This window comes from Croceitalea vernalis (assembly GCF_031846405.1).
Classification (GTDB): domain Bacteria; phylum Bacteroidota; class Bacteroidia; order Flavobacteriales; family Flavobacteriaceae; genus Croceitalea; species Croceitalea vernalis.
This window is the reverse complement of record NZ_JAVRHU010000002.1, coordinates 807,401-865,071: the sequence shown is the minus strand read 5'-3', so window position 1 is coordinate 865,071 and position 57,671 is coordinate 807,401. Positions and strand designations below refer to the sequence as shown.

Annotated in this window: 52 protein-coding genes (2 of these 52 running past the window's edge); 26 read left to right on the top strand and 26 right to left on the bottom strand. The window is 34.6% G+C overall.

What is annotated here, in order from left to right; genetic code table 11:
• From RM520_RS10295 to RM520_RS10285, 3 genes are all read right to left on the bottom strand, one after another.
• A protein-coding gene (locus tag RM520_RS10295) for a hypothetical protein (protein ID WP_311387970.1) crosses the window boundary here: on the bottom strand, positions 1-395 show its 5' portion. It extends 157 nt beyond the left edge of the window; the window shows 395 of its 552 coding nt (coding positions 1-395); it begins with the start codon at positions 393-395; its stop codon lies off the left edge, out of view.
• A gap of 778 nt (positions 396-1,173) precedes the next feature.
• The gene (locus RM520_RS10290; protein ID WP_311387969.1) at positions 1,174-1,935 is read right to left on the bottom strand and encodes a DUF6090 family protein; all 762 of its coding nucleotides are present in this window, start codon (positions 1,933-1,935) and stop codon (positions 1,174-1,176) included.
• Positions 1,936-1,993: 58 nt separating this feature from the next.
• Positions 1,994-3,196, bottom strand: coding sequence for a tyrosine-type recombinase/integrase (locus tag RM520_RS10285; protein WP_311387968.1), 1,203 nt, complete (start codon positions 3,194-3,196; stop codon positions 1,994-1,996).
• A gap of 102 nt (positions 3,197-3,298) precedes the next feature.
• Between RM520_RS10285 and RM520_RS10280 the strand changes: the two genes are divergently transcribed.
• The 4 genes from RM520_RS10280 to RM520_RS10265 all read left to right on the top strand — a co-directional run bounded on the left by RM520_RS10280 (position 3,299) and on the right by RM520_RS10265 (position 8,570).
• Positions 3,299-3,679, top strand: a complete 381-nt coding sequence (locus RM520_RS10280; protein ID WP_311387967.1) for a hypothetical protein — start codon at positions 3,299-3,301, stop codon at positions 3,677-3,679.
• Between the two features lie 247 nt (positions 3,680-3,926).
• On the top strand, positions 3,927-5,825 hold the full coding sequence (locus RM520_RS10275; protein WP_311387966.1) for an ATP-binding protein: 1,899 nt from the start codon (positions 3,927-3,929) through the stop codon (positions 5,823-5,825).
• The gene (locus RM520_RS10270) at positions 5,826-6,470 is read left to right on the top strand and encodes a response regulator (protein ID WP_311387965.1); all 645 of its coding nucleotides are present in this window, start codon (positions 5,826-5,828) and stop codon (positions 6,468-6,470) included. It begins immediately after the preceding gene.
• 177 nt (positions 6,471-6,647) lie between these two features.
• Complete coding sequence (locus RM520_RS10265) at positions 6,648-8,570, top strand: thiol-activated cytolysin family protein (RefSeq protein ID WP_311387964.1); 1,923 nt, start codon at positions 6,648-6,650, stop codon at positions 8,568-8,570.
• Positions 8,571-8,741: 171 nt separating this feature from the next.
• Here the strand turns inward: RM520_RS10265 and RM520_RS10260 are convergent, their stop codons facing one another.
• On the bottom strand, positions 8,742-9,455 hold the full coding sequence (locus RM520_RS10260; protein ID WP_311387963.1) for a ribonuclease activity regulator RraA: 714 nt from the start codon (positions 9,453-9,455) through the stop codon (positions 8,742-8,744).
• Between the two features lie 19 nt (positions 9,456-9,474).
• Positions 9,475-10,443 carry a sugar phosphate isomerase/epimerase family protein gene (locus RM520_RS10255; RefSeq protein ID WP_311387962.1) on the bottom strand — a complete coding sequence of 323 codons (969 nt, stop codon included), beginning with the start codon at positions 10,441-10,443 and terminating at the stop codon, positions 9,475-9,477.
• Between the two features lie 205 nt (positions 10,444-10,648).
• Here RM520_RS10255 and RM520_RS10250 point away from each other — a divergent pair, with 205 nt between their 5' ends.
• The 10 genes from RM520_RS10250 (at position 10,649) to RM520_RS10205 (ending at position 27,502) form a co-directional block, all read left to right on the top strand.
• Positions 10,649-12,979, top strand: a complete 2,331-nt coding sequence (locus tag RM520_RS10250; RefSeq protein WP_311387961.1) for a chondroitinase-B domain-containing protein — start codon at positions 10,649-10,651, stop codon at positions 12,977-12,979.
• Between the two features lie 44 nt (positions 12,980-13,023).
• Positions 13,024-14,043, top strand: a complete 1,020-nt coding sequence (locus RM520_RS10245) for a polysaccharide lyase family 7 protein (RefSeq protein WP_311387960.1) — start codon at positions 13,024-13,026, stop codon at positions 14,041-14,043.
• A gap of 8 nt (positions 14,044-14,051) precedes the next feature.
• Positions 14,052-16,322, top strand: coding sequence for an alginate lyase family protein (locus RM520_RS10240; RefSeq protein WP_311387959.1), 2,271 nt, complete (start codon positions 14,052-14,054; stop codon positions 16,320-16,322).
• A 414-nt stretch (positions 16,323-16,736) separates the two neighbouring features.
• A complete protein-coding gene (locus RM520_RS10235; protein ID WP_311387958.1) occupies positions 16,737-19,841 on the top strand; it encodes a SusC/RagA family TonB-linked outer membrane protein in 3,105 nt (1,034 codons plus the stop codon).
• A gap of 13 nt (positions 19,842-19,854) precedes the next feature.
• Positions 19,855-21,303 (top strand): RagB/SusD family nutrient uptake outer membrane protein, encoded by a 1,449-nt coding sequence (locus tag RM520_RS10230; RefSeq protein WP_311387957.1) that lies wholly within the window; start codon positions 19,855-19,857, stop codon positions 21,301-21,303.
• A gap of 62 nt (positions 21,304-21,365) precedes the next feature.
• Complete coding sequence (locus RM520_RS10225; RefSeq protein WP_311387956.1) at positions 21,366-23,279, top strand: PKD domain-containing protein; 1,914 nt, start codon at positions 21,366-21,368, stop codon at positions 23,277-23,279.
• A 123-nt stretch (positions 23,280-23,402) separates the two neighbouring features.
• Complete coding sequence (locus tag RM520_RS10220) at positions 23,403-24,317, top strand: polysaccharide lyase family 7 protein (RefSeq protein ID WP_311387955.1); 915 nt, start codon at positions 23,403-23,405, stop codon at positions 24,315-24,317.
• Between the two features lie 182 nt (positions 24,318-24,499).
• Complete coding sequence (locus tag RM520_RS10215) at positions 24,500-25,207, top strand: FadR/GntR family transcriptional regulator (RefSeq protein WP_311387954.1); 708 nt, start codon at positions 24,500-24,502, stop codon at positions 25,205-25,207.
• Positions 25,208-25,428: 221 nt separating this feature from the next.
• Entirely contained in the window at positions 25,429-26,706 is a 1,278-nt protein-coding gene (locus RM520_RS10210; RefSeq protein WP_311387953.1) for an MFS transporter, read from the top strand.
• A 31-nt stretch (positions 26,707-26,737) separates the two neighbouring features.
• Positions 26,738-27,502: an SDR family NAD(P)-dependent oxidoreductase gene (locus tag RM520_RS10205; protein ID WP_311385616.1), complete on the top strand. Its 765-nt coding sequence runs from the start codon at positions 26,738-26,740 to the stop codon at positions 27,500-27,502.
• Positions 27,503-27,575: 73 nt separating this feature from the next.
• On the opposite strand, the gene RM520_RS10200 is transcribed toward RM520_RS10205, so the two are convergent.
• On the bottom strand, positions 27,576-28,601 hold the full coding sequence (locus RM520_RS10200; RefSeq protein ID WP_311385615.1) for a LacI family DNA-binding transcriptional regulator: 1,026 nt from the start codon (positions 28,599-28,601) through the stop codon (positions 27,576-27,578).
• A 145-nt stretch (positions 28,602-28,746) separates the two neighbouring features.
• Between RM520_RS10200 and RM520_RS10195 the strand changes: the two genes are divergently transcribed.
• The 4 genes from RM520_RS10195 (at position 28,747) to trxB (ending at position 32,922) form a co-directional block, all read left to right on the top strand.
• Positions 28,747-29,793, top strand: coding sequence for a PfkB family carbohydrate kinase (locus tag RM520_RS10195; RefSeq protein ID WP_311387952.1), 1,047 nt, complete (start codon positions 28,747-28,749; stop codon positions 29,791-29,793).
• A 9-nt stretch (positions 29,794-29,802) separates the two neighbouring features.
• The gene (locus RM520_RS10190) at positions 29,803-30,471 is read left to right on the top strand and encodes a bifunctional 4-hydroxy-2-oxoglutarate aldolase/2-dehydro-3-deoxy-phosphogluconate aldolase (RefSeq protein ID WP_311387951.1); all 669 of its coding nucleotides are present in this window, start codon (positions 29,803-29,805) and stop codon (positions 30,469-30,471) included.
• 4 nt (positions 30,472-30,475) lie between these two features.
• Positions 30,476-31,747 carry an NRAMP family divalent metal transporter gene (locus RM520_RS10185; RefSeq protein ID WP_311385612.1) on the top strand — a complete coding sequence of 424 codons (1,272 nt, stop codon included), beginning with the start codon at positions 30,476-30,478 and terminating at the stop codon, positions 31,745-31,747.
• A gap of 206 nt (positions 31,748-31,953) precedes the next feature.
• Entirely contained in the window at positions 31,954-32,922 is a 969-nt protein-coding gene (gene trxB / locus RM520_RS10180; protein WP_311385611.1) for a thioredoxin-disulfide reductase, read from the top strand.
• A gap of 75 nt (positions 32,923-32,997) precedes the next feature.
• Here trxB and RM520_RS10175 read toward each other — a convergent pair whose 3' ends face one another.
• The 5 genes from RM520_RS10175 to RM520_RS10155 form a co-directional block, all read right to left on the bottom strand.
• Positions 32,998-33,447 carry a hypothetical protein gene (locus tag RM520_RS10175; protein WP_311385610.1) on the bottom strand — a complete coding sequence of 150 codons (450 nt, stop codon included), beginning with the start codon at positions 33,445-33,447 and terminating at the stop codon, positions 32,998-33,000.
• Between the two features lie 169 nt (positions 33,448-33,616).
• Positions 33,617-34,339 carry a head GIN domain-containing protein gene (locus RM520_RS10170; protein WP_311385609.1) on the bottom strand — a complete coding sequence of 241 codons (723 nt, stop codon included), beginning with the start codon at positions 34,337-34,339 and terminating at the stop codon, positions 33,617-33,619.
• Positions 34,340-34,468: 129 nt separating this feature from the next.
• On the bottom strand, positions 34,469-36,259 hold the full coding sequence (locus tag RM520_RS10165; protein WP_311387950.1) for a PspC domain-containing protein: 1,791 nt from the start codon (positions 36,257-36,259) through the stop codon (positions 34,469-34,471).
• Positions 36,260-36,292: 33 nt separating this feature from the next.
• Positions 36,293-36,622 (bottom strand): PadR family transcriptional regulator, encoded by a 330-nt coding sequence (locus tag RM520_RS10160; RefSeq protein WP_311385607.1) that lies wholly within the window; start codon positions 36,620-36,622, stop codon positions 36,293-36,295.
• Between the two features lie 190 nt (positions 36,623-36,812).
• Positions 36,813-37,295, bottom strand: coding sequence for a DUF4870 domain-containing protein (locus RM520_RS10155; RefSeq protein ID WP_311385606.1), 483 nt, complete (start codon positions 37,293-37,295; stop codon positions 36,813-36,815).
• 170 nt (positions 37,296-37,465) lie between these two features.
• Here RM520_RS10155 and RM520_RS10150 point away from each other — a divergent pair, with 170 nt between their 5' ends.
• The 4 genes from RM520_RS10150 (at position 37,466) to RM520_RS10135 (ending at position 40,118) form a co-directional block, all read left to right on the top strand.
• The gene (locus RM520_RS10150) at positions 37,466-37,921 is read left to right on the top strand and encodes a DUF4442 domain-containing protein (protein ID WP_311387949.1); all 456 of its coding nucleotides are present in this window, start codon (positions 37,466-37,468) and stop codon (positions 37,919-37,921) included.
• Between the two features lie 57 nt (positions 37,922-37,978).
• Complete coding sequence (locus RM520_RS10145; RefSeq protein ID WP_311385604.1) at positions 37,979-38,776, top strand: TIGR00266 family protein; 798 nt, start codon at positions 37,979-37,981, stop codon at positions 38,774-38,776.
• A gap of 79 nt (positions 38,777-38,855) precedes the next feature.
• Positions 38,856-39,509, top strand: coding sequence for a DUF2461 domain-containing protein (locus RM520_RS10140; protein WP_311387948.1), 654 nt, complete (start codon positions 38,856-38,858; stop codon positions 39,507-39,509).
• A 24-nt stretch (positions 39,510-39,533) separates the two neighbouring features.
• Entirely contained in the window at positions 39,534-40,118 is a 585-nt protein-coding gene (locus tag RM520_RS10135; protein WP_311387947.1) for an NUDIX domain-containing protein, read from the top strand.
• A 1-nt stretch (position 40,119) separates the two neighbouring features.
• On the opposite strand, the gene RM520_RS10130 is transcribed toward RM520_RS10135, so the two are convergent.
• The gene (locus RM520_RS10130; protein WP_311387946.1) at positions 40,120-41,442 is read right to left on the bottom strand and encodes a D-alanyl-D-alanine carboxypeptidase; all 1,323 of its coding nucleotides are present in this window, start codon (positions 41,440-41,442) and stop codon (positions 40,120-40,122) included.
• Between the two features lie 98 nt (positions 41,443-41,540).
• Here RM520_RS10130 and RM520_RS10125 point away from each other — a divergent pair, with 98 nt between their 5' ends.
• Entirely contained in the window at positions 41,541-41,738 is a 198-nt protein-coding gene (locus RM520_RS10125; RefSeq protein ID WP_311385600.1) for a hypothetical protein, read from the top strand.
• Positions 41,739-41,758: 20 nt separating this feature from the next.
• Here the strand turns inward: RM520_RS10125 and RM520_RS10120 are convergent, their stop codons facing one another.
• The 14 genes from RM520_RS10120 to RM520_RS10055 form a co-directional block, all read right to left on the bottom strand.
• Positions 41,759-42,700 (bottom strand): LysR substrate-binding domain-containing protein, encoded by a 942-nt coding sequence (locus RM520_RS10120; RefSeq protein ID WP_311387945.1) that lies wholly within the window; start codon positions 42,698-42,700, stop codon positions 41,759-41,761.
• A gap of 143 nt (positions 42,701-42,843) precedes the next feature.
• Entirely contained in the window at positions 42,844-43,269 is a 426-nt protein-coding gene (locus tag RM520_RS10115; RefSeq protein WP_311387944.1) for a DUF2141 domain-containing protein, read from the bottom strand.
• Positions 43,270-43,377: 108 nt separating this feature from the next.
• On the bottom strand, positions 43,378-43,875 hold the full coding sequence (locus RM520_RS10110; RefSeq protein WP_311387943.1) for a DoxX family protein: 498 nt from the start codon (positions 43,873-43,875) through the stop codon (positions 43,378-43,380).
• A gap of 178 nt (positions 43,876-44,053) precedes the next feature.
• On the bottom strand, positions 44,054-44,530 hold the full coding sequence (locus RM520_RS10105; RefSeq protein ID WP_311387942.1) for a GNAT family N-acetyltransferase: 477 nt from the start codon (positions 44,528-44,530) through the stop codon (positions 44,054-44,056).
• A 9-nt stretch (positions 44,531-44,539) separates the two neighbouring features.
• Complete coding sequence (locus RM520_RS10100) at positions 44,540-44,917, bottom strand: hypothetical protein (RefSeq protein WP_311385595.1); 378 nt, start codon at positions 44,915-44,917, stop codon at positions 44,540-44,542.
• Positions 44,918-44,920: 3 nt separating this feature from the next.
• Positions 44,921-45,538, bottom strand: coding sequence for an FMN-binding negative transcriptional regulator (locus tag RM520_RS10095; RefSeq protein ID WP_311387941.1), 618 nt, complete (start codon positions 45,536-45,538; stop codon positions 44,921-44,923).
• Positions 45,539-45,554: 16 nt separating this feature from the next.
• The gene (locus tag RM520_RS10090; protein ID WP_311387940.1) at positions 45,555-47,066 is read right to left on the bottom strand and encodes a serine hydrolase; all 1,512 of its coding nucleotides are present in this window, start codon (positions 47,064-47,066) and stop codon (positions 45,555-45,557) included.
• Between the two features lie 9 nt (positions 47,067-47,075).
• A complete protein-coding gene (locus tag RM520_RS10085) occupies positions 47,076-48,434 on the bottom strand; it encodes a serine hydrolase domain-containing protein (protein WP_311387939.1) in 1,359 nt (452 codons plus the stop codon).
• Positions 48,435-48,450: 16 nt separating this feature from the next.
• Positions 48,451-50,133, bottom strand: a complete 1,683-nt coding sequence (locus RM520_RS10080; protein WP_311387938.1) for an N-acyl-D-amino-acid deacylase family protein — start codon at positions 50,131-50,133, stop codon at positions 48,451-48,453.
• A gap of 80 nt (positions 50,134-50,213) precedes the next feature.
• A complete protein-coding gene (locus tag RM520_RS10075) occupies positions 50,214-50,339 on the bottom strand; it encodes a hypothetical protein (protein WP_311385590.1) in 126 nt (41 codons plus the stop codon).
• A 5-nt stretch (positions 50,340-50,344) separates the two neighbouring features.
• Positions 50,345-51,730, bottom strand: a complete 1,386-nt coding sequence (locus RM520_RS10070; RefSeq protein WP_311387937.1) for a glycoside hydrolase family 113 — start codon at positions 51,728-51,730, stop codon at positions 50,345-50,347.
• 29 nt (positions 51,731-51,759) lie between these two features.
• A complete protein-coding gene (locus tag RM520_RS10065) occupies positions 51,760-51,951 on the bottom strand; it encodes a hypothetical protein (RefSeq protein ID WP_311385588.1) in 192 nt (63 codons plus the stop codon).
• Between the two features lie 20 nt (positions 51,952-51,971).
• On the bottom strand, positions 51,972-52,664 hold the full coding sequence (locus tag RM520_RS10060) for a Type 1 glutamine amidotransferase-like domain-containing protein (RefSeq protein ID WP_311385587.1): 693 nt from the start codon (positions 52,662-52,664) through the stop codon (positions 51,972-51,974).
• 145 nt (positions 52,665-52,809) lie between these two features.
• The gene (locus tag RM520_RS10055) at positions 52,810-54,102 is read right to left on the bottom strand and encodes a DEAD/DEAH box helicase (RefSeq protein ID WP_311387936.1); all 1,293 of its coding nucleotides are present in this window, start codon (positions 54,100-54,102) and stop codon (positions 52,810-52,812) included.
• Between the two features lie 155 nt (positions 54,103-54,257).
• Between RM520_RS10055 and RM520_RS10050 the strand changes: the two genes are divergently transcribed.
• From RM520_RS10050 to RM520_RS10040, 3 genes are all read left to right on the top strand, one after another.
• Complete coding sequence (locus tag RM520_RS10050; RefSeq protein ID WP_311387935.1) at positions 54,258-56,417, top strand: TonB-dependent receptor; 2,160 nt, start codon at positions 54,258-54,260, stop codon at positions 56,415-56,417.
• Positions 56,418-56,557: 140 nt separating this feature from the next.
• Positions 56,558-57,505, top strand: coding sequence for a C-type lectin domain-containing protein (locus RM520_RS10045; protein WP_311387934.1), 948 nt, complete (start codon positions 56,558-56,560; stop codon positions 57,503-57,505).
• 117 nt (positions 57,506-57,622) lie between these two features.
• Positions 57,623-57,671, top strand: the beginning of a protein-coding gene (locus RM520_RS10040) for a tetratricopeptide repeat protein (RefSeq protein WP_311387933.1). It continues 575 nt past the right edge of the window; the window shows 49 of its 624 coding nt (coding positions 1-49); it begins with the start codon at positions 57,623-57,625; its stop codon lies off the right edge, out of view.

The following is a 57,671-nucleotide window of genomic DNA, read 5'->3' as shown; positions in this document are numbered from 1 at the left end:
TCTCCATCTGAAATTAGGTTAATCGGTCGGTCTTTGTAATCGTAAACTTTAAATTTTAAGCCTTTCAATTCAACCAGTTTATATTTTTCAGCGTGGTTAATGGTTATTTCGTTTTCGTCGAAGGTGATAAATCCCTTTACAATTCGATTATTACCGTTATAGTCAAAAAACCCATAGAAAGTCCCGATTAATATGCAGATTAGAAATCCGTACCCGATGTACTTTACAATTTTTATCTCCTCCAGGTCAATGCCAAGATTGTTTTTAAAAATCCAGAAAACGGCCAATAAGAAGAGAACTCCACCAAGTCCAACATAAAAGAACTTTTCTGAAATGGCTATGTCAAACTTGGATTTCTTTTTATCTAGAACTAAATCAAATGCAAGTTTATTCATATTAATGCCAACGGTCTCGGCTATGATTTTGTAGCCGAAGAACTAAAGTTAGTAAAAAGGGACTGAGTTTTGGAAATCCGTTAGGATTTCCTGAATAGCCTTTAAATGGTTAGCTATGAATTATAGCCATTGTTACAGCACGTTTTTATTTTTTAATATTCGCTTTGCGGCTTCTTTTGCTTCGTCGGTAAATTTTGAATCCGTCGCTATAATCCCAATTAGTTCCTCAGTGTTTTTGTTCGCAAATTTCGATTCATGCGATCTAATCAGGTTCTCGTCCAAGGTTCTTTTTTTTAGTCCGTTTTTTTCAGGAAATAACTTGTCCAGTTGATTTTTACTGAAAGCAAAAAACAAAATCAAAAGGGCCACATAGAGAGGATTTATCCCGAATTCACCGAATCCAACTTTATAGGTCCTGTAATAAAAGTCGAGTAAACCGAATAATCCAAGAATCAAGACTATTGCGAAGAATAAAAAATAAATCTTCTTGTTTTTAAAGTATAATACCGTAGCTATTATCAAGCATAGAATCGAAATATATTGTCGATAACCAAATACAAAGTTGGATGTCAAACAGATTCCAAGTCCGATTAAAAAAATCAAAATAGATAATGCAAGGGGTGCTATGTCGGATTTTATATTTTTCAAATGTGCTGTAACGGTCTTGTATATGGCACGTTGCCATATTATTTGTTCATATTTTTCAGCTGAGACTAAGTTTTGTTTGGTGGGGAGAGTTTAAAGTTAGCCAAATTTTGGCAATGTGATATATACGTTGTTAGTCTTCGTTATTACTTCCTTCAATATAAAATATAAGATTTTCAACCAATTTCTTATTTGCATCTAAAAGAAGTTCTGCTTGATGGGTTGTCGCTATATAAGTCATTCTCATTTCAAAGATTACTGACTCGAATTTCTGTGAACCGTAAATTGTTCTCAATTGATCGTACTTAATGAATTGACTTTTATCATTTCTAATTTCCGTGTAAGAATCAGTTGACATGATGTAATTTGAATTCATTATTCCATGTTCACCTAGGAGTGGACGAATGGTTGTTCGGACATACTCGTTGGTTTGCTCAATTTGTAATTCCACGATTTTCTGCTGATTGAAATAGTCCAGAATACTTTTAGATATTTGATGATTAGATATTTGATCTATGGATAATTGGTGCCTTTGCTCAAAGAACAAAGGAGCAAAAGCTTGCCAAGTCAGATCTCCATAGTTAGTTGACTCATTAAAAGAAGTTTTGTTTTGAGTTTCAAAATAGATTTGTTTTATCACATCAGCCTTATCAATCACCTGTGGGATTAACGTTTCGAGAGATTCAGCGTCCTTTTCTAAGTCATTAATGAGTTGTTCAATGAGAGCTATTTCGGCTTTATCTTCCTTTTTATTTTCATTCCAATTATTAATTTGCAAAGCAATAAGAATTCCAATAACAACAAGAATGATTTCGCCAATAGCGTACTTTAAATACTTTCCTGTTTTACCCTCTGAAAGCAAATTTTGTCTGATTTTTCGGAAGAATTTTATCATTGGTTAATAGTTGGTCATAATGAAGGCTAACTTGTTATATCATCCCTAAAATACGCTTTTATCCGTAAGTGTTTCCGGCTATCGAGATATTTGATGCTCCTTTTACAGTTTCTGTTAATTGCTCAACAGCCATATCTAAAGTACTTTTAACTTGCAATAAATCTTTCTTTGCAATATGGGTGTATATCATAGTGGTTTCAGGTTTAGAATGCCCTAGTAACTCTTGTACATGTCGCAAACCAACGCCATTTTCTATTAAATGAGTAGCATAAGAATGTCGTAAGGTATGTGGAGTAATTTTTTTGTGAATGCCTGCTGCTTTACAAGCCCTATAAAGAAATTTTCTAATACTTGAAGCCGAGTATTGAGCGCCGTTTTTTCCTTCAACAAAAAAGACTTTTGGTTGGTAAGTGGCCAAATAGTTCTTTAACAATGGTAAAAAACTTTGGGCAATACCTACGTACCTATCCTTTCTTCCTTTCCCCAAATTAATGCGCAGTTGCATTCTATGTAAATCAATATCAGATAATTTTAAATTAATGCTTTCTCCAATACGTAACCCAGCAGAATATAGTAAAGCAATAATAGCTCTATGTTTCAAATTCGCCGTACTTCTTATTAATAAGATCACTTCTTGCTGACTTAATACCGCTGGTAAGCTTTTATTTTTCCTTGGGCGGTTTAGCCCACTTCCCTTAAAATCTTCATTACAGCATAAAACAGAAAAATGATTTAATGCGCCAATTAATTGCCGATGTGTACTTATGCTATATTGTTTTTTCTGCACTATCAATTCAGTGTATTGTCTAAAATGGGTTTGTTTAATTTCCGAACTCTTAAGTTCACCAATAAATTCTAAGAATAACTTTACAAAATTACTGTAGACTGCGACCGTACTTGAACTTAATCTAAGGCCATTTAAATAGGATCTATATTCTTGAAGTCGCTTTCGGTTGTACTCAGATAAAGGCCTATATTTTTTTTGCTCTAATTTGTGTTTAATTTCAGGTTTTGCTTTGTTCGCATTGTTAGTTAAAGACCCAAAGTCAATTGAATAGCCTTTTCCTTTTAAATATTTATAAATCGTATTGGTGGTCTTTTTTGAAAAAGGCAAATAAAAACCTTTTAAACTGCTGCTCCACCTAACACCCCCGAAAGATTTTACGTTTTCCTTAATTTCAAAATCATAATTAAACGTAATTAGTAACACTTCTTGCTGTTGTAAGATGGCCTTACTAAAAATAATTGCTTTATTGGACATAGAGTGAGTGTTTTATATTGGCAAAAATTAGGTATTAAAATCAACTTAGTCGTATCTTAAGCGAATATTGTTCGGATAACATTCGGCTAATTTTAAAATTGAATGAGAATACAAAAGAATTGTCTGTATTGTAATAAGGAGCTGGACGGACGCACCGATAAAAAGTATTGTAATCTTCATTGTAAAAGCGCCTATCAATACAAAAAGCAAAAAGAAGGACCCCAACGTTTTTTTAATAAGGTGGACAATCAACTCAAACTGAACAGGAAACTTTTGAAAGAATATAATAAAGCTGGTAAAGCAGTCATTAGAGCTAAAATTCTTATTGATTTAGGTTTTAACCCTAATTTTTTTACCCACTACTGGAAAAACCAAAAGGGCGAAGTGTATCTATTTGCATACGAATTTGGTTTTTTGAGGAAATCAGAAAATGGAAAGGAAAAATTTGTTTTGGTTACATGGCAAGCTTATATGAAACACTAAAAGATGATAATTATATTGGTCATGTTAATATTCTGCCAATCGTCTTAAGCTAAGGTCTTTTGGCTTGCTTTTGAGATCATCAGAAATCGATTACAACCATTTTTCAAGTATACGATTAGCAACAAAATTAATTTAACCTTATTCTAATTCTGGTTTTCTAAGTGAAGTTATTTGGTAATCATTAATAATATGAAGATTTAGTTTTTTGTAATTTAAAAGGTATACCTTTAGAAAAACCCTCACTAACTTGAAAGAATGTATCGTATTAGTTTTATGCCTAATTTCTTCATTTTTACATTCTCAAGAACTTTCCAAAAGCGATGATGCATCGCAACAGATACCACTTATAAATAAAGATTTATTGACCGCAGAAGGGCTTTATAGTTCAGGAACGGTTGCTCTTAAAAGTAAGAATTACGAAGATGCTCTGTATAATTTTAAGCTAGGACGAGAGCTAGCTAAAAAAAATGATGATGAATATCTAACAACTTTAGGCGACTTTTATTTAGCGACCTATTTTTATGAAACTAAAGATATTCCAGAAGCGTTAACCTATACTGACAAGGCTTTAACTAGTTTTCAAAATCAAAATCGACAAGCTGATGTTGCAAAATGTCAGTATTATTTAGGGAGAATTTACCGACAGATTTCAGACTTTGAAAAAGCATTGTTTCATTCTTTTGAAGCTTTAAGAATTAATGAGACAAGTAATGAAATAAAGGAAATTGCCAACTGCTTTTCATTAATTGGTTCTATTTATATACTTACGGGTGATTTAAATGAATCGGAATTAAATTTTCTGAAAGCACTAAAATTACAAGAACAAAATAAAAATGATAAGGAACTGGTAACAAGTTATCGAAATCTAGGAGTTCTGAATCAGAAAAGAGGAAATTATCAAAGTGCACTTAACTATTTTAATAAGGGCCTTTTAAAGATAGAAAAGTTGTCTATTAATGATATTGATATTTTAGATACGAAGGCTATTTTATTAGGTAATATTGGATCTACTTTAAGACAACAAGGAAAACCCAATGAATCTTTAGACTTTCTTTTTCAAGCTTTAGCCATTAAAAAAGAACTTAAAAGAGATAGAAGCACAGCACATACTTGTAATGATATTGCTGAAACGTATATCGAGATTAAAAGATATGATGAAGCGAAAAAATTTGCTTTGGAAGCTGCAGATTTATCTAAAGTTGTTAGTGCAAATAATAGAAGGTGGGCCTACTATTTAATATCAAAATGTGATTATGCACTCAAAAATTATAAGAGTTCTGTAAATAATTTTAAGATTTACAGCAGGTTAAAAGACAGCATTTTTACAATTCAAAAAGCAACCCGGTTTAATGAATTACAAATACAGTATGATACCGAAAAGCGTGACTTTCAAATTGAAGCACAGAAAAAAGATATTACTTTATTAGATACTCAAAATAAACTAAAAAGTCAATTTCTGTGGTTTGGCGGAATAGGGCTTTTATCATTATTTGGTTTTGTTTTGGCGCTTAAATCAAGACAAAAGGCAAAAAAAGATATCCAACAACAAGAGTATTTTACACAGAGATTAATTGAGTCACAAGAAATCGAACGTACTCGCGTATCAAAGGATCTTCATGATAGTGTAGGGCAACAACTAACCTTTATGAAGAAGAAAGCACAAAATTTAGACCAGCTAGAATTATCGTCACTTGCCAATGCCGTTTTAGAAGAGGTTCGAAGTATTTCGAGAGACTTATATCCTGCAACTCTAAAACAACTGGGATTGAGGGAAAGTATTGAGCAGTTATTATTCGATTTAGACGGTGAGACAGAAATGTTTTTCTCCGTAGAAATAGATGATATCAATACTAGTTTTGATGCTGCAGAAACGCTTAATTTTTATCGGTTTATTCAAGAATCAGTAAACAACGTTCTTAAACACTCGCTTGCGAAAACTTTGATTGTTAATATCGTTAAGGGCAAAAACGCCATTGAGGTTTTAATCAAAGATAACGGACAAGGTTTTCAAACCAGTAAAAGTATGTTGCACAATAGTCTTGGTTTAAAAACCATGGCAGAACGTATTCGCATTTTAAAAGGCAGCTTGTCTATAAAAAGTAAAAAAGAAGTAGGCACAACCATATTAGTTAAAATTCCAGTTTAGATGAGTAATGGCGTAACTATTTTCGTTGCAGACGACCACCCATTGTTATTAAAGGGCTTGGTCGATGAGCTAAAAGACTATAATTATAATGTAATAGGTACTGCCGAAAATGGGACTAGTGCCTTAGAAAAAATTGTAGCCTTAAACCCAACAGTAGCCTTATTAGATGTAGAAATGCCAATGCTTACTGGTTTTGAAGTTGTAAAAAAGTGCAAGGAGAAAAATATAGATACATATTTTATCATTCTTACCTCTCATAAGGAAAGAGGTTTTATACATAAAGCCCAAATGTTAAACATTTCTGGCTATATGATAAAAGATGAGCCATTTGTGGAGTTACACAAATGTATACAAAGTGTTAGCAAGGGTATACCGTATTTTAGTTCGGTTTTTAACGAGGTAATTGATAAGGAGATTGCCCCACAATTACAAAAAATTAAACTGCTATCACCATCAGAGCGAACCATCGTACGCTTAGTTGCTCAAGGTAATTCATCTAAAGAAATTGGAGAACAGTTAAGTGTTTCTAGCAGAACGGTAGAAAAACACCGTTCTAATATTATTGCCAAGCTAGATCTTACTCCAGAAATGGATGCACTTGTTGTTTGGACTAAAGAAAACAAGGAATTTCTTTCTACTATTTAGTCTTCAAAATACATCATTTTTTGCCTTTACGTAGCCCTACGTATTTATAGTCATCATTACGTATTTCATCTAACGCACATCTTGAATAGCTTGCAATCATTATTCTGGCAGTATTTTAAATTCAGCCGCCATTTTTTAAATAGCTAACTAAACAATCATAATTAAAACCATTTTAAAATGAAGAATTTAATATTTTTTGCACTTTTCTTGTTCTTGTTTGCAGGTTGTAGTAAAGATGAAGCAACGGAAGAACCAATTGCCATAGAAGAACCCAAAGATGCAGAAGCTGAACTTACATTTGCAGAAGTAATTGCTGAAGGTGGTGACTTTGAGCCGTACCCTGCATCTAGAACAGAAGAGGTACTCGCTGAATCTACTCCGATGAACGAAGATTATGAAATAGAAGAAGAGGGCGGAGGCACAGTCACAGAACGCTCGGTTTGTGTTACTAAGACGGTGAGTGTATTAGATGGGAACGGAACATTTCCTTTATTTAATACTAACGCAGATGTTATTTACCCAGGCAGTCTATTACAAGGCAAAACTTTATCAGATGCTACTCCAAAACCCATTGTTGTAGGCCGTGCCGGAGGTACCATTTCGTATGACCTTAATAACGGTAATACAAATTCTACTTTTACCGTTAATGAAGTTAGTAAGAGTTCTATTCAGGATGGAATGAATAATATTATCGCAAATGCTGGTCAAGTAGTTCCTGCTAATTTTCAGGTTGATATTATTCAAGTTGAATCTGAAAGCCAAATGGCTTTAGAAATGGGAATTAAGGTAGAAACTTTTACCACAGAGGTAGAAGGAAGCTTATCATTTAGTACAGAAAAAGAATATAACAGAACTTTGGTAAAAGTGAATCAGTCTTATTATACGATGAGTTTTGATTTACCAACTAGCTTAGATGAAATATTTGGTGAAAACGTAACACCAGAACAACTTCAAACTTATGTACAGTCAGACAATCCAGCTACTTTTATATCATCGGTTACCTATGGGCGTATCTTTTATATGCTAATTGAATCTACTTCTAGCCGTCAAGAAATGCAGGCGAGTTTAAAAGCAACCTATGACGCTGTTGCTATAAATGCCAGTGGCTCTTTAGATGTAGAAACTTTTGATTCATTAAAAGAGGTGAAAATTAAGGCTATTGCATATGGTGGTGATGCAGAAGGTTCTTTTCAACTGTTGGGTGAAACTTCTATTGCCGCAATTGCAAATAAAATAGGAGCAAGCACCGACATAAAGGCAGGTTTGCCTTTATCGTATTTGGTTCGCAGTGTAGAACGCCCTGATGAGATTGTAGGGGTAAAATTGGCTACAGAATATGATATCGTTAACTGCGAAGTAAAAGGTGTTTTGCCTCCAGAGGCATATCGTCCCTTGGTGGATATTTTTGAAGATGGAATAGGCGCTGCTTTTCATGTTACCGGTAAGATTATTGTATTGTATAATAAAGCAGGTGATAAATACGCCTATTATAATGTAGGTAGCGGAGAAGCGCCACGTATTTGGGATGTTAGTGACTGGGAAGGGGCAATAACCTCAAATAATATAAGTACAGGTCCTATTGGGGCAGCAGTCCGCTGGGGAGAAGATAGAATACATTTATTCAATAGGGATGGTACTAAATTTTTAAAATTTGATTATAATTCTGCAAGTTCCAATCTTTCTTCACCAACTAATCCAATTGGTACCATAGAGAGAAATACTGATGGGTCACCCAAATTTTTTGAAACAAGTACCTTTTATGCAAATACCCTTGACCCATGGACCTCTTTTCCTTTTGCTAATGATGGTATTGATGCTGCTATTCAATATAGTAACAATGCTACTCAACGCTATTTTTCAAATGATGGTAAGAGTACAACTTTACTAGAATTTGAATTACCTCTTAATCGCTGGGTCTGGTCTGAAAGTGTTGCTCCAAATACCGTATTCGGGGTTGACTTTTTTGAAAGTGTTGGTGCTGCTACAAAGGTTCAGTTTGGACCAACCACACAAGAAATTTTATACTTTAATGGAGACGGGGATCAAATGATGATTCAAACTCAGCCAAATACTATTAATGGTCCTTATTTTGTAAATTAATGTGCTGTCAAAGATTAATAATATTTGAGTATTCTAACTAATAAACATACTCAAAGCTAATGATTTAAGTCGTTTGGAGAATTAAAATGAAATATAGAAACCTCGTTAAAAACGAGGTTTCTATATTTCAAAACACTTTTATTTTTGAATTATGTATAAAAATAAAAACAATCATCTATTTTTTTTCCAGTCCTCAAATTCGCTTAAGTAATCATCATTTGTCATTGGATAAAGTCCTACAATTGATGTTCCATTTCCTACTTTCTCCAGGACAAAATCTTCATAAGAGGTCATTTTTAAACATTCATCAGCTACTTCATGAGCAAGATGCTGCGGTATAACCATAATACCATCGTTATCTCCCACGATATAATCACCTGGGAATACTGCTACATCACCACAACCAATGGGCTCATTAATTGCTATGGCTTGGTTTAGTGTTAAGTTTGTTGGTGCAGAAGGTTTTTGATGATAAGATGGCATAGCTAACGCGGCAATTTCTGCTGAATCTCTAAATCCACCATCGGTCACGAGACCAGCTACACCGCGTTTCATTAATCGAGTGGCTAAAATTGAACCCGCTGAGGCCGCTCTTGCACTTTTTCGACTATCAATCACTAACACATGATTTTGAGGACACTCTTCAACCGCAACTCTTTGTAAATGTTTGGGATTTCTAAAAACAGAAATCGGATTCAAATCTTCGCGTGCCGGAATATATCTTAGCGTATACGCTTGTCCAACCATAGGTTCGGTCATTTTCCTTAAAGGTTGTACGTCTTGAATAAACTGATATTTCAAGCCTTTTTTAAATAAGCAAGTCGCTATAGTAGCAGTGCTTACTTGTTTTAATTTATTGATGATGTCCATTGAATTATTTTCCATACTTATTTGTCAAAAAATTTTATTTAGCCTGTTTCCAAGTTTCTCTTAGGTATTTTAAATCTGCCTTCATAAAATCAAAAACTTCATTTTTGCTCATACTTATTTCGCTATCGCCATGTTCAGCACCTCCTAAATCATATTCAAGGTGTAATGAGATAGGAATATTAATTTGATACTGTTTTAAAATTGAAAAGTATTTTTTGAAATCGACCATGCCTTGTCCTAAAGGCACATTAAAAGGTTTCCAAACCCCATTTTGCTTTTTCCATATAAAATCTTTTATTACTATTGTTTTGATAAAAGGGCGTATTACTTCTAGCCCTAATTCCCAACTTTGCCCACCTTCAACTACTGCATGGCGTATATCATATTGGCAGCCTATATTTTTGTTATCGGTATGTGCTAATATTTTCGGTAAATCCCAAATTGGAGCTCCAACATGATTACCAGCATGATTTTGATAACAACCAATTAGGTTAAGTTTTTTATTCAGCGTTTCTAAGTCTTTTGCTTCTTCTCCAAAAATGGACTGACTATCTGATATTTTTTTATGCTTCGGGTATTTTAACCATCCAGTACGATAATATTGAAATCCTAAATTTGATGCTGTTTCTAATAAAGATATATTGATAGTATTGGTACTATCCCAAACATTGGTAGTCAACATAGCTGGCCGTAACCCATGAGCGGTCATAGCGTTAACAGCTGCGGGTAAATCTTCTGTAACCCGCTCTGGTAGTACATGACCTTTTGGTCTTACGGTAAGGTCTAATCCGTCAAAACCCATTTGTGCAGTCACAGCCGACATTTCTTCATAATCAAGAAATTGCAAATGCTTTGAAAAAAGATGAACTTCTATTTCTTTTGAGTTTTTTGCAGAATTGTGTTGAAAATTATCCTTAAAACTCCATAAAGGCAGACTTGTTAACGCGGCAGCAGATAGTTTGGTAAATTTTCTTCTGCTCATTACTTTTTTCGATTCCTGCATTTTTAGGTGCTAATTAATGTTATTGAGCTCGTTTTATTGTTAAAAATTTGCGTGTCTAACAAATATATGTATTTTTGGTAAACCAAACTGGTTAACCAATTTAATCAAAACAAAGAACAAAATACTCCCTTAACTTTAGCGGTGGTATTCAAATAAAAAAACTTCAATTTAACAACCCTTACCTAAAAGGTTTTAAAAAATCAAAATGATAAAACAGCGTTTTTTCTTACTAAGCATGGTATTTGCAATATTTTCTTGCAGCACAAATAGCAGTAAAAATGACATTTACGTAAAAGATATTGTAGAATTAAATGAAGCAATAACTGCTGCAAATCCTGGTGATGAAATCATAATGGCTAATGGTAAATGGGAAGATGTTGAAATTAAGTTCAGAGCAAAAGGCACAAAAGAAAAGCCAATAGTATTAAGGGCAGAAACTAATGGTGAGGTTACTATTGAAGGCCTTTCTTATTTAAAATTTGGTGGCGAATATTTAACGGTTGAAGGATTGTACTTTAAAAATGGTTTTTCCCCTTCAAACGCCGTTATCGATTTTAAAATTGGACATAAAGATAAGCCCGATGAAATATCAAATAACTGTAAAGTATCCAATTGTGTTATTGAAGACTTCAACAAACCAAAACGCGATGATAGTGATTTATGGGTACAGTTTTGGGGAAGACACAACGAGTTAAGCAACTGCTATATCGCAGGAAAAACGAATAGGGGTCCAACGGTAAGGGTTAGTATTGCAGGTATTGAGAGTATTAATAATTATCATCAAATAGTAAATAACCATTTTGGTCCAAGACCAGTGAAAGGTGGTCCGAGCGGAGAAACTATTCAGTTAGGTGATAGTTACACATCAATGTCTCCAAGTCACACTTATGTTGCTAATAATTTATTTGAAGAATGTAATGGTGAAGTTGAGGTGATTTCAAGCAAGACGAACTTTAATGTATTTAAGAACAATGTTTTCTTTAAAAGTGAAGGCTCTTTGGTTACTAGACATGGCAACTATGTAACCGTTGATGGAAATTATTTTATCGGTGATGGTGTCAACGAAAATTACGGTGGAATTAGAATAATAAATACAGGACATTGGGTGGTGAACAATTATTTCTATGGACTTAAAGGAAAAAGTTTTAGAAGTCCGTTAGCAGTTATGAATGGTATTCCTAAATCTCCATTAAACCGTTATAATCAGGTGACCGATGTTGTTGTAGCTTATAATACCTACGTCAATTGTAGTTCACCTTGGCAATTTGGAGTTGGCACTAATATAGCTCAAGCAGATGTATTACCACCTTCTGAAATAAGATCAGCACGTGCAATTAGAACTACCGTTGCCAATAATATCATTTACAATGAGAACGGATTAGAAAGTATTGTTGTCGAGAATGATAAAGCTGATGGTGTAATGTTCAAAAATAATATAGTTGATAATCAAGGTGTTGCTTTTAAAAACTTTGATGAGGGTATCGTTGAGGCTCCTTTAGAAATTCGAGCTTTATCGGAAAATGTTTTTATTCCCGTAGGCATACCAAATGACTTCGAAGCTTATAATGGTTTTGACTTTGATACGATTGAAAGTGATTTGTTAGGGGTCTCTAGAAAAGATAGCAATAGTATAGGTGCGGTTTTAGGTGTTGATGTCACCAACCCTAACATACTAGACAAGTCAAAATACGGTACTTCTTGGTTTTCTAATGAAGTTGAAGCAAAAGACCCAATCATTCATGTAGTGGAAAAAGCTGGGCAGTTACAAGCTATGCTGAATCAAGCTGCTAGCGGCGATATAATTGCTTTAGCCGATGGTGTTTTTACGATAGACGAATCTTTAGTTATAAATAAAAGCATTACAATACAATCTCAAGAAAACGCAAAAGCGATGCTAGTTTTTTCAGGGGCCTCAAAAACTCCATTGTTTTCGCTTCAACCTTATGGTAAATTAACAGTGAACAATCTTAGCCTTAAAGGGAATAAGGCTAATTATGCTTTTGCCAGTTTAAAAAAGGACATGTCTAATCATTTTGGATTAACAGTTTTGAATTCTGAAATCAGCGATTTTGATTATGTCCTGAAGGCATATAAAGAATCATTTGCCGAACGTGTTACTTTTGAAAACACCGCTATTTCTGATTGTGAAAACGGAATTGAATTATCTGAAGAAACTAATGATAAAGGTGATTATAATACAGAATATCTCACTATCAATAATTGTAATTTTAATGCTGTAAATCAAAACGTTGTTGATTATTATAGAGGAGGTTATGATGAATCTACAATTGGAGGTAATCTTTTAGTTTCTAATAGCACTTTTACAAATTGTGGTGGCAAAGAGAAAAATAAAAGGCTCTTAAATCATAACGGAATAGTAAATGTAGAATTAGTTGGGAATACCTTTGAAAATAATGACGTTCAGTTTGTATCTATATTATGGGGAGCAAAAAATAACACGGAATCAGATAATAAGGTTCTTAATTCAGGTGAAATAAGAACAGAAGAAAATCTGGTGATGAAGCTGATGTATTAATACATTTTTATTCGATTAACAATCTTTTGAAACTCCTATAAAAAATGAAGAAAGCCTTTTTTACTTTTCTGTTGATTTTAGCAATTATTGGATGTAAACAGAATTCAAAAACGACTATTGAGGATACGGCTCAACTTGAACAAAAATACCCTAGTGATGTTTTATCTTTTTTGGATGAATGGAAAATACTACTGGGCGATGGAACCTCTAATGATTCTTTAGTCGCCTATAAAAAGGAAGGGTTTTTTTATGTGCAAAATGATGGAGAATCAGATTGGGTGGTTTACAAGACACCAAACTCGGGTGTTACTTCGAGAACGTCTAGCAATACAAGAACAGAGTTAGGACAGAAAGCCCATTGGATACCTGAAACCGGTGGTAAATTAACGGGTACTTTAAAAGTGATGCATGTTTCTACAACTGGCGATGCCACCAAATCGTCATCTTATTCAGTAGTGATAGGACAAATTCACAGTGATGAAGGTCATGAGAATGAGCCCCTAAAAATCTATTATAAAAAGTTTCCGGGGCATACAAAAGGTTCGGTATTTTGGAATTATGAAATTAATACAGCAGGAGATAATATTGGCAGATTTGATTATTCTACTGCAGTTTGGGGATATGATTTTTCCGATGTAGGTGAAAGCGCAACGGAATATCCAGAAGAACCTGAAAATGGTATTGCTTTAGGTGAAGTGTTTAATTATGAAGTGAACGTACATGAGGGTATAATGTATTTAACTTTCACAAGTGAAAATCATGAAACTGTCCGTTTTACCAAGAGTTTAATAAAATCTGATTTTACAACAAGAGAAGCTATTCCTGAGCAAGTGCTAAAAGTTTATGCCAACAGAGAAAAGGGTGGAGGAGTAGAGCGCGATACTGCTTATGCCGGTGAAATAAATTACTTCAAACAAGGTGCTTACAACCAAGCAAACGCCAAAAGTACCAATGCTGAAATTTACGGAGGTGACATTCAAAAACAGTATGATAATGGTAGTTATGCTGAGGTGTGGTTTAAGCATGCTACTGTTGGAGCTTCAACTCGTCCTAATGGTCATTAATTAATAATATGAAAAATCATTTAAAAATAGTGCTGGTTCTGTATTTGATAATGACTTCATGTACAAGTGCTCAATCTTTAAAAACGGATGTCTCTAATTCCAATTTAATACACCCTAATTTAATTTTAACAAAAGAAGGGGTAAAAACCATTAGAGAGAATTTAGGAACAATACCAATTTTTGATAACACTTTAGCAAAAGTTAAAGAAGAAATTGACGCAGAAATAGAAAAGGGTTTTGATGTACCAATCCCTAAAGACTACTCTGGCGGTTATACGCACTCAACCCACAAAAAGAATTACAGTCTAATGCAAAAAGCAGGAATGCTTTATCAAATTTTAGATGATGAAAGCTATGCTAAATATGTAAAAGACATGTTGTTTGAATATGCGAGGCTTTATCCAACTTTGCCTATTCACCCGAAACCACGTTCCTACGCCAGAGGTAAATTGTTTTGGCAGTGTTTAAATGATTCCAATTGGTTAGTTTATACCAGTCAAGCCTACGATTGTATTTATGATTATTTAACTAAAGAAGAACGTACAGTTTTAGAAACAGATTTATTTAGACCATTTGCTAATCATATATCAAAAGATAATCCTCAGTTTTTTAATCGCGTACATAACCATAGTACTTGGGGCAATGTAGCCGTAGGTATGATTGCATTAGTTATGGAAGATGATTCGTTATTACAACGGGCCTTATACGGTTTAAAAGATGTAGAAATTGATAAGACTTTAAAAGATAACGATGGTGGTTATATAAATAAGGATGGAAAAACTGGTTTTTTTGCGAATCTAGATGAACCATTCTCTCCAGATGGCTATTATACTGAAGGTCCCTATTATCAGCGTTATGCCATGTATCCTTTTTTAATATTCGCTCAAGCACTACAAAATAAAAAACCAGACTTAAAGGTTTTGGAGTATAAAGATGGTGTATTGTTAAAGGGAGTAAATGCCTTGTTGAATTTGTCCAATGCCAATGGTGATTTTTTTCTTTTAAATGATTCACAAAAGGGAATGTCATATTACAATACTTCCTTGGTTTCAGCTGTTGATATTGCCTACCATTTTGGAGGAAATAATCCAGAGTTGTTAAGTATAGCCAAAAAACAAGAAGAGGTTACTCTAGATGATTCAGGGCTCTCAGTAGCGCTAGGCATTAAGGAAAATAGGGCTATACCATTTGTGAAAAGTTCAATTGAATTGTCTGATGGGGCAAATGGCGATGAAGGCGCAGTAGGAATTTTACGAAGTGATGATTTAGAGCTTGTGTTTAAATACACAGCACATGGTTTAAGCCATGGTCATTATGATAAACTTTCTTTTGCTTTATTCGAAAATGGAGATGAAATAGTACAAGACTATGGAATGTCTCGATATGTAAATATTGAACAAAAAGGTGGAGGTAATTATTTGAAGGAAAATAAAACTTGGGCAAAACAAAGTATTTCTCATAATACCTTAGTGCAAAACGAAATGTCGCACTTTAATGGGAAGTATGATAAAGGCAGTCAACATCATTCGGAGTCCTATCTATTTTCTGTGGAGAATAAGAACCTTCAAGTTGCAAGTGCCAAAGAATCAAACGCGTATCCTGGTACCACTATGCATAGGACTATGGTACTTATCAAGGATGATAAAGATTCAAAGCCTTACATTCTAGATATTTTAAAAGTAGATTCAGATAAAATTAATCAGTACGATTTACCATTTTATTATTTAGGTCAAATAATGCAAACAAGTTTTGATTACGAAAAACATGATTTTCCTGTTGTATTCGGAAGTAAAAACGGCTATCAACATTTATATAAAGAGGCATTTGGCGTTTCGAATGACGCTAATATGAAATTAACTTGGTTGTTAAATAACAAGTTTTATTCATATTCTGCTGTTAGCTCTAATGAAGATGAAATGATTTTAGGTCGTATAGGTGCTAATGATCCCGAATTTAATTTACGTCATGAACCAACTTTAATACTAAGAAGAAAGAATACCAAGAATACTGTTTTTGCTTCTATAATTGAATCTCATGGTACTTATAGTCCAGTGTCGGAATTAGCATTAAATGCGTATAGTAACATTAAAAATATCTCCGTGGTACATAATGATACGGATTATACAGCAGTACAATATGAAAATAACAATGGTGAGCTAAAACTTTTTATTCTTTCCAATAGAGAAGCGAGCACAGACAAAGAACATTCGTTACAAATTGATGAAAATATTATTTCCTGGACTGGCGCCTTTATTTTAAAGGAAATTTTAACGGAATAATAGTACCTGATTTTACACTTCCGAAAAATTCAATAGAATATTTTTACGATAACTTAAAATTTTAACAACTTAATGGTTATTTCGTTTTTTTTTAACAGACATATAACATATATTTGGTAATCCAAACTGGTCAACCAATTTGGTTGACCAAAAAATAATAAAACTTAAAATTTAAAAATGATAAAGAATTAGCACAAAAAAAGGACAGGTGCACGCCTGTCCTTCAAAACTATTACTTCTTTAGGAGGGAAGTAAAATTCGACAAAACACATTTTCTGTGAATTTGAAGAATTCAAAAGTAACGAATTCTTCTTTAGAATTTATTGAGAAGGCGTGATTAACTAAACTGAATTAGTAGAGTTTCAAAGCACTTGAAACGAGATTAAATAACTTTTGAAATTAACTGAATAACAAATGAACTTAAAAACGAGACTATTATTAATTGTGGTGTTGCTGGTCAACATACAATTATTTGCCCAGGATACCTATAGTGTTTCTGGAACCGTAAAAGACGCAAATAGCGTTCCAATCCCTGGAGCGAATATTGTGGTTTTGAATACTACGAGAGGTACACAAACCGATTTTGATGGAAATTATACGATTTCTGTTTCTAACAGTGATGTATTACAATTTTCTTATATCGGTTATGCAACACAAACCGTTATTATTAGTGGACAAGAATCCGTTAATATTATTTTAGAAGAAGATGCCAGTCAACTTGATGAAGTTGTGGTCATTGGTTATGGTACTCAAAGAAAATCAACAGTAACAGGTTCTATATCTAAGGTTGTAAACGAAACTTTAGATCAAATAGCTGTTTCTAGGGTTGATGATGCCCTTATAGGTCAAGTATCTGGTGTTAATATACAAGCTACTAATGCCGAGGCTGGGGGTGCACCGACAATTAATATTAGAGGTGTTGGTTCTGTAAGTGCTGATACTGGACCAGCATTAGTAATTGATGGTATCGTAGTTAGTTCAGAATTTTTGGCTAACATTGATATGAACGATGTGGAGTCCTTTGAAGTATTAAAAGATGCCGCTTCGGCTTCTATTTATGGTAGTGAAGGTGCGAATGGTGTGATCTTAATTACAACCAAAAGTGGTCGTGCAGGTAAAACAAAATTTAGCTATCAGACATATACAGGTTATAAGCAAGCTCATGGTAGTGACGATTATCGCAAAGATTTGAATGATTGGGCGGCCAAAGAGCAAGCTGCTACAGGAACGCTATCTGGTGAAACCTTATACGCTTTAGATTTAGTTAGTATCACAGGTATTAATAGAGATTGGCAAGATGTGTTCTTTGATGGAGGTACTGTAACTAGTCACTCTCTCTCTGCTAGAGGCGGAACAGAAAATTCAACATTCAGTGCTTCATTACGGTCATTACATGATGAAGGTGTTGTAATTACAGATGATTACAAGCTATATACTGGAAACTTGAAATTTGATACTAAAGTTGGTAAAAAATTAAAGTTTGGTCTTAGGGCTTCTCCTTCTTATACGAAGCAAAGAAGATTACCAACATCGATTCATAATCCAACAAGACAATCTCCTTGGTTGCCGATATATCATACGGAAGAAACATTGCAGTTTATCAATCGTGATGTTTATCCTGATGTGGGCGTTGGAGATTATTTTTTCGAAAATCATTTAGAGAATAGAGATTATGACAATGATGGGAATACTGAGAGACCTAGAACTTCAGGAGATTCTAATCCTTATCAGCAATATGTTGAACGTCAACATTATGAGTTCAACACTAAATTATTTGGGTCTACCTATTTAAGTTATAAACTAGCTAAAGGTTTAACTGCAAAAACTTCTTTGGGGGTAACTTTGGAACAACGCAAGAGAGATAGATACGATGGTGTAAACTATCATGCTTCAGGCGCATCAAGATCTAACTATTTCTTAGAAAATAGATTTCGTACAAGGTTAATTTCTGATAATACTTTAAATTATAGTAGAACATTTGGTGATCATGATTTGAATCTATTAGGTGGTCTTACTGTACAACAACGAAAAAGTGAAGTCAGTCAAGTAGAGACTAATGGTTTTACAGATGACCGTTTAAGAAATGTTCAAGGTGGTAACCCTGACAACACAACAGTTTTTCAATCCAATATTGAAAGAAAGAAAATTGGTTACTTCGCGAGGTTAAATTATTCTTACAAGGACAAATATTTGTTTAATGCCTCTTTTAGACGTGACGGAAGTTCTGTTTTTGGTATTGACTCCAAGTGGGGTAATTTCCCTGCGGTCTCAGTAGGTTGGAATGTTGCAAAAGAAAATTTCTTATTATCTAGTGATTTAGTAAGTAATTTAAAGTTTAGAGCAAGTTACGGTTTCACAGGGTCAGAGAACTTTAATGTTGGTTCTGATGTAGAAAACACATGGCCTTACTTAGCGCTAATTCAAAATGCAAACGCAGTTGTCGATGGTAGTTTGGTAACTGGTGGTGCTCCTTTAAATATAGCGAACGCCTTATTACAATGGGAAGCTTCGGAAGAATTGACAGTCGGATTAGATTATGGTTTTTGGAACAATAGAATCACAGGTTCAATTGACTATTATCAAAGAAATAGTGATGAATTATTACTAGAAAATCCGGTTTCTTATGTAACTGGGTTCAACAGTGGTATCGTAAACTTAGGTGAAGTTCAAAACAGAGGATTAGAATTTGAGTTAAGAACCCGTAATATAATGGGTGAAAAATTTAGTTGGAATTCAACTTTAATCGCATCTACTAATCAGAATGAGTTGTTAAGTTTTGGAGAGTCAAATAACGCTTTAATAGAAGATACATATGGTAGAAATTCACAATGGATTAACCGAATTGGTGAGCCTATTTCATCTTATTGGGGATATGTAGTGGATACTGATGCTTACGATGAAACTTCATTTAGAACTACTTATGTTGATAATCCATGGAACAGAATCAATGGTCAAGCCGATGATACTATCGTAAAAGATTTAAATGGTGATGGAATTATTACAGAAGAGGATAAAACAATTCTTGGAGATCCTTACCCAGATTTGATTTACAGTTTTACGAACGAATTTAAAATTGGTAAGATTGATGTTTCTTTTATGGTACAAGGTAGTCTAGGTGCCCAAGTAAATAATATTGGTGACCAGTATTTCTATAATTGGTTTGGTAATAGAACCAGAAGTGGTGGAGAAGCACAAGCCGTTGCAGATGGCTTAGTTCCTCATGAATCTTTTATTCAAGAAAAGGTATTAACTAGTGAAGTAATTGCAAGCGCAGATTATTTCTCACTAAGAAATGTCAATATTGGCTATAATTTTGATGAAAAAACTTTATCAAATATAGGTCTTGAAGGTTTACGAGTTTATGTTACTGGTCAAAACCTCCTTTACATAACTGCAGATGATTATCATGGTTTTAATCCAGAACATGATGACAATGGTAATATAAGAGCTTTTGGTTCACAAAGAGCTGGTACTCCTATATTCAGTACACTAACACTTGGTTTAAATATTGATTTCTAAAAAAAGAATTATTATGAAATATATAAAATATTTAGTATTCACATTGACGATATTTTTCGTATCGTGTGATACAGACGAATTTTTAAATCCGATACCAGATACTGTAGTTGTAGAAGAATCCTTCTTTCAAACTGATGCTGATGTTGAATCTGGTTTAATAGGGATATATGATGCACTTCAAGGTGTCAATGAAAATACCGAAACTAATATTGGTAATTTCAATAGAGGCTTACAATTTGAACACCTTTTAACAGAGCATAGAACTGATAATACTAGGAACGCAACTTTAGAAGGCTCGAAATCTGATTTTCATAGATATGTTGTTGATGCCAATAATGTAGAATCAGAAGATTTTTACGCTTCGATGTTTGAAGTAATCTTTAGAGCTAATAACGTACTTAGATTTATTGATGTTGCTGATGCAAGTAATCAAGCAAAGTATACTGCTGAAGCTAAGTTTTTAAGAGCTTATGCTTATTTTAAATTAGTTAGACTGTTTAGTGATGTGCCTTTAGTTACTGAGGTTGTTGGTCCGGAGGATAATGAAACATTATTTGTTAGAGTATCTGAAGAACAAATTTACGCTCAGATTGTGGCAGACTTGCAAGAGGCAGTTAGTGTTTTAGATGATTCTTTTAAATCACGTGCTTCAAGGTCCGCTGCTCAGGGTATTTTGGCTAAGGTATATTTGACACAGCCGACTCCTAATTATACCGGGGCAGAGCAGTTATGTGAAGCAATTATAAATTCTGGTGCATTTGCATTAGAAAGTAATTACTCGGATGTATTTTATAATGAATTGAATGATGAAATAATTTTTGCAATTCAATACCAATTCGGAAATACCCTTGAAAGTCAAAGTTTCTCATCGGAATTTACTTCGTTTTCAAGACAAGGTAGAGAAGACGGTCAAAACATTGTAAATGATAATCTAGTAACTGACTTTAGTGCATTCGGTGGTGTAAGAGGTCCACAGTCTTTCATTGTTTTAGGTAGTTCTATTGAAGTTATTAAATATCTGCCAGAAGGATCAGATATATCTGTATCTCCTCCTACCTATGGTGATAATGCTCGTAATGCGGGTAACGATTATATCGCTTTACGCTACGCTGATGTGCTTTTAATGCATGTTGAAGCTACAATTGGAGCAGGATCTAGCACATCAGACTTAGGAGCCTTACAATCTTTTCAGGCTGTTAGAGATAGAGCTTTCCCTGCGACAGCACCAAACGCTATTTCAAGTGTAACTAAAGATGAGCTTTTAACTGAAAGAAGAGTAGAACTAGCCTTTGAAAATCAAAGATGGTTTGATTTATTAAGATTTGGTGTAGCCAATGATGTATTGAGTGCACATGCCCTTGAAATGGGTTATGTATATTCTGCAAGAGATTTATTGTTACCAATTCCAGCTAGAGAAATTAATCTTAGTGATGGATTATTGACTCAAAACCCTGGATATTAATATTAATATAAAAAACTATGAGATTTAAATTAAAAATATTTAGCAAAACAAAATTATTGCTGATGACCCTAATCAGCGCTAGTATTGTTGCCAGTTGTGTGGGCGATGAAATTTTTAGAGATGAATTACCTGGTTCAAATTCAAAAGCGGACACGGTTTTTCCTGAGGCTAATTTTTCTTATGCCTCTTCATCTGATGATTTTAGAACTATTAATTTCACTAACCTTTCTACAGAGTCGTTATCGTATTCTTGGAATTTTGGTAGTGGCAATACATCAACGGATCAAGACCCTTCATTTACTTTTGAAGCTGGAGAAGGTACATATCCTGTTGAACTGACAGCAACTGATGGTAATGGTATTTCAGGCACCACTTCTATTGATGTTATAGTTGTAGAAGGTCCTTTTCAGCCAATTATTTTAGAAGCTGGTTTTGAAGATGATACTTTACCTGAAGGTGGTGGTGATGGTCGAGATTCTTGGAGAAATGATATTGGAGGAGTTATTCAAATTACTGGAAGCCCTGTTACATTCGGAGATCAAGGAGCTAAACTACCTGTTCCTGCAGGTGATCGTGCTGGTTACCAAGAAATAACAGTTGATCCAGATATGAACTACGACTTAAGTTTTTGGTATACAATGCTAAGTGGTTCTTCTGACCCAAGACTGATTGTTTCAGTTTTAGGAGTGACCGAAAATGGAGGTGAATTTACTACTATAGAAGAGGTTGCAGCAGGTACAATAGCATCTGTTACAGTTACGGATGATTCGGAGCCTGATGTCTATGTTCAACAAAAATTGTCTTTTAATTCAGGGACAAATAATACAGTAGCTATATTTTTTACAAACGGAGATGTAGAAGCAAGGCTTGATGATTTTACTATTGATATAGGTGCTGAAGGGGCAGTGCCACCTTCTGTAGGTTTTAGTTCAGAGCAAAGTGAAGTAAACTTTTTAGAATATACATTTACAAATTCATCTACTGGTGCAACTGCATACGAATGGGATTTTGGTGATGGAAATATGTCAACTGAAGAATCGCCAACTCATGTTTATGCTGAGGCCGCTGAATATACAGTAACGCTTGTAGCTACTAATGAGTCTAACCTTTCCAATACCTTAGAGCAAACCATAAATATTTTGGCGCCGGTTACGGCAGGCTTTACTTATGAAGTTGATCCTGATGATTACAGAACAGTCAATTTTATGGATGCTTCTATTGATGCAGTTGAGTTATTGTGGGAATTTGGTGATGGTTTCCAATTTACAGGAATGGACCCTTCACATACGTATGATGAAGATGGTATTTATACAGTTTCATTGACAGCAACGAGTATTACTGGTAATACTGATGTTGAAACGGCAGAGATAGTGATTTCTGAAGGTTTTGTTGTGCAAGTTCTTAATGGTACATTTGATGAGTTTACTGTGAATACTGGTGATAATGCTGATGCCTGGGATATGACACCGAACTCAACAGTAGTCAATAATGATGGTGAAACTATAGATAGTCCATATGACCCACTTTGGGATAATGGCGCATTAGACTCTTGGTTAGATGGATTCTTTGGTGATGGTAGTGAACAAGCCGGTTCTACTAGTGATGGAAACAATGGTACCAGAGGAGCTAAACTAGATGAAAAAGGTCGTCGTTTGTATCAAGTAGTAACAGTCCAAGCAGGTGAAACTTATACTTTCTCAATTGATGCTAGAACTACTGCAGGTGGCATAACTTCAGAAGTATTTATTTTGAATACTCAAATCGAAGATGAGATTGCTATTAATGCTTCAAAAACAGACCCTGTAATTGATGCTTATTACGCAATACCGAATATTTTTGATACTGACGGTGATGCATATTCAACACATACTTTTGAATTCACTGCTTCAACTGGTGAGATAGTCATTTACGTTAGAAACGTAGATGTTATCGATAACTCTGCAGAGGCCTTCTTTGATAATGTTATTATTGAATAAATTTTCTAACCATTACTACTATAATAAAACCACTCGGTCTATATTAAAGACTGGGTGGTTATAGTACTAATGAAGGTTAGTTTATTACTATTTGCTTCTTTAACTCTTTGCTTATTTTATACAATGAATTTTTTTTCAAAAAAATCTATTGCGGTTTTTCTAATGTTGTTTTTAACTGCAAATCTTGTATGTCAAACGGATATTAGTAGGGATTCAAATTCGAAGACTAAAATCAGTAAGAAGAAAAAGAAGAGCAAAAAAAAGGTCAAATTACCTAATGTAGATTTAAGCCATTGGAAGGTTACTATACCAGAAGGAAAAGGTAAAGGAGGCGCAATTAGCGTTAGGCCACCTGAAATTCTAGAATATGCGAATAATGAGGTCTTAAGACCTTTTATGTACAATGATTCGGCCGTTGGTGCTATAGTTTTTCATGCCTATCCAACCAATGCAACTACTGCAAATACGAAGTATTCTAGGTCAGAACTTCGTGAACAAATGGAGCCAGGTAATGATAATGTAAATTGGACCTTTGCTCAGGGTGGTACTTTGAAAGCTAAAATGGCGATGGGTGAGGTTACTAGGGCAGATAATGGCAAATATCATAAAGTAATAATTGCTCAAATTCACGGGCGTTTGACCAATGAACAGAAAGAATTAATAGGTCAAAAAGATAATAATGCTCCTCCAATATTGAAAATTTATTGGCAAAATGGTAAAATCAGGGTGAAGACCAAGGTTTTGAAATTTGCAGGAGTTGATAATAAGGGCATACTATTTAAAGAAGCGTGGACTGATGATAAAGGCAGAAATTTTGAAGAGGAAGTAGGGTTCAGAAAGTTTACAATAGAAGTGAAAGTGACTGATGGTAAAATGGTTGTTTCTTTAAATAAAAATGAATTTTTTGTTTACGATAGTCCGAGTATAAAACGTTGGGGGGTATTTGAAAATTATTTTAAAGTAGGAAACTACTTTCAAACAAGAGACGAAGGTGCTTTTGCTAGCGTGAAATTATTCGATTTATCAGTTGAACATTAGTAAGATTTTGAGTTAGTTTAGTTAAGGCAAGGGCTGTAAATCAGGTAGCTATTGACGGTCCTTGTAAACTAAATAAATTTAATTAATGATATTATCGAATGCAATAGCAATATGTTGAAGTTAATTTCATAGATTTAACAAACCAATCTGGTTAACCAATTTGGTTCATTAGAATAAGCAATATGAAAGTCGAAGTTTTAACAACAAATGATAAGCGAGATATTCAGCAAAAAATTATTGCTAAACTTCGCGATTTGATTGAATATAAAAACTTGGAACCGGGCGATAAATTGCCTTCTGAAAGAATGTTATCAGAAAAGTTCGAAGTTAGTAGAAGTAATATTAGAGAAGCGATTCAAAAATTAGAATTCTACGGTATTCTTTATTCTAAACCACAAAGTGGAACTTTTATCGCGGATATTGGTCGTACTGCAATGAGCGGTATGATGGAAGATATATTGGACCTCGAAGAACCAGACTTTAAATCTTTAGTTGAAACAAGAATTTTACTAGAACTTAAAACCGTACGACTAGCAGCTTTAAGAAGAACAGAAGAAGATTTAAAGGCATTGCAATTAGCGCTAGATGCTTACAAGAACAAAGTTTTAAATAAAGAAGATGCCGTTGAAGAAGATTTACTATTTCATTTAGCAATTGCAAAGGCCAGTAAAAATAGCTCTATGAGCACTTTTATGTTAATCATAACACCTGAAATTATTACAAATTTTGAAAAGTATCATGTTTGTGATTCTAGTCTTTCAATGAAAGGAATTCAAGAACATGAGAACATTTTTCAGGCAATAAAAGAACAAGATCCAAAAAAGGCGAAAGAGATGATGAAAGTTCATTTTAAAGTTTTATATCAATATTGTTACCATACCAATAATTAAATAGAATATGCTGAGGACAATTTTTGCACGATTTTGTTTTCAGTTTAAAAAATATAGGAGGTAAGTAAGACTCGATTGAAAATACAATAGAATCTCTGTTGTTATAACTGTGTCGGTCATTACTTTTTTAGAAAATTTAATTCTTAATAATAAAATATTTAGGAAAAATAGAGGCCTAGATATTGTTTGCTTTGAATTATGAGAATAGTTAAAATAGTATTATGAAAGTTAAAGGGCTTAGGTGGTGGATTATTGGGTTGATTTTTATAGCAACGGTCATCAATTATATTGATAGAACTGCTTTTGCTTTGCTTTGGCCACAGATGGGTGAAGACCTAGGAATGGACAACTCCGATTATGCTAATATGCTTAATGTATTCATGATAATGTACGCCGCAAGTAAATTTATATCAGGAAGGTTATATGACAAAATTGGAACCAGAATTGGTTTTATTGTTTCAATTGTGGTTTGGTCTGTTGCAGCAGCTTTTCATGCGGTCGCTAAAGGGTTATGGACCTTAGGTGCAGCGCGTGGATTACTTGGTTTAGGAGAAGCCGGATTATGGCCTGGGGCGGTGAAAAGCAATGGCGAATGGTTTCCTGTCAAACAGAGAGCTCTAGCGCAGGGTATTTTTAATTCAGGAGCATCTATTGGTAACGTAATTGCTGCGCCAATTATAGTTTTTCTGTATGCTCAGTTTGGTTGGAAATCTACTTATATTATTTTAGGTGCAATGGGTTTAATTTGGGTCATTCCATGGTACATCGTGAATAAAACGAAACCTAAAGATCACCCATGGATAACAGAAGAGGAAAGAAATTTAATTTTAAATGATAGGATTGAAAACAATAATGTCGTTGCTGATGATGCAAAAAGCCTGAGTGTTCCTAAAATTTTGAGTTTTAAAGAACCTTGGGGAGTGCTATTATGTAGGTTTTTTATAGAACCCATTTGGTGGTTTTTTGCTGGCTGGATGCCTATATACTTGAACTCAAAATTCGGTTTGAGCATAGAAGAAATTGGTAATACAATTTGGATTTCTTATTTGATGGCTGCTGCCGGAGGAATATTAGGCGGTGCTTTTACCGAAGCAATTATTAAGCGAACGTCCATAGATTTTGGACGAAAGGCAAGTATAGTTTTAGGAAGTCTATTAATTATTATCGGTTTTGTTTCGATTATACTTTTTGTGACAGAATCTAATTATATGACTTTTATATATTTAGCAGGTATCGCCTTGTTTGGTTTTCAATTTGCCATTGGTAATATCCAAACGCTATCTAGTGATTTATTTAGAGGACCTTCTGTTGGAACTTTAGCTGGGTTAGCAGGAACGGTAGCAGCAATTTCACCAATTATTATGAATTGGTTTATTGGAAAAATAACAGATGGCGGCTCATATACACCGGCATTTGTGACCATAACACTTTCGGTTGCTTTAGCTGTAATCGCTGTATTGTTTTTAATAAGAAAAGTAAAACTTGTAATCAACGAATAGAACAAATAATAAAGAAACATAATTAAATAATATGAGTACAAACGAAGGAAAGATTGCTATAGTAACGGGAGCTACAGGGGGTATAGGATTCGAAGTTGCGAAACGATTAGGTCTAGATGGGTATACTGTTGTATTAAACGGTATTGAAGATGAGGCTGGAGCTGAGCGAGTTAAGGAATTAACTGGTCATGGTATAAAAGCGGAGTATTATGGTTTTGATGTCACAAGCGAAGCTGCTGTAACAGAAAACATCACTAAGATAGGAGAGAAGTATGGTAAAATAGATGTGTTGGTTAATAACGCTGGTGGCTTAGGAGGTCGTTCAAGATTTGAAGAAATGACGACAGACTTTTACAGATTTGTGATGGCTTTAAATCTTGATTCGGTATTTTTTGCATCAAGAGCTGCGATACCTTTTCTTAAAAAAGGGGAGCATCCCTCGATTATAAATTATACTTCAAATGCCGGCTGGACCGCCGGTGGTCCTGGTGCAGGAATTTATGGTACGTCAAAAGCAGGAGTACATGCCATCACAAGAGCACTAGCGAAGGATTTGGCTGAATATGGTATTCGCGCCAATGCCGTTTCACCCGGTACGATTGACACTCCATTTCATGCACAAATCAAAGCGACCAAGCCAGAGGTGTTTGCATCTTGGGCAAATAATATCATGTTAGGTAGATTAGGCCAACCAGAAGATGTAGCAGGAGTAATATCATTCTTAGCAAGTAAAGACGCATCTTTTATCACAGCAGAAACAATCCAAATTGGTGGAGGGCAAGCTTTAGGTATTTAATATTAAAAGTTTATATAAAAAAGGCCTTCGTAAATTTCTTATGAAGGCTTTTTAATTTTATATAGGGTGTTAATTACATCCTTTTCGACGAATCCCTTATAATCAATTCTGCATTTAAGATTATTTTGTTTAATTGTTGTTTTAAGACAGGTTTCCTCATATGTTCTAGAAAAGTTTTTGCTGCCAGCTTACCAATTTTAGAACTATGTTGCTCAACACTTGTTATTGCCGGCGAGACCATGGCTGTAAAAGGTTCATTACCAAAGCCTACAAGTGCAATCTCATCAGGCACTTTTATATTTTTTTCTTCTAGCAATTGTAGGGCTCCAATAGCTGCATAATCACTTGCAATATAAACAGCATCGGGTTTTTGTTTTAAAGACAATAATTGATTCATCTTTTCGCGACCATCTTCTTTGCTAAGACTGCTTTCAATAAGTAATTCTTGTTCTAAGGGTAAACCATGTTTTGCTATAGCATCTAAATATCCCTTTATTCTATTGTTGAATATTCTCGTATGTCGATACCCCCCTATATGTGCTATTCTTTTGCATCCTTGTGCTATTAAGTGTTCCACAATCATATGACTACTTGCATAATCATCAATTCCTATATAGTCAACATTTAAATTATTTTCACCTCGATCAAATAGCAGTAATGGAATTCCTTTAGATTTAATTTTTTCATAATGCTCTAAATCAATAGTTTCATTAGCCATGGAGGCAATAATTCCATCAACTTGTGTGAATAGCAGCGTGTCTATAGTTTCACATTCTTTTTGATAAGACTCGTTAGATTGTGTAATAATGATGTTATACCCCTCTTTATTAAGAACTTCTTCCATGTTTTGGATAACAGATGAAAAGAAATTGCTATTGGTACGTGGAACAATTACACCTACAAGATTGCTTTTTCCTTTTCGTAAGGCGCTAGCTAAATGATTAGGTTGATAATCTAATTCCTTGGCGATTTTTTTTACAGCTTCTTTAGTTTTTGAGCTAATACGAGCATCGTTATGCAATGCTTTAGAGACCGCAGCAGTGGATATTTGTAATCTTAAAGCAATATCTTTTAATGTAGTTCTTTTTTTGTTAGCCAATTTTATTTATATTTGCTTAATCGATTAAGCAAATATATCTTTTTTAAAATTGAAAATCAAAATCACACGGTTTTGATTAATTTTTGAAAATTTAGTTAAACGATTAACCAACGCAGTAAGTTCAATATAAATAACATATTTTCAAATGAAAAAAGTAGTGACCTTCGGAGAAATCATGCTAAGATTAGCACCTCCGGGATTTTTAAGATTTTCACAAGCCAATAGTTTTGATGTAGTATATGGTGGTGGTGAATCTAATGTGGCAGTTTCACTTGCTAATTATGGAGTTCCTGTCGATTTTGTAACTAGGTTACCTAAAAATGATATTGGAGCATGTGCATTAATGGAAATGCGAAAAAGAGGCGTAGGTACAGATAAAATAGTATATGGTGGTGATCGTCTTGGAATATATTTCCTAGAGACTGGTGCGGTAAGCCGTGGTAGCAAAGTGGTTTATGATCGTGCACACTCAGCAATTTCCGAAATTGAATCAGGCATGATTAATTGGGATGCTGTTTTTGAAGGTGTTGAATGGTTTCATTGGACGGGAATTACACCAGCAATTTCTGAGGGTGCTGCCGATGTTTGTCTAGAAGCAGTAAAAGTTGCAAGTGCTAAAGGAATTACCATATCAACGGATTTAAATTACCGTGCAAAACTTTGGAATTATTGTGATGACGCTCATAGAGAGAAAGTAATGACAGATATTACTTCATACTGTGATATTGTTTTGGGTAATGAAGAAGATGCAGAAAAGCATTTTGGAATTAAGCCAGAAGGTTTGGATATCACAACTCAAGGAGAGCATGTAAAGGCTGAAGCATTTTTATCTGTTTGTGAGCAAATGATGAAAAAATTCCCCAAGGCTAAAAAAGTAATAACTACTTTACGTGGCTCTATTTCGGCATCTCATAATAGTTGGGCTGGAGTTTTATATGATGGAAAAACCATGTTTAAATCACCAGAATATCAAATAACAGATATTGTTGATAGAGTAGGAGGAGGAGATTCTTTTATGGGTGGACTCATTTATGGACTTTTAAAGTACCCAGAAGACGACCAAAATGCGTTAAATTTTGCAGTAGCAGCATCATGTTTAAAGCATACAATTAAAGGAGATGCTAACTTAGCTACAGTGGCAGAAGTTGAAAAACTAATGAGTGGTGATGCTTCTGGAAGGGTTGCAAGATAAATTACGATAATGGCACAATATTCAAGAATAGAAGTTGCAAAAGTGATGAAGGATAATGGAATGGTGCCGTTATTTTATCATCCAGATATTGAATTAGGAAAGAAAGTACTAAAAGCTTGCTATGATGGTGGTTCTCGATTAATGGAGTTTACTGCACGTGGAGATTTTGCTTATGAAGTATTTTTAGAATTAAATAAATATGCAATAAAGGAGTTGCCTGGAATGATAATGGGTGTTGGCTCAATTACAGATGCTGCTGCTGCTTCTCTTTTTATGCAGATGGGAGCTAACTTTATTGTAACACCTTCGCTTAGAGAAGATATTGCAATAGTTTGCAATAGAAGAAAAGTATTATGGTCACCTGGATGTGGCTCCTTGACTGAAATTAATAATGCTGAGGAATTAGGCTGTGAAATAGTTAAATTGTTTCCAGGGTCTACCTATGGACCAGGTTTCGTAAAGGCAATAAAAGGCCCTCAACCTTGGACCAGTGTAATGCCTACGGGAGGAGTTAGTACCGATGAAAGTAATTTAAAGGGATGGTTTGATGCTGGTGTTACTTGTGTAGGTATGGGTTCAAAGCTTATTAGTAAGGAGATATTAGCTAATAAAGACTTCAAGGGGCTTGAGAAAAAGGTTTCAGATACTTTAAATTTAATTTCTAAGTTAAAGTCATAATAAAATGGAAGCAACAAGCCCAAGTACATCACTTTGGAAGAAGATTCTTGGGCTTGTTCTAGCATTTGGCCCAGGTATTTTTGCAATCGGTTATACCATAGGTACGGGCAGTGTAACCTCAATGATAGTTGCAGGAAGTACTTATGGCATGCAACTGTTATGGGTATTGCTTTTAAGTTGTTTCTTTTCCGGTGTTTTAATTTATGTCTATGGCAATTATGCCTTACTTACTGGTGAAACAGCTTTGTTTGCTTTTAAAAAGCATTTGAGGTTTGGTAAACTTATTGCAATCTTGATCATTCTAGGTATTTCATTCGGGCAATGGAATTCTTTAATGGGTATTTTAGGAATATCCTCCAATATAATTTTTGAGATAATTCATATTTATTTCCCTAGCGTAGGAGACCATCAATATGAAACGGTTTTAATCGTAGCCATTACGGTAATAGCGATTTTTTACGCACTGCTATTGGTTGGTAAATACACTTTCTTTGAAAAAATCTTGGTCATTTTCGTGACGATAATGGCTTTTTCGTTCTTGATATCACTTTTTATGGTATACCCTTTACCGATAGAAGTAGCTCAAGGTTTGATACCCTCAATACCAAAAGTACAAGGCGGTCAAATGATGGTTGCTGCTTTTGTTGGAACTACTATGGCTGCTGCTACTTTTTTATCCAGACCATTGTTTGTACAAGGCAAGGGTTGGACTATTCAGCATTTAAAACAGCAAAAGAAAGATGCGATTATTGCAGCATCTCTAGTGTTTTTTATCAGTGCGACAATAATGGCTGTTGCTTGTGGTGCCTTGTACCATCAAGGGCAACCCGTAACTAAAGTAATAGATATGGTAGGGGTTTTGGAACCCGTTGCAGGAAAATTTGCACTTACTCTTTTCTTTTTTGGAACATTAAGCGCGGGACTTTCTTCCATTTTTCCTTGTCTTTTAATCGCTCCCATACTGGTTGCAGATTACCAATCTGGAAAACTAGATACCAGTTCAAAACAGTTTAGAATTATCACTTTTATTGCCTGCTTGTTTGCCTTAATCGTACCGATATTCGGAGCTAACCCTATTGAGATGCAAATTCTATCTCAAGTATTTAATGTATTTGTTCTACCCCTTGTAATTATTGGCATTCTTTTATTAATAAATAATAAGAAGTTAATGGGAGAACACAAAACAAGTTTTCTAATTAATATAAGTCTCTTTGCTGCTCTATTTTTTTCATTGATTATTTCTTACAATGGAATAATGGCAATAATTGGATATTAAACTTTTTTACACCAAAATTCTATTGCACCTTTTGTGAGGCTTAAGGCTAGAATTTTGCTATACTTCGCTCAAATACCTTATTCAATATTTTTAATTTTAAGTTTTAGTAATTGTTGGTTTTTGTTCATAAGCTCTAATAACCCGATGTAAGTTTTTCATCAAAAAACCTACTTTTGTAATATTAAGAATTAGAGGATATTTAAATTATGTCAGAACAAATAGAACGATTAAAAACTTTAATTATAGGATCAGGGCCTGCTGGATATACAGCAGCTATATATGCTTCCCGAGCAGATTTGAAACCAGTGATGTATACAGGTATGGAACCTGGTGGGCAGTTAACAACTACTACTGAGGTTGATAATTTTCCGGGATATCCTGAGGGAATTGATGGTCCAACAATGATGGTACAATTACAACAACAAGCAGAACGTTTTGGTACGGAAGTTCGAATAGGAATGGTGACAGCAGTTGACTTTAGTGACCAAGTTGGTGGAATTCATAAGGTTACCGTTGATGATAGTAAAGTCATAGAGGCTGAAAGCGTTATTATATCTACAGGAGCCACGGCTAAATATTTGAACATACCTAGTGAGCAACGACTTAGAGGTGGAGGTGTTTCGGCCTGCGCAGTATGTGATGGTTTTTTCTATAAAGGGCAAGATGTTGCTATCGTTGGAGCAGGTGATACAGCTGCTGAAGAAGCGTCTTACCTCGCTAATATTTGTAATAAGGTTACCATGTTAGTTCGTAAAGATCATATGCGTGCTTCAAAAGCAATGCAGCATAGAGTGAATAGTCTTGATAATATAGACGTTAGATATAATACTGAAGTAGATGAAGTATTAGGTGAACAAGTAGTTGAAGGTTTACGAATGGTAAACAATCAAACAAATGAAAAGGAAGATATTGAAATAACAGGGTTGTTTATAGCCATAGGTCATAAACCCAATACAGATATTTTTAAGGGACAATTAGATATGGATGATACTGGTTATGTACTAACAGAAGGTAAATCAACAAAAACTAATAAGCCTGGTGTATTCGCAAGTGGAGATGTTCAAGACAAAGAATACCGACAAGCGGTTACTGCAGCAGGTACAGGATGTATGGCAGCTCTAGACGCAGAACGTTATTTAGCGGCTGTTGAGTCCAAGGAAGAAGTTGTTGTGTGACAAGCTAATTACTATAAAAAAATAAAAAAGCTGCATTCTAAAATGCAGCTTTTTTTGTGGGTCGTTCTTTAATTGCTAATTCAAACGCTTATAATTTTCCGAGAAAGTTCTATTTCCTTCCTCGTCCAAATTTATTTGGCTGTATCTATCATTCTTTAAATCAAGTTCAAAAATAAATTCAGTTAACGTATCTAGAGCTTTCATCATCTCGTCATCTCCATAAATTATGGTTTCATGGAGCTCATCTTCGGTAAGATAGTACGAGCCATAACCAAACCTGCCCTTCGGTTCGTTGGGTACATACCTAGACCACATAACTCTACCATTATAAAACATTTTAACCTGCCTATAACCATCAGCCTTTGGCTCAGTGCTCGATATATTAATACCGTCGTCATAGTTGTGAAAACTTTCTAGCTCCCAAGTACCTTCAATAGAATGATAATTTTCAGGTTTTGATGAGGTTAGTATTGCGGCAAAAATCAATACAAACATCATAGAACCTACGGTCAGTAATTTTTTCATGGCTCAATGTTTTAATGAAATGATTAATTCTCCTTTTAAGGTACAAAAAATCATTAAATATTTAATTTTTTAGCCAATAAATTGATAATATATTATTGATAAATCATTTCAATAAGAAAAGCCTCAAGTTCTACTTGAGGCTTTTTTAGTATGAATTAGTGATTACTTTTTAGTATTTGTGAACGCTACCCGATACAGATTTCTTATGAGTAACACTAGCCTCACCGGAGTAAGAAATGTCAGCACCACTACTTGCATCAGCTGTTAAAGATTCAGAAACATTAACAGAAATGTCAGCACCACTGCTTGCATCGGCATTACATCGTTTAGTTTCTAATCCCCTCGCTTTAATATCTGAACCACTACTTGCATCAGCATAAAGCACATCGGTACGGCCAGACACTCTAATATCCGCCCCACTACTTGCTTCAGCAATTACTTCGTTAGCATTTACTTGAGCTTCAATATCAGAACCACTGCTGGCATCGAATTCAATTTTATCAGCTTTAATAACATTTTGTGCAACCAAATCTGCTCCACTTGAACTACTCAATTCTGTGATATTCGGCATGGTAACATAAATATTTTTAGTAGCTCTTCCGATATTTTCTATGGCATGTATTTTTAACCTACCATCTTTTATGTCAGTTCCGATTAAATCAATAATATTCTCATCGGCTTCAACTAAAATTTTAAATTGATCACCTTGCGTTACAAATACATCTAATCCTTCAGAAGCGTGAACTGAGGTAAAATCTCTTGTAATACCTCGAGATTCTTCGACTATTTCTCCGTTTCCTCTTTTTCCATCGCCAAAGTTTACGTCAAAGGCGCAGGAAGTCATAAATAATGCTAATAAGGCGGCTATGGCCATTCGTGCTAAAGTTGTCATGATTTTCGTTTTTTTACCCTGAACTTGTTTACGGGTTTGTTATTAATGATTGATTGAAATTCGTATTTATTTTAATTTAGTACTATTAATAAGTGCCGAGTTGTTGATTGTGTTTACTCAACTGTCGATTTAGTTGTCATCTTCTGTTTTAATTTCAACTCCGTCTTCATCCACCTTTAATTTAAAAGATTCGTTTCGGTCCTGTACGTCGATATCAATGCCATCCTCATTAATGATGATTTTTCCCTTTTCATCACGGTCGTTAATTTTAATATCTATTCCATCTTCATTAATAATAATTTTTCCATCATTATCATCATCATACTCGAAGGATTTTACAGGGCAATCTTGGCACTTAAGCTCACCATCGCTTCCCATAATCCAGGTATAATCTATGATGTCACTACGATAGTAGTCTCGGTCATTTTTAGTACTTCTTCCAACATGTCCACTCACATATTCTCCAAAAGAAACAATGGTTCCTTCAGGAATTAAGACAGTTGTTCTTATTTCTTGTTGTCGGGCTTTGTTTTCTGAAACGGTGGTTAAATAGTCGTCAAGTGTAATAACATTTCCATTAATATTGTACCCATAATCAACCTTTTTGGCGCGTTCCCTTGCTTTTTCAAAGGTTGGACCATGACTATCTTTTCTAATATTTAATCGAGCTATGGTATCTTTTGATTTTTTAATATCAAAACGTACATCGTCAGATACTAAAATTGGGGTATCATTATCGTCATAAGCCAGCATCATTCTTCCAAAATGAACTCTGTCCATGGTTAAGTCATAATCGCTATTATTCATCTGAATAAGAATACTATCGTTATCTGCCATAACCCATTCTTCTTTCACGCTTACGCTACCTACCGTAGCAAATTCAGCTGCTTGTCTTACCGCCAGTGCAATTAAAACGCCTACAGTAACCAACCAAAGACCTAATAATGAGAACTTTGCAATATTACCAATGGACTTGAGGTTATTTACTAAAATTTTCAAGCCTAAATAAAGCAAGAAGAAAAAAGGAATACCAACAGCAAAGAATAATAAAAGTGAAACTAGCCATACTGGAGCACCCGAAGTGTTGACAATATCATAAAAGTCGAGACCTGGTAAATGAACTACGTCAATAATACCAACTGTAAAAAGACCGATGAATAGTCCAATTAAAGTTGAAGCACCCACTATAATCAATAAAATACCAATGAATTTACCAAATACCTTAAATAGAAACATGATAATATCACCAATGGTGTCGAAAAAAGTCTTGGAGCCGCTTTTGACTTTATCGCCCATTTTGTCATAATCGACATTTTTTACTTTGTCGGCAACATCATCAAACCCCTCTTTAACTTTGCGTTCTATATTGCTGATGTTGATTGGCTTTCCCGTCATATCTAACTTTTGTGAAGTAGTTGACGCCTCCGGAACTAAAATCCATAAAAGTATGTATGCTATAAATCCGAACCCGGTAAAAATACCAAGTAAAAGGAATATTAAGCGAATCCAAAGCGCATCAAAGCCTAGATAATATTCAAGCCCAGAACAAACACCACCTATGTACTTTTGATCGGTATCTCTATAGAGTTTTTTTACTCGTGAAGTTGAAGTTGTTTTGGAACTTGAAGATTTTGGTTGGTCTTCAAAAATATCTTCATCTACCATGTAGTCCTCTGGTTGACCCATAATATTGATTACTGCATCAACTTCTTTTTGTGTGATTACTTGACGCTCATTTTCCATTTTTTCAAGAAAAAGCTCGGCTACTCTAGCCTCAATATCAGCTATAATTTCATCGCTGCCAGCAGTTCCTGCAAAAGATCTTTTTACGGACTCGAGATAGCGTCTAAGCTTATCATAAGCCGCATCATCTATATGAAATAGTGAGTTTGCTAAATTTATATTTACTGTCTTGTTCATTTTTTGAATATTTTTTACCGTTTTTTAATCGGCTTATTTGTTGTTGGTTACCAAGTTAACTGCATTTCTAAGTTCATCCCAAGTACCGTTGAGTTCGTTTAAAAACAACTGACCTGTTTCAGTGAGCGCATAATATTTGCGTGGCGGCCCTGAAGTTGATTCTTCCCAACGATAATTGAGCAGCCCTGCATTTTTCAATCGGGTCAATAATGGGTAAATAGTACCCTCGACCACGAGCATCTTTGCGTCTTTTAAAGCTCCTAGAATTTCAGATGCATATTTGTCTTTATCTTTTAAGATAGAAAGAATGCAATACTCTAGAACCCCTTTTCGCATTTGTGCTTTTGTGTTTTCTATATTCATAATGTAAGGATTCGTATTAAATTAACTGTTCGTTTGTGCCAAACTTGTTTTGGCATCTGATTCCATCTTAGCCCTCTCCACTTCGGAGAGGGGGTATGATGGGCTTTTGGTTGATGTGATTAGCATCGGTTGATTGATGTTTTGTTCGTTTTTGATTGATGATTAAACTCCTTTTTTTTGATGGAATGTTTTATTTAATGAATTTTATGGTGAAAGGATATTTAAAGGTTTGACCTTCGTTAGTCCTTATGGTTGCCAGAATAGTATATACTACATTCACAATGACGAGTCCGGCCTGTAGCACACCAGTAATACCAGCGGGCCATAACCAACGACCAAACCGGAAGTCGTCACTGCTTAAATGAATGTTTAAATTATTGTAATCACTTAACCTATGAAACCCAAAAAAATCTCCGTTAAATAAATCTGGTAAAAATCCAATGAAAAATGGAATGCTAATTAACCCCGCTATAATGGAGTAAAGTAGCATACTTATTTGAAAATTTAAGGCTTGCTTACCATTGTAATCAACAAATTCATATTCTTTTTTATTTGCGGTCCAAAGTATTAATGGTAAAATGAAATTACCAAAAGGAATGAAGTACTTTGAAAACGTAGAAGCATGAATAATAGCAGATAGGTTTCGCTCGTGTTTAGTTAATGATTCTGTCATGATTTTTGATTGATGATTAGGTAAACCAAATAGATTACCTATTAGCTTACGATACAAATATATATCTAAAAAAAGGTACTATGCAACACATAGTACTAAATATTAACATATTATTAACATATTGAAATAGCGAATATTTTAATTACTTTTAGCGGAAATAATAAGTACATATGGCTATTAGTACCAGTAAATTCAACACTTTTACCTTTTTTAAATTACCTTCTGCTTGGTGGTGTGGTGTGCGGTTAAAACATTTAGATAACCAAAAAGCGATTGCCACTGTTACCCACCGTTGGATTAATCAAAACCCTTTTAAAAGTATGTTTTGGGCAGTTCAGGGTATGGCTGCCGAGCTTGTAACTGGGGCAATGGTTAGTGATCAAATACGCGAAAGTGGTCGTAAAATATCAATGTTAGTTCAAAATAATACAGCTAACTTTTCTAAAAAAGCTACAGGTAAAATCACATTTACTTGTGAAGACGGACATTTAATTGCTGATGCAATTCAAAAAACTATTGAGACTGGAGAGGGCCAAAAGTTTTGGATGAAGTCTTTTGGAGTAAATAAAGATGGGGTATTGGTTTCTACATTCAACTTTGAATGGACCGTAAGGTTAAAGAAATAGTTTGTAACAAAATATCATTTTCACTAACTAATAGCTATCAACAAAAAACTTTAAAACATGAATGCACACGAAATAGACTATGAAATTTATGGGGAAGAAATGCAATATGTCGAAATTGAACTCGACCCTCAAGAAGCGGTGGTAGCTGAAGCAGGAAGCTTTATGATGATGAATACAGATATTAAAATGGACACCATTTTCGGCGATGGCTCTAATCAAGACAGTAGTGTTCTGGGTAAAATATTTTCAGCAGGTAAGCGCATGTTGACTGGTGAAAGTTTATTTATGACTGCCTTTTTAAATATAGGTCAAGGTAAAAAGAAAGTAAGTTTTGCTTCACCATATCCAGGTAAAATATTGCCAATTGATTTATCTGAAAAAGGAGGAAAATTTATTTGTCAAAAAGATGCTTTCTTGTGCGCCGCAAAAGGTGTTTCCGTAGGTATTGAATTTTCAAAGAAATTGGGACGAGGGCTTTTTGGTGGTGAAGGTTTTATTATGCAAAAGCTAGAAGGTGATGGAATGGCTTTTGTACATGCTGGCGGAACAATGGCTAAAAAAGAATTGGCGGCTGGTGAAGTCTTAAAAGTAGATACTGGTTGTATAGTAGGTTTTTCTCATACCGTAGATTATGATATTGAATTTGTCGGAGGTATAAAGAATACGGTATTTGGGGGTGAAGGACTTTTCTTTGCTACCCTAAGAGGCCCGGGAACGGTATATGTTCAGTCTTTACCATTTAGTCGATTAGCCGGTAGAGTTTTATCGTCAATCCCTAGAGGTGGAAAGGATAAAGGCGAGGGAAGTATTTTAGGCACTCTTGGCGACATTGCAATGGGAGACCGTGGTTTTTAGAGGCTCTGTTAGTTAAAAAATTATAGGATTTCACACCCTTAAGGGCAACTTTAGGGGTGTTTTTTATTATGTTCGTTTCATGGATTTTAAAAACCAAATCAACTTTTTACAAGAGTTACAAAAGAACAACAATAAAGAATGGATGGATACCAATAGAAAATGGTATAAAGAAGTTCGCGATGATTACATAGCTTGGCTAAATGATATCAATTCAAAACTTTCTGTAATAGATGATGCTTATTATGATACACCCGGTAAAAAGGGTATCAATCGCATCAATAATAATTTAATGTTTCATCCAAATAAGCCAATATATAAAGACCATTTTGGAGCAGGATTTGATAAACGTCCGAATACTGGTGATTTTTATGTTGAGATTGGTATTGAGCGCTCTATGTTTGCCGGGGGTTTATGGAGGCCAGACCCTAAGCGATTGCGAAGTATTAGAGATGCCATTGACTATGACGGAGAAGAATTGCTTCAAATTTTAAATAAAAAATCGTTTAAAAACCTCATTGGAGGACTATATGAAGATGTCAAATTAACCAATGCACCCAAAGGATTTTCGAATAAACATCGTCATATCGATTTATTACGAAATAAAACTTTTGCCGTTGCGATGGAATTTTCTTCAGACTTAGTTTTAAAAGATGATTTTGAAGATTATCTTATTAATGCATATAATATTATGCTGCCTTTTAGAAGATATTTGAATAAAGCAATTACCGTTTAATCTAATAAACCTTGAAATATATTGATGAAACATGGAAACGTTAGAAAAATAAAAAAAGAGCTACTATCTAACAACTGGTATACCCTTAATAAATATACGTTTGATTACAAGAAGGAAGATGGTTCATGGGAAACTCAAGAGAGAGAAGCTTATGATCGTGGAAATGGTGCAGTGATTTTACTATATAATAGTACTAAAAGAAAAGTGGTTTTAACGCGTCAATTTCGTATGCCAACTTACGTTAATGGAAATGAAGATGGTATGATGGTAGAAGCATGCGCTGGTATTTTAGAAAAGGGCAATGCTGAAGAAACTATTAAAATGGAAGTAGAAGAGGAGACAGGTTATAAAATTGAGAAAGTCAAAAAGGTTTTTGAATCCTATATGTCACCAGGTTCGGTGACTGAGATATTATACTTTTTTATTGGCGAATATGAAGCTCGAATGCGAGTAAGTGAAGGAGGAGGAGCTGTTGACGAAACTGAAAATATTGAAGTTCTAGAAATGAGTTTTGAAAATGCGCTAGCCATGGTGACTAATGGAGAAATAAAAGATGCAAAAACTATAATGCTGTTGCAGTGGGCTCAACTAAATGGATTATTTAATTGATTTAATATAAGTCGTGAATTTTTTTTAGAATTGAATACATTTTTTGTCGAATCTCGCTACTTGGCATTCTAAAATGATTATTCATAAAACTAAATATGAATACTTTACCAGATTTAGTTATTAAATACCCACTTAAATTATAAACATTACCCATTCCTCCAGATTTGGCGTATATAAAGTTTGTTTCATTTGTTGTACTGGGTTTGGTAATTGTTCCTGAAGCATCCCACATTGGAAAAATATGAAACAAGCGATCTTGAGCAACTTCTTTCTTTAATTTGCTAAGCACATGCACGAAAGACTCAGGGGTAAATAAGTTATAGCGCGATAGTCCTGAACCATCAACCCAGCGTGGTTGTTGATTTAAAAATAAAAGTTGATTTTTTAAAATGTAATTTCTTGATATTTTAAAACTTAAACTATCTGATAAAGTAGAAGAAGCTACAAGCATTAATTGTTCTGCTAAAAAATTATCACTTTCAAAAAGCATTCTTTTGTAAATGGAATCAGTTGACATTCCATAAAGTACTTTTTTCTGCCCTTTTGGAAAGCCCTCACTAAGTTTAATTGGTTTTTGAAGCTCATTTTGAAGTAAAGATTGGGTTAGTTCATTGGATGTTATAAACGGTATCTCTAAAGTATCAATTAAATTTTCTGGAATATTGAACTTATTCTCGGTAATACTTCGCTTATGATTCTGTTTTCCTCTACGAATTGAATTGTTGAACACACCTGGTGATACCATTAAGGAGTCTGATTCTAAGATTTTTACAACATTGCCATAAGCAGGTAAGCCACTTCTTTCAGGGGAAAAGTAAAATTCAAAATCTTCCCAGGCCCAACCAGGCCCAAGTTTTGTATCTCTAAAATTAGAATTTGAAAACACTAAGTTCGGATGATTTTCTAAAAATTTCAATGCTGATGTGTCATTGAAGAAGGGATGAATAAGACTAGGATCGCCAGTACCTTCAAAATACAAAGTGTCGTTCTGTTTTATATATTTAAGTGCAGGTATAGAATCAGGTATTAATTTTAAACCTGAATAAAGAGTAAAAATTTTTACATTACTTGCTGGGATAAAATATTTGTCACTGTTTAAAGCAAGTATAGTATCCGTTTTATCTGTATTCACGATTAAAATACCGGTAAATTGGTTATTATAAAAATCACCTTCAAGAATTGAATTCACACCCTTTAGTTCTCTATTGAGGTTTACTGATGAGCAACTAAATACAACAGCGCAGATAAAACAGATTAAAAGCGTTTTTCTTCTAATGAATTGATTTAAAACATCTTGTAATATGCTCCTTGTCGATTTTAACATGAAATTATTTAATTTTTAACGCTTAGATGTCAACAATATATGTCTTTTCTGACTAAATTAGTGAGCAACCAATAAACCTAATAAATACAATTTAAAATATGGCAAGAGCTATGTTGGAATACACTAAGACTGTATTGCAGAAAGTCAGTTTTGATGCAAAATTATTTGCAAAAGAGCTAAAGAAGGCAGTTTCAAGACTACTGCCTGATGAAATTGAAGAACTCAAAATCTGGTTACAACAATTTATTGACGACAAACCAGAATTACACCAAAGTTTACTTTACTTAAAAGCATAACAAACCGCCTTCGGGCGGTTTTAATTTTTACTTAAAGGGCTAATAATTTGAACATCTTGAAAAGCAATAGCACCTCTTACTACTGCTGAAATAACTTCTTTTATAGCTTCGGTTATTTGTATTTTTAATTCACTTTTATGATAAATTAAGCTAATTTCTCGGGCTGGTGAGGGCTTTTTGAAATGACGTAGGTTCTCCTTTTTCCGTTTATCTAATTCTAAAGTATTTAAAAATGGTAGCAAGGTCATTCCCATTCCTTCATTAGATAAATTTACCAAAGTCTCAAAACTACCACTCTCGATTTTAAAATGTTCATCAGAACGGTCCTTTGGAGATTTACACAAATTAATAACCCCATCTCTAAAGCAATGTCCGTCTTGTAATAGTAAAATGTCAGCAATATCTAAATCAGAGGTTGAGATTTCTTTGAGATTTGTTAACCTATGGTTATTGGGTACGTATCCTACGAAGGGTTCATAATAAAGAGGTTTTTCTTTAATGAATTCTACCTCTAACGGGGTTGCGGCAATTGCAGCATCTAAATGCCCATCTTGAATATTCTTTATTAAGGTATCTGTAGCTTGTTCTTTTATAATAAGATTTACTTTTGGGTACTTTTTGATGAAAGTGGATAAGAACATTGGAAGTAAGGTTGGCATAACTGTTGGAATTATTCCTAAAGTAAAATCTCCACCAATAAAGCCCTTGTCCTGGTCAACGATATCTTTGATTCTGTCAGCTTCAGCAACAATGTTTTTTGCTTGAGCAACAATTTTTTTTCCGACCTCAGTAATAGAAATTGGCTTTTTACTTCGGTCAAAAATTAATATATCAAGTTCGTCTTCTAATTTTTGAACTTGCATACTTAATGTGGGTTGAGTGACAAAACTCTTTTCGGCTGCCAAAGTAAAATTTTGATATTCCGCAACTGCTAAAACGTACTGTAATTGTGTAATTGTCATTAAAGAAATATTGAGCCTTAAAGTTACAAAACCATCAGAATAATTGATTGATTTTAATTATTAAGATTGATAAATCCTATATAACAAGCAACCCCACTTTTACATGGGGTTGATTCATTTGATAAATTGATTGATGGTAGTTGTTAGAATCTTATTTTGAATTCTAGGTCTTCTGAGGCGACTTCAAATTTTGCGTCATTAAATGTTGGTGGTCCCATCACCATCGCATTGCCGGACATTCCATAGCTTTCTTTTGGCATTCCGTTTGATTCAAAGTCCATTCTGTTATTTTCGTTTTCATCATGTAATACCATAACAGCATAGGTGCCCGGTTTTACATTTTCGAAGGTTAAAGTAACTTCGCCCTTTTGGGCTTGGTCTGCCAAATCAATAACTCCAGCTCCTTTCATGAAGGTATCTTCATTATGTAATGAAACAAGGATAATTCCATTGTCATTTAGCACATTTTCAATGGTAACAGTTATCTTAACTAATTCTTGTTCTTGTTCTTGTGCTTTTGCCGTAATTGAAATAAAAAATACTCCGATAATAAATGCTAATTTTTTCATTTTGTTTTTTGATTTTGTTTGTTAATGATAGTACAAAAGTGCAGACATGACCTTCAATAAAAAAAGTAACCCTACTGAGTTGTAGAAATTAAATACCGAATTGTAAGATTATCTGTTTGATGAAGTAGAAAAAAATTTTTTAGCAATGAGGTAATCAATACCGAATTTACCAGAACCAAAATAAAGTGAAAAGCAACTTACAGCGATAAAGAATAATGGAAAAGTGAAATTAAAATCTATAAACTCTTGATTTATTAAAAATATAGACATTAAAATTATTACACAAAAGGAAGCAATTCTTGAGAATACGCCCAGTATAAGTGCAATACCTCCTACAATTTTAGTTAGACCAGAGAAGAGTGCAAAGGCATAGGGAAAATTACCAATTGGATTATAAAAGTTACTTACCACATCTAAAAACCAGGGGGCAACTTCAAAAAAGGTTAAATTAAGTCGCTCTGGAGACCACGGAACTCCAAAGGAGTACTTTCCGAAATGAAAAGCTAATATGATACCCATTACAATTTGAGGCACTTTGATAAATAGATTTAAATACCAAGAGTCGCACGTAAAAGGTTGAATAACTTTGTGTAGAATGCTTTTCAATGAGCGTTATTTAAAGGATAATATATTAAAAATACGACGATTAAAAAAGTTTGTTTAACTATTATTAAAGTAGTTCATTTTAAATAAAAAAGATGTAAACCATTAGAACAACCATATTTTGTTGTCAATTTTTAATTATTTAAAAACTAAAAGAATTAGATGTTCTTTGAACAAACAATTATAAATTTAAATCCATTTGAATGTTACACCTTTCATACGGGCTTGGAAGTCCCTTAACCTCGTTGAACCCCAATTTTTCATATAACCTAATCGCAGGTGCTAATATTGTATTGCTTTCAAGGTGAATTCTTTTTGCTCCATTAAGTCGTGCTTTATGAATCACTGCTTTTCCCAAAAGGTAACCAATACCATGACCTTGCGCATTTTGTGCAACCCCCATTTTGGCCAATTCAAAATCATAATCACTAAGCTTGGTTGGTATTAATGCACAAACCCCAACAGCTTCACCTTTTAGTAATGCGATTAAAATATAACCTCCTTTATCAATAATATATTCTTTCGGATTATCTAGGGCTTGAAAATCCATTTTCTCCATAGTGAAGTATTTCTCAATCCACCATTGGTTTAATTTCTTAAAGTCTTCTTGGTACTTTTCTTCGAAATCAATAATGGTAATTTGATTTGAATATGACATAATAAAGTGTTAAGTCCTCAATTGCTGGTTTTTACTTACTATTTCGACGAGCCAATAAACTAATTGTCCTATTCCTCCAACAAATACAAAAAGTAGAACCCAAACAATTAGAAGATTATTTTCTTTGAGATTGGGGTTTTGGACAGCATGAACAATGTAAAAAATAAAACTACTTACTGAAATTATGATTGCCAAGCCAATAAAAGTAAAAAACCAAGCAAGCTCTCCTAAAATTAGGGATACTGAAGTGTTGGCATCCATAGCTTCATTAGTTTCAATGGTAGTTACCAAATTGAAAATAAAAAAGAAATAAAACACGATTGCCAAAACACCTATTAATAGCGGGGCAATTGCGAAAAAACCTTGCCAAAATTTATTATGTAGCATAATCTATTGATTTAGTTTTGATTGTTTTTCTATATGTATACCAATTTCTTTAGATGTTACATTACCATCATTTAATTCTTTAATAATCGATTGATGATCTTCAGGTCTCGTTTGAGAAAGTTTATAAGCAGCTTGAATATCCGATATTTCAATTTTAAAACCGACTACACCCTTTACCTGCCTCAAGGTTTTTTCAGACATGTTTTCTAACGAAATCGGGTTTTTTGAATTTGCTTCATATTTGGCGACTAATTTTCTCATAGAATCCATTACCTCTGATTCTGATAAAATTCTTATTCTACCGTATACATGAATGGCAATATAATCCCAGGTTGGCACCTCTTCCTCTCTATACCACGAAGACGAAATATAAGAATGAGGCCCATTAAAAACACAGAGCACTTCTGGTTGCTTTTCAAATTCCTTCCATTGCGGATTTGCTTTTGAAATATGACTTACCAAAATATCATTCCCACTTTCATCTATGTCTAGTTCTAATGGAATGTGGGTAGCCCATGGTTTGTTATTGACCTGATTTATTAAAATACCAAAGCTATTTTCTTGAATGAATTCTTTGATTTCTTCAAGGTTTTCTTTTTTGTAGTAATGCGGAATGTACATTTAAGATAATGTGTTTTTATTTTGTTTTTGTAAGGACATCACCAAACAAATCTAATTCTTGAACTTTTCCATCGGTATTCAATTCAAATCGTATCATCATTTTTTGACGAAATCTCGAATCTTTATTGGTCAAAAAAGTGTCATAATGCCAATGTTCTAGATTATATTTTACAAAGTCATTGAAATCAATTTGAAGTTGGCCATTGTTATATTTAACTTTAGCTGAACCTATCAACTCGTTATTATACGTGCCCTCATATTCTATTAGGGCTAAACTTGTCTTGGTATTTAAAATGCGTTCTTTTTTCTTTTTTTCTTGAAATTCTAGATTTGATTTTTTAAATCCTTGGTACAAATTAAAAACTTCATTATGCCAATCACGTGAATCATCTTCAAAAGCAAAAAGGTCAATAGCTTTGTAAAGGATGGCATGTCGTAATTCTGCATGGTCTAAATTGGCAAACACGTAAACAGCCATATCCTTTTCATGTACAATACCAGCTATGGCAACCAGACCAAATAAGCTTCCTGTATGAAAATCAAGTTTATGCCCTCGATAATCTTGTTGAAACCAACCCATAGCATAGGTATTCCAATTTGGTTTGGTCAATGCATTTGTAGGGTACGTTCCAGTATTGCCTAAAAACGATTTAGGCTCAAAAAGATACTTGAATGTTTTTGGTTGTACCAAAGTATCAGACTTGTGCACACCATCATTTACAAGAAATGTCAAATACTTTGAAATATCATTTGCACTAGAACAAATCATTCCTGCCGGACCTATTTGATCGGAAAAACCGTAATCAACCTCGACAATACCTTCTTCAGAATCATCATAATAGGGAGTTACAAAATCACCTGCTTTAAAAATATCACTTGCCACGGCTTGAGTTCTATTCATACCTAAAGTTTTGAATATACGTTCTGTTACAAATTCATTCCATGGTTGCCCGCTTACTTCTTTGATTACTTCTCCAGCGACTGCATACATAATATTCTGATAGGTAAACCCTCCGCGAAGCGGGTAGGCTTTCTCAGCAAATTGAAACCTTTTAATAGTCTCCTTCGTTGAAACGCTATCGAGTGTCCACAAAACATCAGCATTACCAATACCCAAATTGTGGGTGAATAAATCTTTTACCCTAGCATTTGCGGTGATGTATGGGTCGGACAATTTAAAATAGGGGAGGTGGTCCACTACTTTATCGTCCCAATCAAGTTTGCCCTCATCAACCAACATACTCATGGCAATGGCTACGACCGCTTTTGTAGTCGAGGCCATATTGAATAAGGTGTTTTCATTGACAGGCTCTTTCGTAGTCAAATTTTTCACGCCGTAGGTTTTTTGAAAAACAACTTCTCCGTCTTTTACTACAATTGTTGCTAAACCAGGAACCTTCCAGTCCTGCATACCTTGAACAATCATGGCATCTAATTGTGCTACGTTTTTGTTTTGTTGCCCTTGGGACATTGCGAGGGTAAAGAGAAATAATATAGATAATAATTGATTTGATCTTTTAGTTATCATAGTTATTGTTTACTTTTTTTTCATAATATAAAATCCGGAAACCTGATCTACTTTTGAAAGATCGTCTTTAATTCTAATTTTGGTATTGCCATCCATCCAAGTATAATCGCCTATATAGGTTCTGAGGGTGTCTATTTTTCCATTGCCATTAAATTCAATTGTAATAGCATCTGTTAGGGCCTGCACATTAACAGATTGTTTTCGACCACGGGTTTGACCAGAATAAGTACCGGTGATTTCGTTCGGGTCAAAATCTAATTCGATTCCTTCATATTCTTTTTTCTCAAGGATATTCCAAGTAATTTTATTGGCGAAAAAATTTCCGCCATGAGGTCCTGCTGTATTTACAAGACAAATAATATATAGGTCTTCTTCGGGGTAATATCTGGTATCAGATAAAAAGCCTGGTATGCCACCACCATGACCGATTTCTTGATGGCCATAATTCGTGAAGTTGGTAAGTCCCATAGCGTATCTTACCTGAATCCCATCGTTTAAAGTTTTTGGGGTTATTAATTCTTGATACTGTTCATTGCTAACTATTTTTTGATTATGCAAAGCATTCATCCAAATTAAAAGGTCTTCTGTGGTACTACATAATGAACCCGCTGCGTAAGGCCATTTATGGTTTAAATATTGTTTTTGTTGTAAACCTTCCGGACTAAAATCGTAACCATAGGCTTTGTTTTTGACTGCCTTGCTCGTAGAACAGTAATACGTGTTCTTCATACCTAAAGGCTCAAAAATCACTTCGTCTAAATATTGTTCGTAAGCCTTCTCAGTAACTTTTTCAATAATCAATCCCAAGAAAAAATAAGCGGAATTATTATAGATTAAGGCTTCACCTGGTTCAAATAGAAAATCTTTAGTTTCTATAATTCTGGTTAAGGAATCTCTTGGTAGGTCTTGCGGGACAAGACTTCCAAATTCTTCAATTTCTGTATAACTGGCAATGCCAGAAGTATGATTTAGTAGATGATTAATGGTAACTTTTCGACCTTTGGTATCATAATCCAAATACTTGGTGAAATCATCTTCTAAAGATAGTTTGCCTTCTTCAACCAATTTTAGAATGGCAACGGCAGTGAATTGTTTAGTCACTGAACCAATTTCAAAACTGGCATTTTCAGGCATCGGTACGTCAAGTTCTAAACTTGCCTGACCATAGGCTTGTTTTAAAAGTGTCTCACCATTTTGATGAATTAAAACGGCTCCGCCTGCAACCATACTGCTATCAATAGAAGCGGTAAAAAGGGAATCCGTATACTTTTCTAAGCCTGTTAGTTGCGGTTCAACATAGGCTTTCTCGTTTCTGCAGCTTGCCGTAATACTTAGTATAGCTAGAGCTAAAATCAGTAAATGTTTCATTTGGTTTTTTATTGGTTTATTTTTTTATATATCCTGGTCCTCTTACTACCCTTCCCGGGGTAGCTCCTGTATGTTCGCTATCTTGTAAAACTTGTTTTCCGTTTACAAAAACATGTACCATGCCTTCTGAAAATTGATGGGGACTATCAAAAGTGGCTTTATCAATAATGGTTTCCGCATTAAAAATGGCGATATCGGCATAATTGCCTGTTTTGAGGGCTCCTCTTTTTTTGATTTTAAGGTTACTAGCTGGCAAACCACTTAGTTTATAAATAGCCTCCTCGAGTGAAATTATTTTTTCTTCGCGTACATATTTACCCAGTAGCCTTGCAACATTGCCATATGCTCTTGGGTGAGGGCTATAATTGGTAAATGGTTTTACCGGTGCTATTGAAGCCGCATCAGACCCAAAGCTCATGTACGGTAGCGCAATTTGTTTTTTTACATTTTCTTCAGACATTAGAAAGTATACGGTACCTACGCGACTGCTATCTTGTACCACTAGATCAATTGCGGTTTCTTCAGGACTAGTACCTCGCATGCGAGCCACTTCTCCTAAAGTTTTACCAGTGAGGTAGCGCAGGCTATCACTTCTAAACCCGTTTAAAATTAATTTTTCAGGACTGCCAGCGGCGAAGTATAGGTTTTCCCATCCATCACCTTTAGCCTTCATTTCGCTGATTACTTTTTTGCGGATAGCTGGGTCATGCAAACGCTCTGCCCATTTTCCATAACCACCTTCTTGCACCCATGGTGGCATCGAAGCATCCAAGCCAGTAGCACCAGCGGTATAATTATACATATCGGTGGTGATTTTTAAGCCCGAAGTACGTGCAGAGTCAATTTTGGCAATGGCGGCTTCCCACTTACTCCAATTATCTTTACCGCCAGCTTTTAAATGATAGATTTCTGCAGCTAGGTCGGCCTCATTGGCAATTTGTATTAGCTCATCAATGGCCTCTAACCAATAATCACCCTCGCTGCGCATGTGAGAGATGTACATTCCGCCATATTCTGAGGCAACTTTACATAATTCAATTAATTCTTGGGTATCAGCATAAAAAGCAGGAGCATAAATCAATGACGAACCAATGCCCATAGCACCTTCTTCCATTGCTGTTTTAGCAAGGACTTTCATATTATGCAATTCTTCAGGCATTGGTGGTCGGTTTGCTTCACCAAGCTCATGAATACGCAGAGTAGTGGCTCCAACGAAAGATGCCACATTGGTTGAAACTCCTTTATTTTGTAAAAATTCTAAATATTCGCCTAGCGTTGTCCATTCAATATCATACTTGAAATCTTTTTGAGTACGCTGCTGCTCTTGTCGCATTTCTACGTTTAATGGACCCATTGACCAACCTTCTCCCATTACTTCTAAGGTTACACCCTGACGAATGTCACTTTCAGATTTACCATCAATGATGAGTGATTCCGTAGACCAACTCAACATATTAATAAACCCAGGGCTTACCGAGAGGCCGGTAGCATCAATCTCTTTTAAGCCTTTGGCATTTTCTAATTTTCCTACTGCTGCGATAGTATCAGCATTGATTCCTAACGACCCTATATAAGAGGGTTGACCTGAACCATCTAAAATTTGTCCGTTTTTGATAAGGATGTCATAGGTATTAACTTTTACGCACCCAATCGCTGTAATTGCTAAAAAAGCAATCAAATAATTTTTTAAGTGATTCATTTTATTGGTTGGTTTATTGATTGTACAGGGGAGCTGCTACAAGATAACTAAGTTTTTGATTTATAGCGTACTTAGATCGGCTATGTTTTATCGTTTTTCGCTTCCTTTTCTTCCTTTTTTAGTTGTTGGTATCTTGTGTATAAGCGAACCCCAAGTCTAGCGAAGAGAATAACTGCAATTAATGTGATAATATTAATAGTACTCATAAATTCTATTTGGAAGTAGGTTTGCCAAACCATTTGGCAATTACATTTTCGGCAGGTTTAAATCTAGGTGAGAAATCTAAATTTGTTGGTGCATCTTCTTTTGTGCTTCTGTTATCCCATTGCCAAATGTACATTCCTGCGAACCATGGTTTGTACCAAAGTTGTTTAAAAAGAGCTTCATAAGCTAATTGTTGCGTTTGATCTGATTTTCTTTCGGAGAGGACACTTAAAAATGAATCCCATTCCCATGGCTTTACTGTGGCCGACGCATCACTTTTATACCCAACTTCAGTGAATAAAATAGGTTTTTGATAGGTCTGATGTAAAGTTTCAAGTTTTTTTAGGTGTCTAGACCATCCTTTTTCTATGGTCTCTAAATCTGGATTTTTATTTTTGGTTAATGGAAAATATGCCTGAATACCTATATAATCTAACTCATTCCAAAAATCGATATATTCATATTCGTCATGCCAATTAGCAGCATAGGTCAACTTTCCGGAATATATTTCTCTTATCTTCCGAATTAAAGTTATCCAACGTTCTGGTTGTTTTTTAATGGATGTTTTGAGCTCCGTACCAATACAAAACAATTCAGAATTAGTAAATTCTGCCATACGAGCATAATAGAGCATATATGCTTCATATGAATCAAACCAAGTACTCCATTCTGCATCAGATTCTAAGGTCAAATTTGCTCGCCAACCATTAAAAGTCCATAAGTGCGGCTTTAGTTGCACATGTAATCCTTTATCATGAATAGTTTGAATAGTATTAATAAAACTAGAATCTCTAGAGGTCCATTCGGCATCTTTATCAATGGGGCGACGAACAGTTTTAGAGGTTTCATCTTCTTGATCAATAAACGGAATTACTGCAACCCATTCCACATTCGCTTTAATTAGGGAATCAACAGAAGCTTCATTCTGCTCAGATCTCCAACCAAAAACACTCATGCCACGATGCATATTATCTAAAGCATAATAATCGCTGGGGACAAGCGCAGAGTTCATTAATTCATTATTCCATTCAAAATCATAATTTTCATTTGAGTTGGCAAAAACCAAGCTTTTAAATACCAAAAAGACAACTAGAATTGGGGCTAAAAGGCGATAGAATAATTGTTTTAAAAAAACTTTACTTCCTTTCTTTTTATTTAATCTAAAAAAGTATCTAATTATCCAAAAGGTGAGAAGAAAGAGAGCAAAAAGCACATGTATAGCTACAATAAAACTTGAATTCGACAAAAACTCAAAAAATAGTGTCGCAGCTTCACTAAATGTGCGTTTTCCTCTTGATATTCTGGCAGTAACAACTATAAGCACAATAAGCCAGGTCAGCAAATAAGTGACAAGTATATTACGGATTTCTTTTTTGACTATTGATTGATGCATAGGTTATTAAAGGTACTGAAAATAGCTGTTTATCCAGTTTGGCCATCGCCATCAATATCTTTATTGAGATGTAATTCTAAGGCTTCAAGTGTCTTTTTAAGAAGTGTTTTTGTGTTAGCAAGCTGGTTTTCTAGTTCTTTTACCCGTTCTTCAATACTATCGGCTTGCTTTTGTTGTTTTTCCAATTCATTTTCTTGTAATAAATCCCAAAAGATGCCCATATTATATTTTTTAAAAATGATTAAGTTATAATGGAAGAAACTAATTTTTCTTCTACTATCATATTGTCCTTAAGATAGACATAATAAGAACAATTCTGCTCATCCAAGGAAACCGATTTTTCTACTTTTTCATTTATAAAGTGAATGGCAGAACGGTCATCACAGGCATACCCATCAGTAAGTTTACCTTCCATTATGTTTTTATGGTACAAAGGTCTTCTTGATTTTTCCGAATTATAATGCGGGCAATGACTCTTGTTGATAAAGGACATTCCTTTAACAATGCTTAGCTCTTTTGGCCTAGAATCAGTAGTGCCTGCATTGAACCAGCACAAAGAGCCGGCACTACCTCCAGCCATTATACAACCTCTGTCATAGGCTTGTTTTAAAAGGATATCAATACCTTGCGCCTTCCAAATAGCTAACATATTCAATGTATTTCCACCACCGACGACAATGGCATCCATTTTAGAAATAATTTCTTCAAAGGTTTCTTGTTGGTCATAAGAATTAATCCAGACTTTTAATACATGAGGGTTTATCGATAAACCTTTACAAACCTCATAAAAGGCAATAATGTAGTCTTTGTCATCAGCAGTAGCAGTAGGTAAAAAACAGATGTTAGGGTTTTCTTTTTCTGTCAGTTGCGCTAAAAATCTTAAAAAGGGAATTCGATGTCTACCACTGCCATATACTAAGAGATGTTTTTTCATTTATCCAAAATACAAAACCGAACATTGGTGACAAAAATCATGAAACTTTTTTAATCAATGTTCAAGATTTTTAGCCTGTGAGGCTTCCTTGGTAAATTTAAAGTTGTTTTTCTAAGTAAGCTTTAAGAGCTTGCTCTTAAGTAATTTAATCTGAACTATTTTGTCGATTTCCATTATTTCGATTGCCTTTATAATTACTTCTATTTTTATTCCTGTTACGGTTTCTATTCCTGTTTTGGCTTTTACCTTGTTGATTGTTTTTAGCCTTAGGTTTTTGCTTTATTGTTGGTCCTTCGGGAGGGACGTCATCCATAAAAGGATGCTCTGGTAGTCTCGGTACTGCTTGTTTGATGAGCTTTTCAATATCTCGTAAATAGGGTCTCTCTTCAACATCACAAAAAGAAATGGCAATTCCGCTAGCGCTTGCACGACCAGTTCTACCGATACGATGTACGTAAGTTTCGGGTACATTTGGTAAATCGTGATTGACAACCAATGCAAGTTCTTCCACATCAATACCCCTAGCCGCAATATCTGTGGCAACCAAGACTTTTAATTTGCCATCTTTAAAAGCGCCGAGAGCTTTTTGACGAGCTGTTTGCGATTTATTGCCATGAATGGCGGCGGCTTCTATATTTGCTTGCCCTAGTTTCTTAACAATTTTATTCGCGCCATGTTTGGTTCTTGAAAATACCAACACAGAATCTTTAGGGCGACCTTCCAACAAATGAACCAACAATTTGGGTTTGTTTGATTTTGAAACAAAATAAACGCCTTGTTCCACTTTTTCGGCAGTCGCCTGTTGTGGTTTAATGGTCACTTGTTCAAAATCGCCTAGTATTTTTCTTGAAAGCTCTACAATGGTTTTGGGCATGGTAGCTGAAAAGAAAAGCGATTGTCTTTTGGGCGGAAGTTTGGCAATTAGCTTCTTAATATCATGAATAAAGCCCATGTCCAACATTTGGTCAGCTTCATCCAATACAGCATATTCAATATCTCGAAGCGAGATAAATCCTTGGTTCATTAAATCTAATAATCGACCAGGCGTTGCAATTAAAATATCAACGCCATTTCTTAAAATATTTACTTGTTTTCCTTGTTTGACACCTCCAAAAATAACCGTATTTCGTAGTCCGGTGTGTTTACCGTAAGCGGTGAAACTTTCTCCTATTTGTATGGCTAACTCTCTAGTTGGAGTAACTACTAAAGCCTTTATTTTTCTTCTTCCTTGTTGTTGACCAGCCTCATAAAGATGGTGTAGAATCGGAATACCAAAAGCGGCTGTTTTTCCGGTTCCGGTTTGGGCAACACCAAGCAAATCTTTTCCTTTTAGTAATATAGGAATCGCTTGTTCTTGAATAGGAGTAGGATTTGTATAGCCTTCATCTAATAAGGCCTTCAATATAGGTTCGGCTAAGCCGAGGTCTTTAAATGTCATTTCAATCAATAAGTGACGAAGGTACTTCAATTTATGACAATCCAGTCATTCAAACCTACAGTTCGGTAGTTCTTATTCTATAGAATATTGACCTAGTTGCATATTTGTCTCATCAATTTAAAAACGCAATCAAAAATTATTACAAACGAATAATCATGAGAAACAAATTCTTCTTTTTCTTTTTTAGTATTGTTTGGGTTTCATCAGCCCAAACACTTATCGAGGGCACAGTTACTGATAAGTCAAATAATCCAATTGTTGGAGCGAATGTATATTTAGAGGGCACTTATGACGGAGCATCTACAATTGAAGGAGGTAAGTTTTCTTTTGAAACTACAGAAATTGGCACCCAAACTTTAGTCATTTCTATGTTATCTTATGAAGCGCATTATGAGGTAGGCGATGTTACTTATTTAAAAAACTTAAACATCCAATTGGTGGAATCTATTAACCAATTAACAGGGGTAACCCTTTCTGCAGGTACCTTTGAAGCTGGTGACAATTCTAAGGTCTCCGTTTTAAAGCCTTTAGATATAGTAACTACAGCTGGTGCAGCTGGTGATTTTGTTGCTGCATTACAAACCTTACCCGGAACAAGTACGGTCAATGAAGATGGTCGTTTGTTTGTAAGAGGCGGTGCAGCAGGAGAAACCCAGGTCTTTATTGATGGACTTCGAGTTTTTCAGCCTTTTAATGCTACAGCTAATAACATTCCAACTAGAGGACGGTTTTCTCCTTTTCTTTTTAAAGGAATTACATTCAGCACCGGAGGGTATTCAGCCGAATATGGCCAAGCCCTTTCTAGTGTTCTTTTATTAAGTACTACTGACGTACCGGATCAAGAAAAGACAGATATTAATATTATGTCAGTTGGTGGAGGAATTGGTCATACCGAAATTTGGGGAAACCAATCCATTAGTTTTAATACACAATATATCAATCTGGCGCCTTATGAAGCATTGATACCATCAACTCAAGGAATTAGTTGGAATAAACCTTTTGAGTCAATTTCTGGAGAAGCAGTTTTTAGAAATAAAGGAGAGCAAAGTATGTTTAAACTGTACACTGGTTTCAATCATTCTAATTTAGATATTAATCAAGAGGATATCAATTTTGAAGACTTCGTGCGTTTTCAACTAACCAATAATAATCTCTATTTTAATTCTTCCTATAAATATTTTTTTAAAAATGACTGGACTATAACAGCTGGTTCTAGTATATCAAAAGACAAAAATGAAATAACGGTTTTCGATACTGATGTTAGAGCAATTGAAACTGCTTTTCATTCAAAATTAAAATTAAAAAAAATATTTACAAATAGGTTTAATATTAGTCTGGGAGCCGAGTTCTTTAATATAGATTATGATGAAAACATAGTTACGCCAGATAATTCTGAATTTGAGAATGGATTTAATGATCAACTGTTCGCAAGTTTTATTGAAAGTGATATTTTCTTTAGTAATAAACTTGCAATGAAGCTAGGGGCAAGAGTTGAAAGTACAAAGGTTATTGATGAATTCACTTTTTCACCAAGACTTTCTTTAGCATATAAAACTAGTGAGAATGGCCAGTTTTCTTTGGCTTATGGTGATTTTTATCAAAACCCATTAAATGATATTTTGGTGTATGAACAAGATTTGCTTTCTGAGAAAACATCACATTACATTTTCAATTATCAATATTTAAAAAATGGTAAAACTTTTAGAGCAGAGGCTTATTATAAGGACTATGATAATTTGGTCAAGTATGATACTAATCTTCCACAATTTGATTCTCAGTATGAAAACTCTGGAAACGGATATGCAACTGGTTTAGATATCTTTTGGAGGGATAATAAAACTATTAAAAATCTAGATTATTGGGTATCTTATTCCTATTTGAATACAGAGCGTGATTTTAGAAATTTTAGGGAGCAAGCCACACCAAATTTTGCACCTAAACATAGTTTGTCATTAGTTACAAAACTTTGGGTAGATGATTTAAAATCTCAGGTAGGCCTTTCATACAATTATGGTTCTGGACGACCTTATGACAATCCTAATACACCAGAGTTTTTAGCTGAAAAAACTAAATCTTTTAATAATCTAAGTTTGAATTGGGCATATTTGATTGACCAACAGAAGATTTTATACTTCTCAGTCAATAATGTTTTAGGTTTCAATAATATTAATAATTACCAATATTCGAACACCCCAAATCTTGATGGAGTTTTTGAACGTCAAACGATTAGACCCTCGGCAGATAGCTTCTTTTTCGTTGGTTTTTTCTGGACAATTAGCACCGATAATAAAAGTAATCAGCTGGATAATTTATAAGTTTCAAAGACTTTTTTAGCCAATTAACAACACTTTTTAGATGTTGTACAACTTTTAGTTTGATTCCGGTCATTTCCATACGTACTTTGAATATTATGAAGAGATTCAATTTTTTCAGTAGTATAACTTTTTGTTTGTTGATGGTTATACTATTTTTTTGGCAAACTAGCCATGGTCAGAATCAGCCGCCTACGGTAACTGCTACAGGTTATCAAGCATATTGCACAGGTTCATCAAAGGCCATTGCAGAAACTATTAGTATTACTGACCCTGACGATACCACAACATCGGCCGTTTATATTCAAATTTCAGGTGGTTATGTTAATGGCGAAGATTTATTAAGTTTAGTGGGAACGCATCCTAACATCACCAGTTCCTGGAACCTGGTTGAAGGAGAGTTAAGTTTAGAAGGTCCAGCAACTTATACAGAATTTGAAGCAGCCATATTAGCAACAGAATTTTCTAGCTCAAGCACAAGTCCTACTGGCTCAAGACAATTTTCGATTACAGTTGGCGAACCCAATTTTTTGCCTGAAAGTCAGCATTATTATGAATTTGTTTCTTCACCAGGTATTTCCTGGACTGCTGCAGAAGCAGCAGCAGCTTCAAGAACTTATTTTGGTTTACAAGGTTATTTAGTGACATTGACATCACAAGAAGAAGCAGATTTTGCAGGGCAACAAGCTAGTGGTTTTGGTTGGATTGGAGCAACAGATGTCGCAGTGGAAAATGAGTGGCGCTGGGTTACCGGACCAGAGGCAGGCACTCTATTTTGGCAAGGTCTTTCGAATGGAACCGAAATCACTTATGCTAATTGGAATGGTGGTGAACCCAATGATTATGGCAGTGGAGAAGATTATGCTCACATTGCCGCAGCTTCAGTAATTAGAGGTGGTGCTCCAATTGGAGCTTGGAATGACTTACCTAATGGAGGAGGAGGAGGAGCGTACGCTTCTCAAGGTTACGTGGTTGAATATGGTGGTATGCCAGGTGATCCCGTTTTAAACATTTCAGCTTCTACAACCATGGTGATACAATGCAAATTGATTACCAATAGAAATATAACTTATGGTGTGAATAAGAATTAAAATCTGATTCTGAACTAATCTACAATTCATCCTCATTTTTTGACAACTCGGTAGCTTTACTTTTCTACACATTATATTCTTAAAGACTTTTGTTTCATAAATCAAAAAACAACAGTCATGAAAAAATTAATAGTACCAATCCTTTTTTTAATTACCGGAGTTTTAA

Bases quoted from the DNA above. Each gene is read 5' to 3' on its own strand.
- RM520_RS10290 (WP_311387969.1), bottom strand. From the start codon at position 1,935: ATGATAAAATTCTTCCGAAAAATCAGACAAAATTTGCTTTCAGAGGGT.
- RM520_RS10285 (WP_311387968.1), bottom strand. From the start codon at position 3,196: ATGTCCAATAAAGCAATTATTTTTAGTAAGGCCATCTTACAACAGCAA.
- RM520_RS10280 (WP_311387967.1), top strand. From the start codon at position 3,299: ATGAGAATACAAAAGAATTGTCTGTATTGTAATAAGGAGCTGGACGGA.
- RM520_RS10270 (WP_311387965.1), top strand. From the start codon at position 5,826: ATGAGTAATGGCGTAACTATTTTCGTTGCAGACGACCACCCATTGTTA.
- RM520_RS10265 (WP_311387964.1), top strand. From the start codon at position 6,648: ATGAAGAATTTAATATTTTTTGCACTTTTCTTGTTCTTGTTTGCAGGT.
- RM520_RS10260 (WP_311387963.1), bottom strand. From the start codon at position 9,455: ATGGAAAATAATTCAATGGACATCATCAATAAATTAAAACAAGTAAGC.
- RM520_RS10255 (WP_311387962.1), bottom strand. From the start codon at position 10,443: ATGCAGGAATCGAAAAAAGTAATGAGCAGAAGAAAATTTACCAAACTA.
- RM520_RS10250 (WP_311387961.1), top strand. From the start codon at position 10,649: ATGATAAAACAGCGTTTTTTCTTACTAAGCATGGTATTTGCAATATTT.
- RM520_RS10245 (WP_311387960.1), top strand. From the start codon at position 13,024: ATGAAGAAAGCCTTTTTTACTTTTCTGTTGATTTTAGCAATTATTGGA.
- RM520_RS10240 (WP_311387959.1), top strand. From the start codon at position 14,052: ATGAAAAATCATTTAAAAATAGTGCTGGTTCTGTATTTGATAATGACT.
- RM520_RS10235 (WP_311387958.1), top strand. From the start codon at position 16,737: ATGAACTTAAAAACGAGACTATTATTAATTGTGGTGTTGCTGGTCAAC.
- RM520_RS10230 (WP_311387957.1), top strand. From the start codon at position 19,855: ATGAAATATATAAAATATTTAGTATTCACATTGACGATATTTTTCGTA.
- RM520_RS10225 (WP_311387956.1), top strand. From the start codon at position 21,366: ATGACCCTAATCAGCGCTAGTATTGTTGCCAGTTGTGTGGGCGATGAA.
- RM520_RS10220 (WP_311387955.1), top strand. From the start codon at position 23,403: ATGAATTTTTTTTCAAAAAAATCTATTGCGGTTTTTCTAATGTTGTTT.
- RM520_RS10215 (WP_311387954.1), top strand. From the start codon at position 24,500: ATGAAAGTCGAAGTTTTAACAACAAATGATAAGCGAGATATTCAGCAA.
- RM520_RS10210 (WP_311387953.1), top strand. From the start codon at position 25,429: ATGAAAGTTAAAGGGCTTAGGTGGTGGATTATTGGGTTGATTTTTATA.
- RM520_RS10205 (WP_311385616.1), top strand. From the start codon at position 26,738: ATGAGTACAAACGAAGGAAAGATTGCTATAGTAACGGGAGCTACAGGG.
- RM520_RS10195 (WP_311387952.1), top strand. From the start codon at position 28,747: ATGAAAAAAGTAGTGACCTTCGGAGAAATCATGCTAAGATTAGCACCT.
- RM520_RS10190 (WP_311387951.1), top strand. From the start codon at position 29,803: ATGGCACAATATTCAAGAATAGAAGTTGCAAAAGTGATGAAGGATAAT.
- RM520_RS10185 (WP_311385612.1), top strand. From the start codon at position 30,476: ATGGAAGCAACAAGCCCAAGTACATCACTTTGGAAGAAGATTCTTGGG.
- trxB (WP_311385611.1), top strand. From the start codon at position 31,954: ATGTCAGAACAAATAGAACGATTAAAAACTTTAATTATAGGATCAGGG.
- RM520_RS10175 (WP_311385610.1), bottom strand. From the start codon at position 33,447: ATGAAAAAATTACTGACCGTAGGTTCTATGATGTTTGTATTGATTTTT.
- RM520_RS10170 (WP_311385609.1), bottom strand. From the start codon at position 34,339: ATGACAACTTTAGCACGAATGGCCATAGCCGCCTTATTAGCATTATTT.
- RM520_RS10165 (WP_311387950.1), bottom strand. From the start codon at position 36,259: ATGAACAAGACAGTAAATATAAATTTAGCAAACTCACTATTTCATATA.
- RM520_RS10160 (WP_311385607.1), bottom strand. From the start codon at position 36,622: ATGAATATAGAAAACACAAAAGCACAAATGCGAAAAGGGGTTCTAGAG.
- RM520_RS10155 (WP_311385606.1), bottom strand. From the start codon at position 37,295: ATGACAGAATCATTAACTAAACACGAGCGAAACCTATCTGCTATTATT.
- RM520_RS10150 (WP_311387949.1), top strand. From the start codon at position 37,466: ATGGCTATTAGTACCAGTAAATTCAACACTTTTACCTTTTTTAAATTA.
- RM520_RS10145 (WP_311385604.1), top strand. From the start codon at position 37,979: ATGAATGCACACGAAATAGACTATGAAATTTATGGGGAAGAAATGCAA.
- RM520_RS10140 (WP_311387948.1), top strand. From the start codon at position 38,856: ATGGATTTTAAAAACCAAATCAACTTTTTACAAGAGTTACAAAAGAAC.
- RM520_RS10135 (WP_311387947.1), top strand. From the start codon at position 39,534: ATGAAACATGGAAACGTTAGAAAAATAAAAAAAGAGCTACTATCTAAC.
- RM520_RS10130 (WP_311387946.1), bottom strand. From the start codon at position 41,442: ATGTTAAAATCGACAAGGAGCATATTACAAGATGTTTTAAATCAATTC.
- RM520_RS10125 (WP_311385600.1), top strand. From the start codon at position 41,541: ATGGCAAGAGCTATGTTGGAATACACTAAGACTGTATTGCAGAAAGTC.
- RM520_RS10120 (WP_311387945.1), bottom strand. From the start codon at position 42,700: ATGACAATTACACAATTACAGTACGTTTTAGCAGTTGCGGAATATCAA.
- RM520_RS10115 (WP_311387944.1), bottom strand. From the start codon at position 43,269: ATGAAAAAATTAGCATTTATTATCGGAGTATTTTTTATTTCAATTACG.
- RM520_RS10105 (WP_311387942.1), bottom strand. From the start codon at position 44,530: ATGTCATATTCAAATCAAATTACCATTATTGATTTCGAAGAAAAGTAC.
- RM520_RS10100 (WP_311385595.1), bottom strand. From the start codon at position 44,917: ATGCTACATAATAAATTTTGGCAAGGTTTTTTCGCAATTGCCCCGCTA.
- RM520_RS10095 (WP_311387941.1), bottom strand. From the start codon at position 45,538: ATGTACATTCCGCATTACTACAAAAAAGAAAACCTTGAAGAAATCAAA.
- RM520_RS10090 (WP_311387940.1), bottom strand. From the start codon at position 47,066: ATGATAACTAAAAGATCAAATCAATTATTATCTATATTATTTCTCTTT.
- RM520_RS10085 (WP_311387939.1), bottom strand. From the start codon at position 48,434: ATGAAACATTTACTGATTTTAGCTCTAGCTATACTAAGTATTACGGCA.
- RM520_RS10080 (WP_311387938.1), bottom strand. From the start codon at position 50,133: ATGAATCACTTAAAAAATTATTTGATTGCTTTTTTAGCAATTACAGCG.
- RM520_RS10075 (WP_311385590.1), bottom strand. From the start codon at position 50,339: ATGAGTACTATTAATATTATCACATTAATTGCAGTTATTCTCTTCGCT.
- RM520_RS10070 (WP_311387937.1), bottom strand. From the start codon at position 51,730: ATGCATCAATCAATAGTCAAAAAAGAAATCCGTAATATACTTGTCACT.
- RM520_RS10065 (WP_311385588.1), bottom strand. From the start codon at position 51,951: ATGGGCATCTTTTGGGATTTATTACAAGAAAATGAATTGGAAAAACAA.
- RM520_RS10060 (WP_311385587.1), bottom strand. From the start codon at position 52,664: ATGAAAAAACATCTCTTAGTATATGGCAGTGGTAGACATCGAATTCCC.
- RM520_RS10055 (WP_311387936.1), bottom strand. From the start codon at position 54,102: ATGACATTTAAAGACCTCGGCTTAGCCGAACCTATATTGAAGGCCTTA.
- RM520_RS10050 (WP_311387935.1), top strand. From the start codon at position 54,258: ATGAGAAACAAATTCTTCTTTTTCTTTTTTAGTATTGTTTGGGTTTCA.
- RM520_RS10045 (WP_311387934.1), top strand. From the start codon at position 56,558: ATGGTTATACTATTTTTTTGGCAAACTAGCCATGGTCAGAATCAGCCG.